At 70.3% G+C, this 55,816-nt stretch carries 56 protein-coding genes and 1 tRNA gene (2 of these 57 only partly in view); 28 read left to right on the forward strand and 29 right to left on the reverse strand.

From position 1 onward, the window contains the following. Together ACWD3I_RS18545 and ACWD3I_RS18550 are read left to right on the forward strand one after the other, a co-directional pair. On the forward strand, window positions 1–74 hold the 3' end of the coding sequence (locus ACWD3I_RS18545; RefSeq protein WP_365394580.1) for a hypothetical protein. It extends 844 nt beyond the left edge of the window; 74 of the gene's 918 nt are visible here — the last part of the coding sequence; the start codon falls outside the window, past its left edge; the stop codon is at window positions 72–74. A 171-nt stretch (window positions 75–245) separates the two neighbouring features. Further along, window positions 246–884, forward strand: a complete 639-nt coding sequence (locus tag ACWD3I_RS18550) for a fused DSP-PTPase phosphatase/NAD kinase-like protein (RefSeq protein ID WP_365394579.1) — start codon at window positions 246–248, stop codon at window positions 882–884. Window positions 885–889: 5 nt separating this feature from the next. Here ACWD3I_RS18550 and ACWD3I_RS18555 read toward each other — a convergent pair whose 3' ends face one another. Genes ACWD3I_RS18555 through ACWD3I_RS18565 form a run of 3 tightly spaced genes read right to left on the reverse strand, consistent with a single transcriptional unit; the run spans window position 890 to window position 2,826 of the window. Next, window positions 890–1,678 carry an SAM-dependent methyltransferase gene (locus tag ACWD3I_RS18555; RefSeq protein WP_365394578.1) on the reverse strand — a complete coding sequence of 263 codons (789 nt, stop codon included), beginning with the start codon at window positions 1,676–1,678 and terminating at the stop codon, window positions 890–892. Window positions 1,679–1,710: 32 nt separating this feature from the next. Further along, a complete protein-coding gene (locus tag ACWD3I_RS18560; RefSeq protein WP_266828603.1) occupies window positions 1,711–1,965 on the reverse strand; it encodes a DUF397 domain-containing protein in 255 nt (84 codons plus the stop codon). Then, window positions 1,966–2,826: a helix-turn-helix domain-containing protein gene (locus ACWD3I_RS18565; RefSeq protein WP_266828601.1), complete on the reverse strand. Its 861-nt coding sequence runs from the start codon at window positions 2,824–2,826 to the stop codon at window positions 1,966–1,968. Between the two features lie 238 nt (window positions 2,827–3,064). Between ACWD3I_RS18565 and ACWD3I_RS18570 the strand changes: the two genes are divergently transcribed. The 3 genes from ACWD3I_RS18570 to ACWD3I_RS18580 all read left to right on the forward strand — a co-directional run bounded on the left by ACWD3I_RS18570 (window position 3,065) and on the right by ACWD3I_RS18580 (window position 6,426). Next, window positions 3,065–3,745: an ATP-binding protein gene (locus tag ACWD3I_RS18570; RefSeq protein WP_365394577.1), complete on the forward strand. Its 681-nt coding sequence runs from the start codon at window positions 3,065–3,067 to the stop codon at window positions 3,743–3,745. Further along, complete coding sequence (locus tag ACWD3I_RS18575) at window positions 3,736–4,176, forward strand: hypothetical protein (protein ID WP_365394576.1); 441 nt, start codon at window positions 3,736–3,738, stop codon at window positions 4,174–4,176. Before ACWD3I_RS18570 ends, ACWD3I_RS18575 begins: the two co-directional genes overlap by 10 nt. Window positions 4,177–4,626: 450 nt before the next feature. After that, window positions 4,627–6,426: an ABC transporter ATP-binding protein gene (locus ACWD3I_RS18580; RefSeq protein ID WP_451084117.1), complete on the forward strand. Its 1,800-nt coding sequence runs from the start codon at window positions 4,627–4,629 to the stop codon at window positions 6,424–6,426. 3 nt (window positions 6,427–6,429) lie between these two features. Here ACWD3I_RS18580 and ACWD3I_RS18585 read toward each other — a convergent pair whose 3' ends face one another. The 3 genes from ACWD3I_RS18585 to ACWD3I_RS18595 form a co-directional block, all read right to left on the reverse strand. Then, complete coding sequence (locus ACWD3I_RS18585; protein WP_361488166.1) at window positions 6,430–6,612, reverse strand: hypothetical protein; 183 nt, start codon at window positions 6,610–6,612, stop codon at window positions 6,430–6,432. Window positions 6,613–6,767: 155 nt separating this feature from the next. Next, window positions 6,768–7,457 (reverse strand): DUF899 domain-containing protein, encoded by a 690-nt coding sequence (locus tag ACWD3I_RS18590; protein ID WP_365394574.1) that lies wholly within the window; start codon window positions 7,455–7,457, stop codon window positions 6,768–6,770. 78 nt (window positions 7,458–7,535) lie between these two features. Then, complete coding sequence (locus tag ACWD3I_RS18595; RefSeq protein ID WP_365394573.1) at window positions 7,536–8,882, reverse strand: amidohydrolase; 1,347 nt, start codon at window positions 8,880–8,882, stop codon at window positions 7,536–7,538. 125 nt (window positions 8,883–9,007) lie between these two features. Between ACWD3I_RS18595 and ACWD3I_RS18600 the strand changes: the two genes are divergently transcribed. Continuing rightward, window positions 9,008–9,910 (forward strand): endonuclease/exonuclease/phosphatase family protein, encoded by a 903-nt coding sequence (locus ACWD3I_RS18600; protein ID WP_365394572.1) that lies wholly within the window; start codon window positions 9,008–9,010, stop codon window positions 9,908–9,910. Window positions 9,911–10,021: 111 nt separating this feature from the next. Here the strand turns inward: ACWD3I_RS18600 and ACWD3I_RS18605 are convergent, their stop codons facing one another. From ACWD3I_RS18605 to ACWD3I_RS18615, 3 genes are all read right to left on the reverse strand, one after another. After that, window positions 10,022–11,902: an FUSC family protein gene (locus tag ACWD3I_RS18605; protein WP_365394571.1), complete on the reverse strand. Its 1,881-nt coding sequence runs from the start codon at window positions 11,900–11,902 to the stop codon at window positions 10,022–10,024. Window positions 11,903–12,484: 582 nt separating this feature from the next. Next, the gene (locus ACWD3I_RS18610) at window positions 12,485–13,216 is read right to left on the reverse strand and encodes a DUF7873 family protein (RefSeq protein WP_171145679.1); all 732 of its coding nucleotides are present in this window, start codon (window positions 13,214–13,216) and stop codon (window positions 12,485–12,487) included. 40 nt (window positions 13,217–13,256) lie between these two features. After that, entirely contained in the window at window positions 13,257–14,078 is an 822-nt protein-coding gene (locus tag ACWD3I_RS18615; protein ID WP_365394570.1) for a nucleotidyltransferase domain-containing protein, read from the reverse strand. A 120-nt stretch (window positions 14,079–14,198) separates the two neighbouring features. Here ACWD3I_RS18615 and ACWD3I_RS18620 point away from each other — a divergent pair, with 120 nt between their 5' ends. Together ACWD3I_RS18620 and ACWD3I_RS18625 are read left to right on the forward strand one after the other, a co-directional pair. Continuing rightward, window positions 14,199–14,810 carry a hypothetical protein gene (locus ACWD3I_RS18620; RefSeq protein ID WP_365394569.1) on the forward strand — a complete coding sequence of 204 codons (612 nt, stop codon included), beginning with the start codon at window positions 14,199–14,201 and terminating at the stop codon, window positions 14,808–14,810. 110 nt (window positions 14,811–14,920) lie between these two features. Then, window positions 14,921–15,628: a hypothetical protein gene (locus ACWD3I_RS18625; protein ID WP_365394568.1), complete on the forward strand. Its 708-nt coding sequence runs from the start codon at window positions 14,921–14,923 to the stop codon at window positions 15,626–15,628. Between the two features lie 13 nt (window positions 15,629–15,641). Here ACWD3I_RS18625 and ACWD3I_RS18630 read toward each other — a convergent pair whose 3' ends face one another. Further along, complete coding sequence (locus tag ACWD3I_RS18630; RefSeq protein WP_365394567.1) at window positions 15,642–16,025, reverse strand: hypothetical protein; 384 nt, start codon at window positions 16,023–16,025, stop codon at window positions 15,642–15,644. A 204-nt stretch (window positions 16,026–16,229) separates the two neighbouring features. Between ACWD3I_RS18630 and ACWD3I_RS18635 the strand changes: the two genes are divergently transcribed. The 4 genes from ACWD3I_RS18635 to ACWD3I_RS18650 all read left to right on the forward strand — a co-directional run bounded on the left by ACWD3I_RS18635 (window position 16,230) and on the right by ACWD3I_RS18650 (window position 18,328). After that, window positions 16,230–16,607: a hypothetical protein gene (locus tag ACWD3I_RS18635; RefSeq protein WP_365394566.1), complete on the forward strand. Its 378-nt coding sequence runs from the start codon at window positions 16,230–16,232 to the stop codon at window positions 16,605–16,607. A gap of 40 nt (window positions 16,608–16,647) precedes the next feature. Further along, a complete protein-coding gene (locus ACWD3I_RS18640; protein ID WP_365394565.1) occupies window positions 16,648–17,046 on the forward strand; it encodes a RidA family protein in 399 nt (132 codons plus the stop codon). Window positions 17,047–17,229: 183 nt separating this feature from the next. After that, window positions 17,230–17,673, forward strand: a complete 444-nt coding sequence (locus ACWD3I_RS18645; RefSeq protein WP_266893860.1) for a hypothetical protein — start codon at window positions 17,230–17,232, stop codon at window positions 17,671–17,673. A 196-nt stretch (window positions 17,674–17,869) separates the two neighbouring features. Continuing rightward, window positions 17,870–18,328: a GNAT family N-acetyltransferase gene (locus ACWD3I_RS18650; protein ID WP_365394564.1), complete on the forward strand. Its 459-nt coding sequence runs from the start codon at window positions 17,870–17,872 to the stop codon at window positions 18,326–18,328. A gap of 156 nt (window positions 18,329–18,484) precedes the next feature. On the opposite strand, the gene ACWD3I_RS18655 is transcribed toward ACWD3I_RS18650, so the two are convergent. Then, entirely contained in the window at window positions 18,485–19,204 is a 720-nt protein-coding gene (locus ACWD3I_RS18655; RefSeq protein ID WP_365394563.1) for an aspartate/glutamate racemase family protein, read from the reverse strand. 5 nt (window positions 19,205–19,209) lie between these two features. Beyond that, complete coding sequence (locus ACWD3I_RS18660) at window positions 19,210–20,670, reverse strand: NCS1 family nucleobase:cation symporter-1 (RefSeq protein WP_266893854.1); 1,461 nt, start codon at window positions 20,668–20,670, stop codon at window positions 19,210–19,212. A gap of 157 nt (window positions 20,671–20,827) precedes the next feature. Between ACWD3I_RS18660 and ACWD3I_RS18665 the strand changes: the two genes are divergently transcribed. Next, a complete protein-coding gene (locus ACWD3I_RS18665) occupies window positions 20,828–21,496 on the forward strand; it encodes a GntR family transcriptional regulator (protein ID WP_365394562.1) in 669 nt (222 codons plus the stop codon). Window positions 21,497–21,516: 20 nt separating this feature from the next. Here ACWD3I_RS18665 and pip read toward each other — a convergent pair whose 3' ends face one another. Together pip and ACWD3I_RS18675 are read right to left on the reverse strand one after the other, a co-directional pair. Then, window positions 21,517–22,488: a prolyl aminopeptidase gene (pip, locus tag ACWD3I_RS18670; RefSeq protein WP_365394561.1), complete on the reverse strand. Its 972-nt coding sequence runs from the start codon at window positions 22,486–22,488 to the stop codon at window positions 21,517–21,519. 37 nt (window positions 22,489–22,525) lie between these two features. Further along, the gene (locus ACWD3I_RS18675) at window positions 22,526–23,203 is read right to left on the reverse strand and encodes a uracil-DNA glycosylase (RefSeq protein ID WP_365394560.1); all 678 of its coding nucleotides are present in this window, start codon (window positions 23,201–23,203) and stop codon (window positions 22,526–22,528) included. Window positions 23,204–23,361: 158 nt separating this feature from the next. On the opposite strand from ACWD3I_RS18675, the gene ACWD3I_RS18680 reads away from it, so the two are divergent. Next, on the forward strand, window positions 23,362–23,985 hold the full coding sequence (locus ACWD3I_RS18680; protein ID WP_365394559.1) for an RNA-binding S4 domain-containing protein: 624 nt from the start codon (window positions 23,362–23,364) through the stop codon (window positions 23,983–23,985). A 160-nt stretch (window positions 23,986–24,145) separates the two neighbouring features. On the opposite strand, the gene ACWD3I_RS18685 is transcribed toward ACWD3I_RS18680, so the two are convergent. From ACWD3I_RS18685 to ACWD3I_RS18695, 3 genes are all read right to left on the reverse strand, one after another. After that, window positions 24,146–24,613, reverse strand: a complete 468-nt coding sequence (locus ACWD3I_RS18685) for a DoxX family protein (RefSeq protein ID WP_365394558.1) — start codon at window positions 24,611–24,613, stop codon at window positions 24,146–24,148. Between the two features lie 66 nt (window positions 24,614–24,679). Then, window positions 24,680–25,390, reverse strand: coding sequence for a class I SAM-dependent methyltransferase (locus ACWD3I_RS18690; RefSeq protein ID WP_365394557.1), 711 nt, complete (start codon window positions 25,388–25,390; stop codon window positions 24,680–24,682). Between the two features lie 148 nt (window positions 25,391–25,538). Further along, window positions 25,539–26,450 carry an acyltransferase domain-containing protein gene (locus ACWD3I_RS18695; protein ID WP_365394556.1) on the reverse strand — a complete coding sequence of 304 codons (912 nt, stop codon included), beginning with the start codon at window positions 26,448–26,450 and terminating at the stop codon, window positions 25,539–25,541. A gap of 76 nt (window positions 26,451–26,526) precedes the next feature. Here ACWD3I_RS18695 and ACWD3I_RS18700 point away from each other — a divergent pair, with 76 nt between their 5' ends. After that, window positions 26,527–26,793: a DUF6343 family protein gene (locus ACWD3I_RS18700; RefSeq protein WP_365394555.1), complete on the forward strand. Its 267-nt coding sequence runs from the start codon at window positions 26,527–26,529 to the stop codon at window positions 26,791–26,793. A 7-nt stretch (window positions 26,794–26,800) separates the two neighbouring features. On the opposite strand, the gene ACWD3I_RS18705 is transcribed toward ACWD3I_RS18700, so the two are convergent. The 4 genes from ACWD3I_RS18705 to rpsA all read right to left on the reverse strand — a co-directional run bounded on the left by ACWD3I_RS18705 (window position 26,801) and on the right by rpsA (window position 30,710). Beyond that, on the reverse strand, window positions 26,801–27,181 hold the full coding sequence (locus ACWD3I_RS18705) for a tetratricopeptide repeat protein (protein ID WP_046263552.1): 381 nt from the start codon (window positions 27,179–27,181) through the stop codon (window positions 26,801–26,803). A gap of 50 nt (window positions 27,182–27,231) precedes the next feature. Continuing rightward, window positions 27,232–27,861, reverse strand: a complete 630-nt coding sequence (coaE, locus tag ACWD3I_RS18710) for a dephospho-CoA kinase (RefSeq protein WP_365394554.1) — start codon at window positions 27,859–27,861, stop codon at window positions 27,232–27,234. A gap of 44 nt (window positions 27,862–27,905) precedes the next feature. Beyond that, entirely contained in the window at window positions 27,906–28,844 is a 939-nt protein-coding gene (locus tag ACWD3I_RS18715; RefSeq protein ID WP_365394553.1) for a PAC2 family protein, read from the reverse strand. Window positions 28,845–29,204: 360 nt separating this feature from the next. Continuing rightward, window positions 29,205–30,710 (reverse strand): 30S ribosomal protein S1, encoded by a 1,506-nt coding sequence (rpsA, locus tag ACWD3I_RS18720; protein ID WP_046263549.1) that lies wholly within the window; start codon window positions 30,708–30,710, stop codon window positions 29,205–29,207. A 369-nt stretch (window positions 30,711–31,079) separates the two neighbouring features. On the opposite strand from rpsA, the gene ACWD3I_RS18725 reads away from it, so the two are divergent. Together ACWD3I_RS18725 and hrpB are read left to right on the forward strand one after the other, a co-directional pair. Then, window positions 31,080–31,916, forward strand: coding sequence for a class I SAM-dependent methyltransferase (locus ACWD3I_RS18725; RefSeq protein WP_365394615.1), 837 nt, complete (start codon window positions 31,080–31,082; stop codon window positions 31,914–31,916). An 84-nt stretch (window positions 31,917–32,000) separates the two neighbouring features. Then, the gene (gene hrpB / locus ACWD3I_RS18730) at window positions 32,001–34,493 is read left to right on the forward strand and encodes an ATP-dependent helicase HrpB (RefSeq protein ID WP_365394552.1); all 2,493 of its coding nucleotides are present in this window, start codon (window positions 32,001–32,003) and stop codon (window positions 34,491–34,493) included. Here hrpB and ACWD3I_RS18735 read toward each other — a convergent pair. The 3 genes from ACWD3I_RS18735 to ACWD3I_RS18745 form a co-directional block, all read right to left on the reverse strand. Then, complete coding sequence (locus ACWD3I_RS18735; protein ID WP_365394551.1) at window positions 34,483–35,472, reverse strand: DUF3068 domain-containing protein; 990 nt, start codon at window positions 35,470–35,472, stop codon at window positions 34,483–34,485. The genes hrpB and ACWD3I_RS18735 overlap by 11 nt on opposite strands. Before the next feature lie 21 nt (window positions 35,473–35,493). Continuing rightward, a complete protein-coding gene (locus tag ACWD3I_RS18740) occupies window positions 35,494–35,628 on the reverse strand; it encodes an SPW_0924 family protein (protein ID WP_107080587.1) in 135 nt (44 codons plus the stop codon). A 145-nt stretch (window positions 35,629–35,773) separates the two neighbouring features. Further along, window positions 35,774–37,483, reverse strand: coding sequence for a lytic transglycosylase domain-containing protein (locus tag ACWD3I_RS18745; protein WP_365394550.1), 1,710 nt, complete (start codon window positions 37,481–37,483; stop codon window positions 35,774–35,776). 256 nt (window positions 37,484–37,739) lie between these two features. On the opposite strand from ACWD3I_RS18745, the gene ACWD3I_RS18750 reads away from it, so the two are divergent. After that, window positions 37,740–38,588 carry a DUF4184 family protein gene (locus ACWD3I_RS18750; protein WP_365394549.1) on the forward strand — a complete coding sequence of 283 codons (849 nt, stop codon included), beginning with the start codon at window positions 37,740–37,742 and terminating at the stop codon, window positions 38,586–38,588. On the opposite strand, the gene ACWD3I_RS18755 is transcribed toward ACWD3I_RS18750, so the two are convergent. Then, window positions 38,521–38,889 carry a hypothetical protein gene (locus tag ACWD3I_RS18755; protein ID WP_365394548.1) on the reverse strand — a complete coding sequence of 123 codons (369 nt, stop codon included), beginning with the start codon at window positions 38,887–38,889 and terminating at the stop codon, window positions 38,521–38,523. The genes ACWD3I_RS18750 and ACWD3I_RS18755 overlap by 68 nt on opposite strands. Before the next feature lie 287 nt (window positions 38,890–39,176). Further along, window positions 39,177–41,903, reverse strand: coding sequence for a DNA polymerase I (gene polA / locus ACWD3I_RS18760; RefSeq protein ID WP_365394547.1), 2,727 nt, complete (start codon window positions 41,901–41,903; stop codon window positions 39,177–39,179). 360 nt (window positions 41,904–42,263) lie between these two features. On the opposite strand from polA, the gene ACWD3I_RS18765 reads away from it, so the two are divergent. From ACWD3I_RS18765 to ACWD3I_RS18800, 8 genes are all read left to right on the forward strand, one after another. Continuing rightward, a complete protein-coding gene (locus tag ACWD3I_RS18765) occupies window positions 42,264–44,543 on the forward strand; it encodes an FdhF/YdeP family oxidoreductase (protein WP_365394546.1) in 2,280 nt (759 codons plus the stop codon). A 48-nt stretch (window positions 44,544–44,591) separates the two neighbouring features. After that, a complete protein-coding gene (locus ACWD3I_RS18770) occupies window positions 44,592–45,080 on the forward strand; it encodes a hotdog fold thioesterase (RefSeq protein ID WP_266893811.1) in 489 nt (162 codons plus the stop codon). Between the two features lie 447 nt (window positions 45,081–45,527). Continuing rightward, window positions 45,528–46,139, forward strand: a complete 612-nt coding sequence (locus ACWD3I_RS18775; protein WP_365394545.1) for a Tat pathway signal sequence domain protein — start codon at window positions 45,528–45,530, stop codon at window positions 46,137–46,139. Window positions 46,140–46,429: 290 nt separating this feature from the next. Beyond that, on the forward strand, window positions 46,430–47,659 hold the full coding sequence (locus ACWD3I_RS18780; RefSeq protein ID WP_365394544.1) for a branched-chain amino acid ABC transporter substrate-binding protein: 1,230 nt from the start codon (window positions 46,430–46,432) through the stop codon (window positions 47,657–47,659). Window positions 47,660–47,779: 120 nt separating this feature from the next. Next, window positions 47,780–48,712 (forward strand): branched-chain amino acid ABC transporter permease, encoded by a 933-nt coding sequence (locus ACWD3I_RS18785; protein ID WP_365394543.1) that lies wholly within the window; start codon window positions 47,780–47,782, stop codon window positions 48,710–48,712. Window positions 48,713–48,717: 5 nt separating this feature from the next. Next, window positions 48,718–50,544 (forward strand): branched-chain amino acid ABC transporter permease, encoded by a 1,827-nt coding sequence (locus tag ACWD3I_RS18790; protein ID WP_365394542.1) that lies wholly within the window; start codon window positions 48,718–48,720, stop codon window positions 50,542–50,544. Window positions 50,545–50,547: 3 nt separating this feature from the next. Further along, a complete protein-coding gene (locus ACWD3I_RS18795; RefSeq protein WP_365394541.1) occupies window positions 50,548–51,435 on the forward strand; it encodes an ABC transporter ATP-binding protein in 888 nt (295 codons plus the stop codon). Then, a complete protein-coding gene (locus ACWD3I_RS18800) occupies window positions 51,432–52,148 on the forward strand; it encodes an ABC transporter ATP-binding protein (protein WP_307032111.1) in 717 nt (238 codons plus the stop codon). Before ACWD3I_RS18795 ends, ACWD3I_RS18800 begins: the two co-directional genes overlap by 4 nt. An 83-nt stretch (window positions 52,149–52,231) precedes the next feature. On the opposite strand, the gene ACWD3I_RS18805 is transcribed toward ACWD3I_RS18800, so the two are convergent. Further along, complete coding sequence (locus ACWD3I_RS18805) at window positions 52,232–52,888, reverse strand: ANTAR domain-containing response regulator (RefSeq protein ID WP_171147617.1); 657 nt, start codon at window positions 52,886–52,888, stop codon at window positions 52,232–52,234. A 102-nt stretch (window positions 52,889–52,990) separates the two neighbouring features. Here ACWD3I_RS18805 and ACWD3I_RS18810 point away from each other — a divergent pair. Continuing rightward, window positions 52,991–53,063 (forward strand) — tRNA-Leu (locus ACWD3I_RS18810). Window positions 53,064–53,168: 105 nt separating this feature from the next. Next, window positions 53,169–53,948 carry a helix-turn-helix domain-containing protein gene (locus tag ACWD3I_RS18815; RefSeq protein ID WP_351682175.1) on the forward strand — a complete coding sequence of 260 codons (780 nt, stop codon included), beginning with the start codon at window positions 53,169–53,171 and terminating at the stop codon, window positions 53,946–53,948. On the opposite strand, the gene pyk is transcribed toward ACWD3I_RS18815, so the two are convergent. Then, a complete protein-coding gene (pyk, locus tag ACWD3I_RS18820; protein ID WP_365394540.1) occupies window positions 53,949–55,385 on the reverse strand; it encodes a pyruvate kinase in 1,437 nt (478 codons plus the stop codon). 145 nt (window positions 55,386–55,530) lie between these two features. Next, on the reverse strand, window positions 55,531–55,816 hold the final stretch of the coding sequence (locus ACWD3I_RS18825) for an SIMPL domain-containing protein (protein ID WP_365394539.1). It continues 434 nt past the right edge of the window; the window shows 286 of its 720 coding nt (coding positions 435–720); its start codon lies beyond the right edge, outside the window; the stop codon is at window positions 55,531–55,533.

Below are 55,816 nucleotides of genomic sequence, written 5' to 3' on the forward strand. Positions count from 1 at the left end.
TGGAGGACGCGACCCTGGAGCGCGCCCATCTCACGGTGGTCGGCATCGGCGACGCGGACTCCGACGACGACTGATCGGACACGAAGGACACATTTGCTTGTGTACACGGACAAGACGGCCAAGAGGACCTCGGGTTACGCTGCCAAGGCGCCTACGTCCCCTAGTCCCCCTGGTCGCTCATGGCTGTTCTCACCGCCACTCTCCCCCGCCCTGCCGCCCCTCGGCGTCCGCTCCGGCGACGCACCATGCGGATCCTCCTGACCCTCGTCCTCGGTTACGTCGTCCTGTGGGCGGCCGGAGCCGGGGGCATCCTGGCCCTGTCGTACTGGATGCGCCAGGAGACCCCGGCGCCGGCGGGGACCCGCACCGTGCAGGGCGTCCACAACTTCCAGCCGGTCGACGCGTCGGGCCACCTGTGGCGCGGCGCCGCTCCCTCCCCGGCCGGGTACCGGACGCTGGCGGCCATGGGCTTCACCACGGTCGTCGACCTGCGCGCCGAGGACCTCAGCGCCCACCAGCTCGCCGGTCCGACCGATGCCGGTCTGGACGTCGTACGACTGCAGATCCGTGACGGTCAGACGCCGAAGCCCGAGCAGGTGCGGCGCCTCCTGGACATCGTCGCCAAGTCGTCAGGGCCCGTGTTCGTGCACTGCGGCGCGGGAGTCGGCCGTACGGGCACGATGGCGGCGGCCTATCTCGTGCAGACCGGCGAGGAGTCGTCCGCTTCGGCGGTCCGGCGCAATCTCGCGGTCGGACCGCCGTCGATCGAGCAGATCTACTACGGGCTGAACCTCAGCCGGAACGAGGCGGCACAGCCGCCGCTGCCGGTGGTGGCGGTCAGCCGGCTGGTGGACGCGCCCCGGCGCATCGCGTCCTGGTTCTAGTCACCTCACGGCTTACGAGCCACCGCCCCGTACCCGGGAATCACGCCGTCGTCCTGCCCCGGCACCGGCTCGCCCAGTTCGGGATGCCACAACTGGGGTACTTCGACGCCGGGTTGGACGAGTTCCAGGCCGTCGAAGAAGCGGGCGAACTCCTCGCGGGAGCGCAACGCCAGCGTGACACCGGCGGCCTTGAGTTTGTCGGTGGCCACCCTCGACTCCTCCGGGGTGAAGTCGGCGGTCGCGTGGCTGGCCACCAGGTAGCTGCCGGAGGGCAGTCGGTCGAGCAGCCGCGCGACCAGTTCGTATGCGCCGTCCTCGTCCGGAACGAAGTGCAGCAGGGCCACGAGAGACAGCGCGACGGGGCGGTCGAAGTCCAGGATCTTCCGCGCGCCTTTCACGATGGCGTCCGTGTCACGGAAGTCGGCCTGCAGATACTCCGTCACGCCGTCGTCCGTGCCCCGCAGCAGATCCGCCGCGTGGGCGAGGACGATCGGATCGTTGTCGCAGTAGACGACGTGCGCGTCGGGCGCGATCTTCTGGGCGATCTGATGGAGGTTGGGCTCTGTGGGTATGCCACTGCCGACGTCCAGGAACTGGCGGATGCCCTGGCGGGCCAGCCAGTTCGTGGATCTGTGCATGAAGGCCCGGTTGACCCGGGCCATGACCGGAACTCTGGGATCGAGGGCCAGCATCTGCCGGCCCATCGCCTCGTCTACCGGGTAGTTGTGAGTGCCGCCGAGGTACCAGTCGTACATCCGGGCGGGGTGGGGTTTGCCGGTGTCGATCTCAACCATTGCTTAAGCATGCCTATGTCACAGCAACCACGTCACGACAGCAGGAAGTCCGCCTCCCCCGCCTTGGCGCCCTCGATGAAGGCCGTCATCTCGTCGCTGGTGTAGATCAGCGCCGGCCCGTCCGGGTCCGTGGACTGACGGACGGCGATCCGTCCGTCGGCCAGCTTCATCGCCTCCAGGCAGTTGCCGCCGTTGCCGCCGCTCCACGGCTTGTGCCAGCCCTCGCTGCCCAACTCCCGCGCGGGCATGCCGTTGTAGACCGGTATGCGCGGCTTGATGCGATCCATTCACAGCTCCTTGCGGAGATCCCGGAGGATCTCCTTCGTGCGATGTGCCGTAGCGGCCTGCGCCGCCATGCGGTCCATGACCTCGAGATGGGTCGCCACCTCGGGGCGCGCGTCGAGATAGACGGCGCCGGTCAGGTACTCGCTGTAGACCATGTCCGGAAGCTCCGGCACGGCGAATCGGAACAGCACGAAGGGCCCGTACGTGCCGGGGTGCGGCCCGTTGGCGAACGGGGCGACCTGCAGGGTCACGTTGGGCAGCTTCGTGGCCTCGAGCAGCTTGTCGATCTGGGCCCGCATCACCTCCGGGCCGCCGACGGGGCGGCGCAGCGCGGTCTCGTCCACCACGGCCCAGAACCGCGGTGCGTCGGGACGGGTGAGCAGTTCCTGGCGTTGTACTCGCAGTGCGACGTGCCGTTCGATGTCGTCCGGGCTGGTCTGGCCGATGGCCCCCGACTTCAGGACGCCGCGGGCGTACTCCTCGGTCTGCAGCAGTCCGGGCAGGAAGTGGGGGTCGTAGGACCGGATGAGGCCGGCGGCGCCCTCGAGGCTGACGTACATCGAGAACCAGCCGGGCAGGATGTCGTGGAACCGCTGCCACCAGCCGGGTTTGTTGGCCTCCTCTGCCAGCTCCACGAAGGCGTCGGCCTCCTCCTCGGAGACGCCGTAGGACTTCAGGAGCAGCTGGAGATACGGGATCTTGAGGCCGACCTCGGCCATCTCCATCCGGCGGACCGTGGCGGGGGCGACGCGCAGGACGCGGGCGGCCTCCTCACGCTTGAGACCGGCGCGTTCGCGCAGGTCCAGCAGGCGCCGACCGAGGACGACCTGGCCGACCGTCGGCGCGGACCGCGGCTCGCTCACCCTCCACCTCCTGGACGTCCCTGAGGTCCGAAGACCGTAAAAACCTGTGCAAAAGAATCCTGGCAGCCGGACGGCGCCATTCGAAGACCTATTCGAAGACCTGGTCGGATCTCCGGTGATCTCAACTGGCGCCGCTCGACATGCTGTTGCGAGCAGTGTGCCACGGCCTTCCAGACCGTCACACAGCACTCTGCAATTTTCAGAGTGACACTTGCCAAGTGTTCACGGCGGGGCGATAGTGGCAAGCGTGATTCCGTCCGCGCCCTTAGGAACAGACGCCGCCGCAGGCCCCCACAGCCTCGGCGCTGCTCCGGGAGTAACCCCTGGTGGGGCCGCTGCCGAGCGCCGGTTCCGGTTTGAGCTGGCCGCCCATCCGGGTTCTCCCGCCCAGGCCAGACGGCTGACGCGGGCCCGGCTGAACGGCTGGTCGGTCTGCGAGGACATCTGCGATTCGGCGGCCCTGGTCGTCACCGAGCTGGTCACCAACGCGATCGTGCACACGGCGAGCAGCCACATCGTGTGCGAGCTGCACGACGGCGACGAACTGGTGCGAATAGCCGTGCGTGACGAGGGCTGCGCGCCGGGTGAGGTCCATCCGTCCGTGGCGCAGCGGGGCGAGGAGGAGCACGGGAGGGGATTGCTTCTCGTCGACGCCCTCTGTCACGCCTGGGGAGCCCATGAACACGGCCCCGGCCTGCTGGTCTGGGCGGAGCTGCCCCGCAAGGCCGACGCCCCCCGTCACGACTGCGGCCCCTGCAACGACCTGGGCTGGGGAGCCCGCCCCAAGCCCGGCCCCGCCGACGGCTCGGGCGGCGAGCACGACGACGCGGACGCGCGACACGACGGAACGCGGCACGACGGAACGGCAAGGCACGACGGAACAGCGCGGCATCACGGGACGGGGGGTCCATGGCTGTGAGGCCCGCGACCGGCGGCAAGGTACTGACCCTGGACACGCTGGTCCGCCTCCGGCGCGGCCTGCACACCCCGGCCGCACCCCGCCGCCTCCCTGTCCCCGACGGGATGACCACCCCCCTGGGCTGCGACGCGGTGGCGATACCCGCCCGCTTCGGCCCGCTGCTGATGCCCCGGCTGCCCCGTGCGGGGTGCGTCTACGCCGATGAGACGCACTGGTGGTGGCTCGTCCCGTCGGACTCCGACTACGCCCTGGAGTGGCCCGCTCCCGCCCAGTACGCCACCGGCGCGATCGTTCCGGACGCGCCGGTGGCCCCCGACCTGATCCACCGCCCCGAGGGCAAGCTTCCGTACACCCCGCCGATCCCGCTGTATCTGGCGCTGTGCCGGGTCACGGGGACCACGCCGACCTGGTCGCGACCGATCAGCGCGTAGGTCCCTGACGGTGGGCCGAAGGCGGCTGAGGGGCCGTGTCCTGGGACGCGGGCCTCGGGAGTCCGTGAGTCAGGCGGGGCCGGGGATCTCCGTATGCCTCCGGCTGGTCCGCCGCGAGGCACGACCGCGCATCGAGGGCGCGGCCCTCGTCGGTAGGAGTCCGAGGCGCAAGCCCCACCTGGGTGGCCGACCCGCGAACCCCGGCTGACCGCCCCCACGGCGTACGCCCGCGCGTCCCCGCACATCCGTCTGCGCCCTGCCCCCGGCATCTCCCTCCCGCGATAGTGGCCCTCCGTCCACGAGCGGGGGAGGTCGACGGTGGCGAGGAAACGGGACGTCAGGGAGCCCGAGCTGTCCGAGTCGGAGCGGCTGCTCTTCGGCGGGCCCCTGCGGTACGACACGGGCTGGAACAGTCACTCCGACGCCCGGCTGCACCTGAGCTTCCGGGCCATGGTGCGCCAGCTGCCCGCGTTGCTCGCGCTCAGCTTCCGGCTGGCCTGGCAGGCGGACCGCAAGGCCGCGCGGATCGTGCTCGGCGCCGAGGCGGGCCGCGGTCTGGCGCAGGCGGTGAGTCTGCTGGCCGTGAACAGCGTGCTGGGCCGGCTGATGGGCGGCGGATCGATCGAGGAGCGGCTGCACGGTGCCGTTCCCGCCCTCGTCGCCATGGCCTGCGTCATGCTGGTCTCCGCGCTGCTGCGGGCCGCGTCCACATACGCCACCGGCCGCCTCGAGCCCAAGGTCGAGCGCGTCGCCACCGAACGCTATCTGGAGCGGGCCGCGGCCGTGGAGCTGGCCGCCATCGAGGACCACGCCTTCCACAAGCTGCTCGACACCGCCCAGTACGGCGCCACCTCCGCCCGCCGCATGATCGCCTACGCCACCCGGGTCATGAACGCGGCGATCTCCCTGATCGCGGCCGCCGGTGTCCTGACCGTGCTGCACCCCGCCCTGCTCCCGCTGCTGGTGACGATGACCCTGCCCAGCGCCTGGAGCGCCCTGACCGTCGCGCGCCGCCGGTACGAGTCCTTCCACACCTGGGTGCAGCACGCCCGGGCCGGCCACCTTCTCAGCGGTCTGCTCACCGAGCCGGAGTCCGCGCCGGAGATCCGTCTGCACGGTGTCGGACCCTTCCTGCTCCACCACTACCGTGCGATGTCGGAGGTCGCGGAGGCGGAACAGGCCCGGCTGGCCCGGCTCGCGGCCCGTACGGGACTCATCGCGGCGTCCTGGACGGGGATCGCGACGGTGGCGACGTACGCGACACTCGGCGGTCTGCTGCTCGCCGGGGCCATGGCACTCTCCGTCGCGGGCACGGCCGTGATCGCGATCCGCTCCGGCTCGTCCAGCCTCGACAGTCTCGTCCTGGAGCTGAACCAGCTCCATCAGGAGGCCCTGTTCGTGGGCGATCTTCAGCGGCTGTACGTCGAGGCGGAGAAGCGGGCGATCCCGGTCGGTGGGCAGGAGCTGCCCGAGGATCCTCAGGAGATCCGCTTCGAGAACGTCACGTTCAGCTATCCGGGTGAGTCCACCCGGCCCGCCCTCGACGACATCACCCTGGCTCTCCCCCTCGGCCGGATCGTCGCGCTCGTCGGCGAGAACGGCTCCGGCAAGACGACCCTGGTGAAGCTGCTCTCCGGTCTCTACACGCCCGACCGGGGCCGGATCCTGTGGGACGGCGTGGACGCGGCCGGTGCGGACCGGCGGCTGCTCGCCGAGCGGATCGCGATGGTGGCGCAGGACTTCAAGCGGTGGCCGTTCACGGCCAAGGTCAATGTGGCGGTGGGCCGCTCGGGCGCGCCCCTGACCGAGGAGCGGCTGGCCGACGCGGTCGCCGAGGCCGGGGCCCAGGAGGTGGTGGCCGATCTGCCGCGCGGCCTGGACACCCTGCTGGCCCGGCACTTCAGCGGCGGGCACGAGCTGTCGGGCGGGCAGTGGCAGCGCCTAGGCATCGCCCGGGCCGCGTACCGGCGCGGCCGCATCCTGATCGTGGACGAGCCGACGGCGGCCCTGGACGCCCGGGCCGAGCTGGAGGTCTTCGAGAAGATCCGCGCCCTGGCGGGCACGGGACAGACGGTGGTCCTGATCACCCACCGGCTGGCGTCCGTGCGCCACGCGGACCTGGTGCACGTCCTGGAGCAGGGCCGGCTCGTGGAGTCCGGCACACCGGAGGAACTGCTGGCCACGGGCGGGGTCTACGCGGAGCTGTACTCGCTCCAGGCGGACCAGTTCACCGCGCCGAGGGCCAGCTGACGCTCACGCCACGGCGGCGGCCTCGCCGCCTCGCACGATCACCAGGAACGCGTCCGTCGCGAGGTCCATCACGACCTCGGCGGGCAGTCCCTCAAGTCGTCGCGCGTGCGCGAACTCCTCCGCCGGCCACGAGCCTCGCGGCCCACCTGCGGGAAAGCGCTCGAGCACGGTCCGCCCGTTCACCATCCTGCACCTCCGATAGAGCGTCGTTCTTTTAGGAGTTAACGCTCTGGAGGGCTGGAACGGCTCGGTGAGTTGCGGGACTGAGACGTAGCTGACACGCGTTTACCGCGCAGCGTGAGAATCCGGTTACCGAACGGTCACTTCCACTACCGTTCGTGTCAGACCTCGTACTCGTCGTGATAGCGAATGCGCTCACTCCCCGCAGGCGCCCCCAGCGCCGACGCGCGCCCCTTCGGCTCCTCCCACTCCTCCTGCCGGCCCAGCGCGGTGAGATCCAGGAGGCTGGTGGTGGAGCCGAGTCCGTCGAGACCCCGTTCGTACGTCGAGTAGGTGTGGAAGACCCGGTCGCGGTCCCGCAGGAAGCAGCTGACGCCCGGCCGCTCGAAGGACTCCCCCTCGTGCTCCAGGGTCACCTCGAAGTCGTGGTTGAAGTCGCCGCCGAACGACGAGTACCAGGGCACGGTCCATCCCATCCGCGCCTTGAACGGCAGGATCCTGGTGTACGGCGCCCGGGACACGGCCGCGAAGGTCGTCCCCCGTGCCTTCAGATGCGCGAGGTGCCCGATCTGGTCCAGGAACGCCGAACAGCTGCGGCAGCCCGCGTCCCATTCGGGCGCGAACATGAAGTGGTAGACGACGAGCTGGTCCCGTCCCTCGAACAGGTCGAGCAGCGTGGCCTTCCCGTCACCGCCCTCGAAGACGTACTCCGCGTCGATCTCCACCATCGGCAGCCCGCGCCGCTCGGCGTTGAGCGCGTCACGCGCGCGCGTGGCCGCCTTCTCCTTGACCAGCAATTCCCTGCGCGCCGCGCGCCACTGCTCACGCGAGACGGTCTCCGGAAGCGACATGGCTCCTCCTGCTGCGACGGTCCGTTCCGAGTGCTGACCGGAGGCGGACGCGGAACTCATCGCCGTATCGGAAGATTTTTATGTGTCGTAGTCCTGGATGCGCTTTCCGTGGCTGCGGTCGAGGAGGGCGGGCATCCGCTCCCCCAACGCCCGGACGACTTCGGCCACGTCGATGGTCAGCAGCTCGCGGTCGCGCATCAGGATCCGGCCGTCCACGATCGTCGTGCGGACGTCGGAGGAGCGGGCGCTGTGCACGAGGGTGGCGGCGAGGTCGTGGACGGGCTGGGTGTGCGGGCCGGTGAGGTCGACGAGGACGATGTCGGCGCGACGGCCGGGGGCGAGGGTGCCGAGGGTGTCACCGAGTCCGACCGCGCGGGCGCTCTGGAGCGTGGCGTGGTGCAGGGCCTGGCGGGAGGTCAGCCACCGCGGGTCGCCGGTCGTGGACTTCTGGATGAGGGCGGTGAGCGCCATCGACTCCCAGACGTCGAGGGAGTTGTTGGAGGCGGCGCCGTCGGTGGCGAGTCCGACGGGGATACCGAGGTCGTGCAGGGCGCGTACGGGTGTGGTGGTGGGCCAGGCGAACTTGAGGTAGCCGCGGGGTGCGGTGGCGACGGCGACGCGGCCGGAGGCGCCGGCGAGCACGGGCAGGTCGCGGTCGAGGATGCCGGTGCCGTGGGCGATCAGGACGTCGGCGTCGAGGATGCCGGTGCGTGCCAGGACCTCGATGGGGGTGACACCGTGGCGTTCGAGGCTGGTCTCCGCCTGATCGCGGTTCTCGGAGGCGTGGAGGTGGACGGGCAGTCCGTGCTCGCGGGCGAGGGCGGCGGTGGCGGCGAGGTCGTCGTCGACGACGGTGTAGGGGGCGTGCGGGGCGAGGGCGGTGGTGATGCGGCCACCGGCGGCGCCTCGGTGCCGTAGCGCGAACGCCAGTGATTTCTCCCGCCCTTGGGGACCCTGGGAGGAGAAGTAGGCCTCGCCGAGATGAGCGCGCATCCCGCACTCCTCTACGACGGAGACGACGGCGTCCATCGAGAAGTAGTGGTCGGCGAAGCAGGTGACACCGGCGCGGATCATCTCGGCGCAGGCGAGCCGCGCACCCAACTCCACGTCCGTCGCGGTGAGGTTGGACTCGATCGGCCAGACGAGGTCGTTGAACCACTCCTCGGTGGGCAGGTCCTCGGCGACGCCGCGCAGGGCGACCATCGGGGCGTGGGTGTGGCAGTTGACGAGTCCGGGGAGGGCGACCTGTCCGCGGGCATCGATGTGTTCGGCGGCGGGCGGGCTTTCGGGGGACGTCGTGACGGACTCGATGACTCCGTCCCGTACGACGATGGTGGCGTTCTCCTCGAACCCGATGCGCTCCTGATCGTCGTGCACGAGAACGGTGCATCCGGTGATGACGAGGTCGGCGGGAGAGTCGGTCATCACGCCAACGTACGACGGCGTCCTCGCGCCGCGTGAGCCGAACCGCGCATCCTGTCCCGACTCTGTCGTGAGGTCGGCCGGACGAGCACCCTGGCCTCACCACAGCGTCTGGAAGGGGGACCGGCATGCTCATCGGCACCTGGAACCTGGAGAACCTGTACCGGCCCGGCGGCCCGTTCGGCCCCAGGGACAAGGCGGCGTACGAGACGAAGCTGGCCGCTCTGGCCGAGGTGATCACGGAGCTCGATCCGACGTTGCTGGGCGTGCAGGAGGTCGGGGAGCCGGAGGCGCTGCGGGATCTGGTCGGCATGCTGGGCGGCAACTGGCACACCGCGCTCTCCCGGCACGCGGACGGCCGGGGGATCCGGGTCGGCTTCCTCAGTCGCCTTCCGTTCGAGGTGCTGCACGACACGAACGGGTTCCCGGCGAAGCTGCGCCCGGTGCAGGCGGACGACAAGGGGCTCGCGGTGGCGGAGGCGGGCCGTGGCTTCCTGGCGGTGGAGGCGGCCGCGGAGGGCGGGCCGCTGCGGGCGGCGGTGTGCCATCTCAAGTCGAAGCTGCTGTCGTATCCGGGCGGCCGGTTCCAGCCGCGCGACGAGGGCGAGCGGGCCCGGTTCGGTGCGTACGCGCTGTACCGGCGGGCGGCGGAGGCGACGTCCCTGCGCGCGCTGGCCGACGAACTGCTGGACGGTGACGGCCGCGAGCGGGACGTGGTCGTGCTGGGCGACCTCAACGACGAGGTCCAGGCGGCCACCACACAGATCCTGCTCGGCCCGCCCGGCTCCGAACTCGGCACCCCCGCCTTCGACCGGCCCGACGGGGGCGATGCGGTACGGCTGTGGAACGTGGCTCCGAAGATCCCGGCCGAGCAACGCTTCTCCCGTGTCAACTCCGGGCGCCGGGAGCTGATCGACCACCTGTTGCTGAGCCGTCGGCTGGTCGGCCGGGTGACGGCGGCGGGGACGGGGTCGTTGAGGCGGGGGGTGGCGGGGTCGGATCACGCTCCGGTGTGGGTAAGGGTGGAGTGAACACAGGTGCGCCTGGCCGTCGTGGGGTGGATTCGACGTTGGCGGGTGCGGGTTGTGTGTGGCTGGTCGCGCAGTTCCCCGCGCCCCTTCAGGGCGCTTCCCAACCCGGCGTTACACGGCCAGGGGCAGTTCGGGCAGGCGTAGTCCCACCCGTTCGCGGTCCTCGGCCAGTTCGGCCAGCAATTCAGTGAGGCGTTCGGTGTGGCGGGGTGTGAGGCGGCCCGAGTCGTCGAGGTGGACCGCGCAGGCGGTGGTCGTGTCGACGAGGCGTTCGAGGGTGGCGACGATGTCGTCCGCGCCTTCCGAGTGCCGGGCGAGCGCGGGGAGTTCGGCGGCGGCGAGGGTGATGGCGGTACGGGCCTGGGCGAGGGTGCGGTAGGCCTCTCGGCGGAGGGCCCAGCGCAGGGCGCGGGGGTCGGAGTCGCCCCGCAGCTCGATGTCGGCCTCGCGCAGCACGTGGTCGAGGTACGCCTGGGCCGCGCGGCTCGCCGCCGTGAGTCGGGCACGTACCGTCCCGCCGCGCTGTCCCGGCATCGGGAGGTGGCCGACGAGGAGGACGATCGCGCAGGCCAGCAGGGTCTCGCCGATCCGTCCTGCGGAGGCCTGCGGTTCGCCGCCGACCATGACGAGGGCCAGGACGAGGACGGTGACGACGGCGGTCTGGGCTGCGAAGTGCCGGGTGGCGACCGGGATGAGGGCCCCGCTGACGGCGACGAGCGCGACGAGCCCCTCCGGCCTGGGCAGCACCGCGGCGAACCCGGCGAAGACGAGCGCACCGAGCACGGTCCCCGCGGCCCTGCACAGCACCCTGGACGCGAGCGGTCCGAGGTCGGGCTTGACGAGGAAGACCGCGGTGGCGGGCAGCCAGTACCAGTGCTCGTGCTGCCCGTACCAGCGGGCGTGGTGCAGGGCCTGCGCGACGGCCGCGCTGGCCCCGAAGCAGAGGGCGACCCGCAGCCCGTACTCGCGTCCACCGGCCCCGAAGACGGCCCGCAGCAGGTCCTTTCCGGTACGCCGGCGGGTGTGCAGCTCGCTCCCCTCGGCCTGGTCGAAGGCCTCGGCGGCGCGCAGGAGGGCGTCGTCGAGGGCCCGCAGGGCGGGCGCGGAACGGGTGGGCGCGGGCAGCGGCCCGGTGTGCGTGTTCTCGCGTACGGCGGTGGCGAGCCGTCGGGGGCCCGCGGACGCCCGCCCGGAACCGGCCTCCCCCGCCCACGCGAGCGCGGTCGCGGCCTCGGCGAGCGGCAGCGCGGCGGCGTACTGCGCGTGCAGCCGCCGCTCGGCGGAGGAACTGGCGTACCGGCGCAGCCGCGGTCCGGCGAAGGCGTCCTGCGCATGGTCGAGAGCGGCGGTGAGCGCGACGCGCCGCGCGGTGGCGTGCGAGGTGCCGACGGCGTCGAGCAGCTCGGCGACGGCGTCGTAGACCGCCGCCACGGCCTCCCGCTCGCCGTCGAACCGGAAGTCCCCGGCGAGGGAACCGGGCGTCGGCAGCGCGAGTCGCAGCCCGAGCAGCCAGCCGGCCCCCACGAGATAGGCGAGGGCGCGCTGCCACCCCTCGTCCGGCAACGGCATCCCGGCGCCGATGGCGCACGCGACGAGCAACTGCGTCCCGGCTCCGGAGGCGACGGGTCCGATGGCGCTCACACCGCCCGCGACGAGTCCGACGCCGGTGAGGAGCAGGCTGAGCGTCACGGCCCCGAGATGATCACCGGCGTACGTCCCGGCGAGCAGCCCGACCGCTCCGGCCAGGGCCGGCATGCCGAGCCGCTTGACGGAGGTCCGTCGGCTGCCGGGGCGGTCGTTGATGCCGGCGAGCATGGCGGCGATGGCGGCGACGACACCGAGCGAGGTGCGGCCGGCGAGCACGGCGGCGAGGAGCAGCGGCCCGGCGGACAGCGCGCCCCGCGTGACGGCACTCCAGGGCACGGGGCCGCGCTGGGCGCGCAGGGTGTGGTCGAGCCAGGGCGGAAGGGGTCGCAGGGTGGCGCGGGGCACAGGGCTCCTGTCGGCTGGTCGAGGGCGGGGGCTGCCTTCGGGCGACGGTGGCCGGGCTGTCGGTGTCCACGGTAGATCGCGTTCTTGGAGAGAATGGGGCCGTCGTATTTCGGGGATGTGACGGTTGGCCGGAGAGGCGAGTTCTTTATGAACGCAACTCGCGGCGGCTCGCTGGGCGCATGGCGGAAAGGGAGCGGGCCCGAGGGCGTAGCCTGCCCCCGGGCCCTGTGAGTGCCGTCCATTTCGCACGCCGGCACACTTGAGAACCCAGATCAGTCGTGATGTCGTCGCGTCCTGCCTTTGGACCACCGCACATCGAGCTGTGCGGACTGGACTTGAACCAGCATTTCGACGCCCTGGGTCTGGGCCCGGTCGATCCGGCGATCGACGGCGAATACTGAATCTGGAGCAAGAGTCTGAGATTGAGCGCGGTCTGCCTCTGCCAGTTGGGCTACCGCGGCGCGTGAAAATGCCGCGGGGAGGACTCGAACCTCCACTGGAACCGCGCAGTCACGACAAGCTTCAGCTTCAGCTTGCGCTCCTCGCGCACCCCGGCCGCAAAGGACCGGGGATTCTCTGAGATTACCCGAAGAGGTAACCGAACACGGCGTCCCCGACCCGCTGATCGACGACATCCACGCCGTTCGCCTCTTCCCTGGCGAACTTCACGGCCTGCTGCAACTTCTCGACCCGGTCGAGGAGTTCATTGACGCGCCGCGCCGGAAGCGCACCGGAGAACTTCACGGTGGTCCAGTATCCGATCGGGATGTCCTCGTAATAGACCTCGACCTGAGCGGGGTGCTTCTCGGTCGCCTCGGCCTTCACATGGTTGCGGGGCACCTTCTTCGTACGGAGGGTCCGCACCGGCTCGGTCTTCCAGGAGTCCGTGGACGGGTCCTGCACCCACCCCTCGGAGGCGTCGAGCACGGGCAACTTCCGTACGAACGTGTTGAGATCGACGAGCTGCTTCTCCAGAAACAGCAGATACGACACCGGCACATCGGCGACGAGCACCCGCCCGTCCACCTTCACATCCGCGCGCGCGGCGCAGTTGGCCCAGTCCTTCGTGGCGGTCACGTCGAACAGCCGCGTCAGCGTCGCCGCGGTCTCCCGCAGCACGTCCTCCGCCTTCACCTGCACCCGGGTCGACTCGGGCGGCAGCTGCTCACCCTCCTCGTCCTTCGGCTGATAGGTACGCGAGATACCGGCCAGCAACGCGGGCTTCTGCAGCCCATGGTGAGCTGCCGTCAGGTCCTGGTGCGCCTTGGACTTGACGCCTTTCTCGACTGCGATGATCTGATTGAGTTTCGCCACGTCAGGGACGTTACCGCGACAACGGCCGCATTTCGAAAGGTTATTCGTCGGCGGTGCGGGCGGGAACGGGCGGCTGGGCGTCCGCGTGCTGTTGCCCACCGGCCTCTTCGAAGAGCGCCTGAGCGTGGTCGGCCGCGTGGTGCAGCACGGCCGGATCCCTTCCCGTGGACAGTGACGCGATGACACCGTCCACTCCCCGCAGCCCCGCCCGCTCCAACAAACGCTTCTCATTGGTCACCCACTCCCCCCGCCCCGCCAACACCCCGTGCGCCGTCTGCGTGGCGGCCGTGGCGATCGCGCCGGCGAGTTCGGTGACGCGGCCGTACGGGGCGTGGGCGGACTTGGCGTAGGCGAGGGTGGCTCGGGCGGTGCCGTGCCAGCGTTCGGAGGCGGAGGCCCTCAGCTTCTCGGGATACGCGGCGGGCTTCGGCAGTTCGCCCCGCAGCACCTGGTTGACGGCGAGCTCCGCCACCACCAGATAGCTGGGAATCCCCGCGAGATGGAACATCAGCGGCTCCACCCGGAAGCGCCCGGCCTCCGCCTCCGCCAACTCGTGCTCCACGACGTCGAGATCGCGGTAGTGCACATCGACCCGCCGCCCGTCGATGGTCAGCCACGCGCCCCCGTTGAAGACGCCACCACCCCATCCGCCGACGTCCGACACCTCGCCCTCCCAGCCGAGCGCGCGGAGGTCGGCGGGGTCGAAGGGGCCGCGGTAGTAGACGGCGAGGTCCCAGTCGCTGTCCGGCCGGTTCGTGCCCTGGGCTCGCGAGCCGCCGAGGGCTACGGCGTGGACGGTGGGGAGGCCGGCGAGGCGGTCGCCGGTGGTGTCGAGGAAGACGGGGTCGGGGAGAGTGGGCATGTGCTGCAGCGTAGGTGGGCGGGTGACGTGGCTCCACGCAATTGCGCACCCTCACATCGGCGGCCGAAGCAGTCGTCCCCGACTGCGAGTTGCCCTAGTGTGGTTGCGGGGAGAGTGATCATGGGAATCAGGCAGCGCAGGCGGCGTCGACCGAGCGGACCGACACAGATCACGGCCAGGCTGGCGATCCCGTTCGTCGGCGACATCACCGGCACATGGGAACCGGCCGACGCGGAGCGCGGTGCGGCCTGGGAGTTGTACCTGGAGCTCGTCACACGCGTGTCGGTCGAGGAGCTCGACCCCGAGCAGGGCTTCCTGCGGGAGGCGCTGTCGTCCCTCTACACGTTCTTCGACACCACCCGCGAGATCCTGCGCCGCTACGGCCCCGAGGTCGCCCCTCCGCTGGCCCCCGGGCACGTCAGCTTCGGCGTTCTCGCCGTCACGGTCCTCAACCGCGTGCTGCGGCCCCTGCTCTCGTCGTGGCATCCACGACTGGCGGCGTACGAGTCCCAGCGCCCGGAGGGAGTGGATCCGGTGGTGTGGGAACGCCAGTGGGAACACGCGGACGTGCTGCGCGCACGGATCGCCGAGGTACGCGTGACCCTCGCCTCGCTGGCGGAGAACCTGCGGGAGGTGGCGGACGTCAGCGACCTGATCAACCTGCCGACACCACGCTCGCCGGGAAGCGGGGCTCCCGCGGGCCGGGTGAGCCCGGAGGGCGCCCGGAGCTGAAGCGGGCCTGCCCGTTCGGCAAGGTCGGCTGTCCCTCGCCCTCGCCCCGTTGTCAGTGGCACGCGTTATCAATGAACTCGTCACTCAGCGTTACGACGGGGGAGTTTGTGATGACGCACGACGAGGCATGGCGACAGGACGACCAGACACCCGCTCAGCACAACCCGCAGGGCGGCACCGCCGGCCCACCGCGTCACAACCACCTCTCCACGGCCGGTCTGCGCGCCCGCGGCTGGACAGCCAGGATGGTGCGGCAGCTGCTCGGCGAGCCCGATCTGCTGCGGGCCAACCCGTATTTCCGGACGGCTCCGCACACCCGCCTCTACCGTGTCGAGCGGGTCGAAGCGGTGGAGGCGAGCGAGGAGTTCAGGGCGGTGTCGGCGGCATGCGTCCGTCGCTCCGTCGCGGCGAAGGCCGCCGCGCAGCGCAGGCGGCGGGAAGTGCTGGCGCGTATCGCCGCGGAGCCCGTCGACGTCCCGCGGCTGCCTCCCGACCGGCTGTCGGCGGCGGCCGTCGCGCATCGCAACCGACGTGAAGAGGAACGACGGCACGGGCGTCGGGACCACGCACCCGGTCCCGCCACGGCCGAGAGCGCCGCACCGGAGGCGCTGATCCGGTGGAAGGTCGACTATCTGCGTCACCGGCTGACACGCCACGACGAGCTGCTCGACGGGCTGCGTGGACACACCGGCCGCGCGGCCGCGGAGGAGCTGCTGCGCCGGAGGGTCTACGCCGCCATCGCCGAGGCGTACCCGGACTTTGCGCAGGAGTGCGAACGGCGGCTGCGCGACCGGGAGTTCGGTCCACCGCGGACATGATGCGCGGTATCCGTCACGCTTCCCACAGGTCACGATGCCGGTGGCGGGTCGGCGGGTGGTCCAGATCCTCGGCCCACAGCAGCAGCGCGTCCGTGGGGGCCGCGCGCAGATGCCGTCGGGCGGAGGTGCGGAAGACCTGGAGGGCAGCTCTGGCCCGGCGTTCGTAGGGGCTGTACCGACGTTCGTTCACGGCGCGGGAGTACGTGTACGAGGTGAAGCTCCGCCTGGCGAGCCTCGGCACAGGGCGGCGGCGCTCGCGCGCGGCACGGGCCAACTCCTCGCCGGAATAGCGGAGTTCGGTGACGGTATGGCCCGCCCAGGGGCCGTGCAGGCCGAGCGGCCAGCGTGCGGGCAGGGTGCGGTGACGGTTGGGGACGTGGTGAACGGTGCGTGACATGGCAGACCTTCCGCGGCCCACCGGAGTGTCCGGTGCGGCGCTAGAAGTCCGCCGCCGTGAAACGTCCCAGGTGTTTGTCGCGCATAGCGGGAGGCTGTCAGTCGCGGGCCGTGCTGTCGAGTGGTTATCCACAGACGGCGTCCGTCGCGGGCGGTTGTCGGTGGGGTGCGCTTCACTGGGATGTGACGTCACGGAGAGTTACCGATGGCCGCGGTCGAGGGGCTGCGGCGCGCCACGGGGGAGGCAGCGATGGTGATGGGTCGCGGGGAGCATGAGGAGGACGGGCGGCGGTATGTCTCGCTCGCCGGCCTGCGGATGCGGGGATGGACGACCGGGGGCTTGGTGCACCGGCTGCTCGGGCCGCCCCACCGACTGAGCGTCGATCCGCGTGTCCGGGCTTCGATCCCGGTGCGTCCGTACCGGCTCGAGCGGGTCGAAGCGGCCGAGCAGAGCCATGAGTTCCGCTCCAGGTCGGTGAGAAGAGGCGAGCCCGACCGGGAGAAGGCACTCGTGGGCGTCTCGGCGAGGGGAGGATCCCGCGGCGGGAAAATCGGATGCGGCCTTGGAACAGGGCTTGGATGATCGCGAAGTTGGCCGCCCTCCGCCCACTGCTGGAGTCCTCGTGATCCGTCGCGTCACCGTCCCCGCCCTCTTTCCGCCGCCCACCTACTCCCACGTCTCCGTCGTGGAGGCCGGCACGAAGCTCGCGTTTCTCGCCGGTTCCGTGCCGCTCGACGCCGAGGGCAGCATCGTCGGCGAGGGGGATCCGGTGCGGCAGGCCGAGCAGGTGATGGCGAACCTCCAGGAGCAACTGCGGGCGGTCGGCAGCGACTTGGCGCACGTCCTGCACACCGACGTGTACGTCGTGAGTGGTGAGACCTCGGTGCTCTCCGCCGTCTGGGAGGTCGTGGAGGCGTCCGGTCTCAGCACCGGCCCGCACTCGTCGACGCTGCTCGGGGTGGCCTGCCTCGGGTACACGGGACAGCTGGTGGAGATCACGGCGACAGCCGTCGTCCCTTGAGGTCCGTCCGACGGATCATGACCGGGAGCGCCCAACAGGCCTGGGAACAAGGGGATTTGCATCCCTCGCGCTCGTCGTCCACCAAGTGGCCAAATCGAACAGATGCTTGATTAACACATCCCTCGTGGCTAGCCTCTTGAGCTCGCCAACACCTCGTTGGACACCACTCACAGAAGGAACCGTGTGACTAAGAACCGCCGGCTCAAGCGAATAGGCACCGTCGCAGGCACCCTGTCCGCTGCCCTCCTCCTCACCGTCACCCAGGCAAACGCCGCCGCCGAGGTCGAGCGCGCGACCGCCACCGATTCCTCCAATGAGGTCGAGTGGGTGAAGTGCGCCGTCATCAAGGAGGACGGCAGCAACGTGTACCGGGCCTGCTTCTCTCCCCCCGGCGACTGGTTCGAGGTCTACGACGGGAAGCCGGACGGCTCCTCCGCCGTCATCGACTGGGAGGTGGGCAGCCGATGGGGCTCCATCTTCAACGCTGACGGATCCGGCGCCGACCGCTACAAGAACAAGGACTTCACCGAGAGCGCCACGGTCCGCTTCCGCGTCTGCCTGGGCCACTGGTCCACCAAGACGATCACTGCGGGTACCTGCTCCGGCTGGGTGAGCAACCTCACCTGACGAGACCCTCGTTGAGCCGGGCGTGATGCGGGCGTTGCTGGCCCGCCTGTTCGAAGCGCCGCCCGCACCCGAGGCTCGGGGTGCGGGTTTCACGGCACCGCCACAGGCACGGTGCGTCGACGGTCGACCCGCTGTCGCTCCTTCCCCCCGGAAATGCGGTGCGGTAGCTGTCGGCACCCTGGCAGGATCCCGTCGCGTGACCTCATACGACTCCACGATCACCCTGCGGCGGGCGACCGCCCCCGACGCCGCGGCAACAGCCGACGTCTGGCTGCGCTCCTTCGCCGCCGCGCTGCCTACCGTCGTCCGGCCTCGGTCCGACGACGATGTGCGGGACTACTTCCGGGAGGTGGTCGTACCGCTGCGGGAGACCTGGGTGGCGGACTCGGACGGGATCGTGGGGGTGATGGTGCTGAACGGCGAGCTCCTGTCCCAGCTCTATATCGCCCCCGACTGGCGTGGGCGCGGCATCGGCGACCGGTTCGTCGAGCTGGCCAAGGAGCGCAGTCCGCAAGGTCTGCACCTGTGGACCTTCCAGGTCAACAAACCCGCCCATCGCTTCTACGAACGGCACGGCTTCGTCGCCGTCGAGCACACGGACGGCAGCGGGAACGAGGAGCGGGAACCGGACGTCCGGTACGTCTGGCAGCCGTAGGGCACGGGCGGCTTCAGCCGCCGACGGTGCGGGCCGGCTCCACTGCGTACGACGACCACCATCGGCGCGCCGGTGGGCCGCGCCTGCCCGACCGATGGCAGCACCGGACAGGTCGCCCTCGGGATCACCCGGGCGGAGGCCCCTTCGCCGCCCGGGTCACCCCGTTCCCCGTCCCCAGACCCGACCCTTGGGCAGCGGCCCCGCATAACCCCCCACCTTGCTGGTCCGCAGCCCCAGCCCCACCAGCGACTCGGCCAGCTTCACCGCGGCGCCCACTCCGTCGACCACCGGCAGCCCCAGCTTCTCCCCCACCACCCGCTGGAGCCCCGTCATCCCGGCGCAGCCCAGCACCAGCACCTCGGCGCCGGCTTGACGGGCCCGTTCCGCGGCGGCGAGGAACGCCGCCTCCGTACGCGCGGCGTCCCCGAGGTCCAGCACGTTCAGTCCCGTGCCGACCACGGCGGCGCAGTTGCGGCCCACACCCGCCAGTTCCAGGCTGTCCTCGATCTGGCCGCAGGAGCGTTCCAGTGTGGTGACGACCCCGTACCGACGGCCGAGGAGGCACGCCAGATGGGCCGCCGCCTCCGTGATGTCGACGACCGGGACGTCCACCAGCTCCCGGACGCCTTCGCGCCCGTGCTCGCCGAAGCCGGCCATGACGACGGCGTCGTACGCGGGACCCTCGTAGGTCCGCAGGAGGTCGATCACCGCGGCCGCCGAGAGGTAGCTGTCGAGCCAGCCCTCGGCCGACTCGGGCCCCCACTGCGGCGTCAGCCCGGTCACGGCGGTGCCCGGGCCTGCCGCGGCCCGGGCACCTCGTACGATCTCCTCGGTCATCTCCTGCGTGGTGTTGCAGTTGGTGACGACGATCCGCACTCCGCTCAGACCTCCGCCGCCTCGGGAGAGGTTCGCTCGCTCCGGCACAGGAGCGCGTACAGTCCCGCCGCCAGCGCGGTGCCGATGAACCAGGAGTACGGCGCCACATCGCTGAACGTCTTCACCAGTGCGAGCACCGCCGCGACGCCCGCCGCCGGCAGGAACGCCCACAGGGCCTTGGGGTTGACGCCCTTGCGGTAGTAGTAGCGGGATCCGGGCGTGGCGTCGAACAGTTCGTTCACGTCCACGCGGCCCTTCTTGACCCAGTAGTAGTCGAGCATGATCACGCCGAACAGCGGGCCGAGGAAGGCGCCGAGGCCGCCGAGGAAGTAGTTGACGACCGTCGGGTTGGAGAAGAGGTTCCAGGGGGTCACGAGCAGCGCCGCCACCGTGCTGATCATGCCGCCGACCCTGAAGGTGATCTTCTGCGGCCAGACGTTGGCGAGGTCGTACGCCGGGGAGACGAAGTTGGCGACGATGTTGACGCCCATGGTGGCGATGGCGAAGGTCAGCGCGCCGAGGACCAGGACCCAGGTGTTGCCGACCTTGGCCACCAGCTCCGCCGGGTCGGTGATCGCCTCGCCCCACACCTCCAGCGAGCCGGCGGTGACGATGACGGAAACCACCACGAAGGCCGTGGAGTTGATGGGCAGGCCCCAGAAGTTGCCACGCCGCACCGTGCGGTAGTCAGGCGCGAAGCGCGAGAAGTCGCAGAAGTTGAGCATCAGCGTGCCGTACGTGGCGAGGATCAGGCCGATCGCGCCGAACCACTGCCGCCACTGCTCGCCGACCGAGACCGGGTGCGGGGTCGAGGTGAGGGAGATGGTCCAGCCGGCCTTGGACAGGACCCAGATCGCCAGCGCGATCATCACCAGCCAGATCGCCGGTCCGCAGAAGTCCTGGAACTTGCGCACCGACTCCATGCCCTGGCTGATGATCAGCGCCTGCACGAGCCACAGGGAGAGGAAGGAGACCCAGCCGAGCGCGTCCAGGCCGAGGAAGGAGCTGTGCGTCCAGGACTCCAGGCCCGGCCAGGCGGCCAGCAGCATCACGTTGACCGCGACGGAGGCCAGGTAGGTCTGGATGCCGTACCACATGATGGCGATGACGGCCCTGATCAGCGCCGGGATGTTCGCGCCCCACACGCCGAAGCTGATGCGGCTGACGACGGGGAAGGGCACGCCGTGGCGCTGGCCGATCTTCCCCATCCAGTTCATGCCGACGTAGATGATCACGAAGCCGACGAGCAGGGAGGTGAAGACCTGCCACACGTTCATGCCGAGGACGAGCAGGCCCGCCGCGAACGTGTAGTTGCCCAGGTTGTGGACGTCGGACATCCACATGGCGAAGAGGTCGAAGACCTTCCAGTTCCGCTTGCCTGCGGGCGCGAGGTCTTCGTTGGTGAGCCGGGGGTCGGGGACGAACGCTGGCGCGCCGGTGGCTTCGGCGTGGTCGGCGAGGGACACGGGGCCTCCAGGGACGGGGAGGGAGGAGGGCGGCGGTAGCCTGGCAGCCGTTTTGGTATACCAAACTGCGGTCATAGTCCTCCCGTCAAGCGTTCCGACCGATGTCGTGTTCGTTAACGCTCCGTAAAACACCTCCGGAGTCGGCGAAGATTGCTCCATGAGCTCCACGACGAAGATCGAACCCCTTGGCGCCGTCCGTGAGCGTGTCCTGGTCACACTGCGGCAGGAGATCATCGCGGGCCATCTGCGACCGGGCGACAGACTGGTCGAGCGGGAGCTGGCAGAGCGCTTCGGAGTCTCCAGGGTGCCGGTCCGCGAGGCGATCCGGGCACTGGTGACCGAGGGCTTCGTCCACTTCGAGACGCCCCGCCGTACGGTCGTACGACGGCTGACCCCGAAGGACGTCAAGGAACTCTTCGAGCTGCGCGAGGCGTTGGAGGTGTACGCCGCCGCCCTCGCCGCGGCCCGCGCGACCCCGGAGGATCTGGCCGAGGTCGAGCAGCTCCTCGACCAGGCGGCCACCGCGACCGAGGCGGGCGACGCGGAGACGATCACGGACATCAACAGCCGGCTGCACGACCGGATCGTGGCGATGGCCGGGAACAGCCTGCTGATAGAGGCGCTCGAACCGGTCGCGGGCCGACTGCGCTGGATGACCCGACGGAACGAGGAGTGGCCCCAACTCCTCGTCGAACACCGGGAGTTGTACGAGGCGATCGCGTCCGGTGACCCGGAGCGGGCCCGTGCGCACGCGCTCGCCCACGTACGGACCAACTACGAGTCGACGGTCCGCCAGCTGTTCGGTGAGGACGCCGAACTCACCTAGCCGAACTCATCTGGGCGAGCTCACCTGGGCGAACTCTTCCACTGACGCGCGTACTTGTCCGTCGCCGCCACCATCGCCTCGGCCACTCCGGGCGCCCCGGCGTTGTGCCCGACCTCGTCGATCACCACCAACTCGCTGCCCGGCCAGGCGTGATGGAGGCGCCAGACGATCCCGGCGAGGTTCCCGAAGTCGAGGCTGCCCTGCACCAGCGTGCCCGGGACGCCCTTCAGCAAAGGCGCGTCGCGCAGTACGGCCTCGTCCGCGCCCAGGAAGTGACCGTTGCCCCAGTAGTGCGTGACCGTGCGGGCGAAACCCATCCGGAACTCCGGGTCCTCGAAGCGCTCGACCGACCTGGGCGGCGCCGGAATGGTCGCCGTCTCCCAGTCGGTCCAGGCCCGTGCCGCCCGCACCCGCACCTCGGGATCGGGCGACTCGACGAGCCGGTTGTAGGCGGCGGCGAGGTTTCCGGACCGTTCAAGGAGGGGCAGCTCGCCGACGAACCGCTCGAACGCCTGCGGAAAGATCTGCCCAAGTCCCCTGGTCAGCAAGGCGACTTCGGCGTCCGACCCGGTCGCGACCCCCGTCAGCACCAGCTCGCTCACGGCCGCCGGATGCGTCTGCGCGTACCGCAGCCCCAGCACCGACCCGAACGACACGCCCCACACCAGCCACCGATCGATCCCGAGGTGCTGCCGCAGCAGCTCCAGATCGGCGATGAGGTGCGGCATCGTATTGACGCTCATGTCGGTGTCGTACGCGCTCGCGGGCGGCGTCGAACGCCCGGCGCCCCGCTGATCGAGCAGCACGATCCGATACGCGGCCGGGTCGAAGAGCCGCCGGAAGTACGGCCCGCTGCCGGACCCCGGCCCGCCGTGCAGCACCACCGCGGGCTTGCCGCGCGGGTTCCCGCAGGTCTCCCAGTGGACGCGGTTGCCGTCACCGACGTCGAGCATGCCGTGGTCGTACGGTTCGATGTCCGGGTAGAGAGGCATCCGGCGACCTTAACCCCCGTACGACGGCCCGGTCCCCTCAAGGGAGACCTGCCGCCGTACGCAGCACCTCCCGCAGCATCTCCGGGGTCAGCCGGCCGGTGAAGGTGTTGCGCTGACTGACGTGGTAGCACCCGAAGAGGTCGATCCCGTCCAGCGGCACCCGCACTCCGTGCCCGAACACGGGCCGCGGCCGGGGCACATCCCACCCCGCCTCCGCCAGCGCGGGCAACATGGCCTGCCAGCCGAAGGCACCGAGCACGACCACGGACCGCAGGGTCGGCCGCAGCAGCCTCAGCTCCTGGACCAGCCACGGGCGACAGGTGTCCCGCTCCCCCGGCGTGGGCTTGTTGGCGGGCGGGGCGCAGTGCACGGGCGAGGTGACGCGGACGCCGTGCAGCTCCAGGCCGTCGTCCACGCTCACCGCGGTGGGCCGGGAGGCGAGACCCACGTCGTACAGCGCCTGGTACAGCACGTCTCCGGAGCGGTCGCCGGTGAACATGCGGCCCGTGCGGTTGCCGCCGTGCGCGGCCGGCGCGAGGCCGACGATCAGCAGGCGGGCGTCTGGCGGCCCGAAGCCGGGCACCGCACGGCCCCAGTACGTCTGGTCGGCGAAGGCCGCCCGCTTGGTACGGGCCACCTCCTCGCGCCAGTCGACCAGCCGGGGGCAGGCACGGCAGTCCGCGATGCGCCGGTCGAGCTCAGCGAGAGGGTCCACGCCTCAACCGTACGACGGTGTCCAGGCCGCCCCGAGTCCCACGAAGCCACGGGTCAGCAGGAGCAGCAGGGCCGGCAGCGGCGCACGATCCGCGCGGGGAGCGGGCTCCCTGGGGAAAATCCGTCGGGTCGGGTGTGCGCGGCGACTATCGTCGGGGCATGGCTGCTGAACGTGCTGATGACGGTGTGGGTGAGGCTGCGGACACGAACCGCCGGGCTCGGACCGCCGTGACGGGGCCGGAGCCCGAGGCGCCCGGTGGCCGCGCGGTCGGCGCCGAGGGCTCCTCCGACGACGGCGAGAACGCGGCCGCCGGAGACGCGAAAGCGGCCGTGGCCGTGGCCGTCGATCCGAAGGTCGCCGCCGCGGTGGCCGCCGCCGAGGCCGCCGGTCCGCAGAACGGCGAGACCGTCCGCATCGACAGCTGGATCTGGTCCGTACGCCTGGTCAAGACCCGCTCCGCCGGCGCGACCGCCTGCAAGGGCGGCCACGTACGAGTGAACGGCGACCGGGTCAAGCCGGCCCACTCCCTCCGCGTCGGCGACGAGGTGCGCCTGGTGCACGAGGGCCGCGAGCGGATCGTCGTCGTCAAGCGCCTCATCCGCAAGCGGGTCGGCGCCCCGGTAGCCGTCCAGTGCTACGTCGACAACAGTCCCCCGCCCCCGCCCCGCGAGGCCGTCACACCCGCCGGCATCCGCGACCGCGGCACGGGCCGCCCCACCAAACGGGACCGCCGCGACATGGAACGCCTGCGAGGAGCCGGCGGGCGCCCCGGAGGCCACTGACCACACACCCCGCGCACCCCCAGGGGCCCTCCCCAAGACCCCGCACCCCACCGACGCGCACGGCGGTGGCGTCCGGGGCAGCCCTCAGGCTCTCCGGACGCCACCGCCCTGTGCGTCGGTGCTGATCCCGACCTCGCCGCACGTCGTCGCGCAGCGGGGGTCAGGCGCGACGGCGCAACCGTCCCAGCAGTCGCGCGTTCTGGTCCCGCCGGGCCCACGCGATGAGGGCCAGCGGCACGATCAGGATGAGAGGTGTCGCGGCGTTCTCCCCGTCGAAGACGGAGACCTGGACGACGAACGCGCCCACCATGAGCGCGCTCAGCGCCATCGCGGACACCGACTGCAGCAGCGGGATCAACAGCGCGACGGCACCGGCCAGTTCGAGCACGCCGATGGTGTACATCCCGGCGTCGCCCCAGCCCATCTCGGCGAAGCCCTCGGAGGCCGAGGGGTGCGCGATCAGCTTGGGCAGGGCGCTCGCGACGGCGTAGAACAGGGCGAGCACCACCTGCAGGGTGCGCAGGGCGATCCGGGCACGGCGCCCGCGCGCGGTCGCGGACTCGGCGACGACGGTGCCGGACCGGACGGACGAGGCGGCGGTGGCGGCGGGGAGAGTGGTCTCGGACATCGGGGTCTCCTGTGGGAAGCGGTCCGTGCTGCTGTCAGAGAGATAGACCGGGCCCCACTCCGAAACTCATCGCCGCCCGGGGATCAAATCCCCGATCTGGTCCAGCCGCACCGCCCTCACCCATGTCCCGTCCTCCGTCAGGTACTTGTCCACCCCGAGGCCCGCCTCCCCCAGCGCCTCCTCGAACTGCTCCTTCGTCAACGGCCGTGCCAGGAACGTCTGGGTCCACACCGCGTCCGGGAACTCGTACTCCGCGCGCACCGAGTTCACCCCGTCCCCGACCGGTTCCGCCGACACCATCCGGACGGTGAAGCCGCTGGGATCGATCCGCTCGCGCGGCAGGTCGGTGTGGTAGTCCGCGCCCTCCCGCTGGATCAGCACGCACCCGCCCTCAGCGACATGCCGCGCACAGGCGCGCAGCAACCCCTGCCGCACCTCGGCATCCCCGGCGTGCACCAGGAACGACGCGAGCATCACCACGTCGAACGTCTCGCCCAGGTCGAGCCCTTCGACCGGGCCGCATATCGTGCGGGCCCCGCGGACGCGCTCCAGCATCTGCGGGGACTCGTCCACCGCGGTCACCGTGAAGCCCCTCTCCAGGAGCGGATGGGTCATCCGCCCCACACCGCAGCCCAACTCCAGGATGTGCGCCCCCGCCGGCACGGCCGCGGCGACGATGTCCGGCTCGCCCCCCACCGGCAGCCGTGCGTACAGCTCCACCGCGCAGCCGTCGGGAGTGATCGCACCGGGCCCGGTCCCCTCGTACCCCTCACGCATTCTCAGCTCCATGCCCGTCCAACGGCCCACCTCCGCACGCCCGTTCCCCCCTCGCACAGATTCACCCGTCCGAGCTACAGCAGACCTCCGTCGACGCCAGACGTCCGTCGAGAGCAGACCTGCCGGCCACCGGCTACCCGGCCCGCCGTCACAACGGAAACCAGCCGTGCCCCATGTACCAGTGCCCACCCGCCCGCAGATGGTCCCCCACGGCCCGCTCCAGCGTCGTCCGCCGCGGCAGCCCCGCCACCGCCAGCTCCGGGTCCCCGAACACGAACTGGACCGGTTCCGTGTCGGCCGGCTCGCTGCCCCGACGGGCGATCCGGAACCGTTCCTGGAACCGGACGATGTTGGAGTCGGCGTTCAGGTATCGCTTCAACTGCGGGTCGAGCAGCCAGGAATGGCACATCGCCGCCCGATACCGCTCCTCGGGATGGTGCAGGGCGAAGAACTCCCGGGCGAGCGCCACGGACCGGTCGCAGGCCGCCGGGGTCAGCGGACCGAGGAACTCGGGGATGTGGATGTCCAGACAGGGCGTGCCCGCAGCCCCGTCGAACCCGGCCTGCGCGAGCACCGACGCCGCGCCCGTCCAGAGGTTCGCCCGCTGGAACTGCAACCGCCCCAACTGGTACAGCTCGCCGCGGAAATGGAGCGTGAGCCACTGCGGCGACTGCACCCCTGCGCTGCCGTGCCGTCGGCGGTGGACGACCATGTTCCGCCCGAGGTCGGCGAGGGTGCGCCGGGAGACGTCCGCGGGGATGCCGAGTGCACGGTGGTACGCGCGCGTGTGCGGAAGCGCCGCGACGAACACGTACGCGGCGAAGAAGCGGCGCAGCGCCGCAGGTGCTCCGGCGACCCGTTCGCCCAACTGCGGTCCGTCGCCGTACTCGATGATCTTCCCGATGTCGCGGACCAGTTCCTCGGTGCACTCCGCCAGGAGCCGCATCGCCCCGGTGTCCGCCGTCAGCGTCCGGCGCGACGCGATCAGTTCGTCGATGTCCTCGTGGGGTACCGCGAGGTCCACCAGCACCTCGGCCAGCTCGTCGGTATCCGGAAGCACGGGGTCCTCCCCCTGGTCGGAGCCTTTGGTGAACGTCGCACCGAAGAGTACGTTTCCAGAAGGAGTGGTGATCCCGATGCGTACGGGCAGTGAGCCGACGACCGCGCGCAGTGCGCTGCGCACGCGCTTCTGGCTGAGCGTGTGGGGGCTGGTCTGGGCGGTCTTCGGCACGGCGGCTTTCGCCCTCACGGGGCGCCCCGGCTGGGCCATCGCCTGTGGAGTGCTGTGGCTGGTGATCACCGTGGATCTGACGCTGATCGTCCGGCACATCCGCCAGGGCCCGCACTACCAGCCGGGCCCGGGCATCCCGCCGTACCGGCCGCCGGAGAACCGGCGCCTCTAGGGCAGGCTCACGACTCGAACCGCGCCGCCTTCAGGTACTGCGGGTTCGGGTCGAGTGCGGCGGCCAGCCGGAAGTGACGCTTGGCCTGGTCCGGGCGCGCCTGCCGCTCGTAGGTGCGGGCGAGCGCGAAGTGCGCGAACGCGTTGTCCGGCTCGCGCTCCAGCACGATCGTGAACTCCAGCTCCGCGGGACGCAGTTGCGCGGCCGCGAAGAAGGCACGCGCGCGCAGCAGGCGGGCGGCGGTGTTCTCGGGGTGCGCGGCGATGACCTGGTCGAGCAGCTTCACCGCGCCCTGCGGATCCCGTGCGGCGAGCAGTTGCTCGGCGGCACGGAAGTCGATGACATGCGTCTCCGGAGTACGTCCGGTCGAACCGCTGGTCTGGGGCACGGCAGAGTCCTTCCCTCACTGGAAGGGTTCAACGCCCGGACAGGGGCCTGCTATTCCTGGGGCGGCTGGGACGAGGTGTGCGAGGCGCGGGCTCTTCGGGCGAGATCGGCCCAGACGTCCGTCACGCGTCGCCGCAGGTCGTCCAGGGGTACGTCGTTGTCGATGACGATGTCCGCGATCTCCAGGCGCTTCTCGCGCGTCGCCTGGGCGGCCATACGCGCGCGTGCGTCCTCCTCGGTCATACCGCGCAGCCGCACCAGCCGGTCGAGCTGGGTCTCGGGGCTCGCGTCGACGACGACCACGAGGTCGTACAGCGGGGCGAGGGCGTTCTCGGCGAGGAGCGGGACGTCGTGGATCACGACCGCGTCCGCGGCGGCGGCCGCCTCCAGCTCGCGGGAGCGGGCGCCGACCAGCGGGTGCACGATCGAGTTGAGTACGGCGAGCCTGTCGGGGTCGGCGAACACGATCGAGCCCAGCTTCGGCCGGTCCAGAGCGCCGTCCTCGGCGAGCACGTCCCGGCCGAAGGCCTCGACGACCGCCGCCAGCCCCGGCGTGCCCGGGGCGACGACCTCGCGCGCGATGCGGTCCGCGTCGATCAGCACGCCACCGTGCTCGACGAGCAGCCGTGACACCTCGCTCTTGCCGGCGCCGATCCCGCCGGTCAGGCCAACCTTCAGCATGACCGGAAGCTTAGGGCCTGGCACTGACGGCGCACCCGGCGGAGTCAGTTGTCGCCTTCGCGCTCCGCCAGGAACTTCTCGAACTCCAGCCCGATCTCGTCCGCCGAGGGAATGTCGATCGGCTCGGCGAGCATGTTGCCCCGTGTCTCGGCGCCGGCCGCCGCGTCGTACTGGTGCTCAAGACCCTGGACGAGCGCGACCAGGTCCTCGTCGCCCTCCTGGATCTGGCGGTCGATCTCGGTCTGGGTGCGGTGGGCGTCCGTGCGCAGGGCGTGGGCGATCCCCGGCAGGACGAGGCCGGTCGCCGCCGTGATGGACTCCAGGACCGTCAGCGCCGCGTCCGGGTACGGGGAGCGGGCGATGTAGTGCGGCACGTGCGCGGCGACGCCCAGGACGTCGTGGCCGGCCTCCATGAGGCGGTACTCGACGAGCGCCTCGGCGCTGCCGGGGACCTGCGCCTCGTCGAAGGGGCTGCGGTGGCCCGGCACGAGGTCGTTGCGGTTGCCGTGCGGGGTGAGGCCGACGGGGCGGGTGTGCGGGACGCCCATCGGGATGCCGTGGAAGTTCACGGACAGGCGGACGCCGAGCCGCTCCACGATCTGCTGGACGGCCGCGGCGAAGCGCTCCCACTCCACGTCCGGCTCGGGTCCGGACAGCAGCAGGAAGGGCGCCCCGGTGGCGTCCTGGACGAGCCGCACGTCGATGGTGGGCTCCTCGTACTCCGTCCACCGGTCGCGCTTGAACGTCAGCAGCGGGCGGCGGGCGCGGTAGTCCACGAGCCGGTCGTGGTCGAACCGGGCGACGATCTGGTGCGGCAGCGAGTCCAGCACCCGATCGACGATCTGGTCGCCGGTCTCGCCCGCGTCGATGTATCCGTCGAAGTGGTAGAGCATGACAAGGCCCGCCGACTCCTGGGCGAGCGCCATGTCGACGACGGCCAGGCCCTTCGGCTCCCATGCGTACAAACCCTGCGGATCAAGCACAGTGACCGCTCCTCCTCGTGTTCGTACTGCACAACACCCTTTGCGACGTGGGCATTCCCGCCCACGTCTCTGATCAGGCACCTCTTACTGCGTTCTCATGCCTCGCTCCACTGCGTCACGAGGGCCCCCACGCGCGCGTGGCGCGAGAGGGAGGAGGAGGGGTCCGGCCTTGGCGAGGATGTCGGGCGGGAACGCGGCGATGGAGTGGTCTGCGTCGACGACCTGCGGCCGCCCTGAATGCGGGTGAGAGACACCGCTGCCTCTGTGCATACCCGGTGGAGGCCCGACGCAAAAGACTGAAGGACCGCACCTCGAAAGGTACGGTCCCTCAGTCAACAGCTAAGCCTCAGCGGCAGCCGTTCAGCTCTGGCCGCCGGCCAGCTTCTCGCGCAGAGCGGCAAGCGCCTCGTCCGAAGCGAGGGCACCGGAGGTGTCCGCACCCTCGGAGGAGTACGAACCGCCACCGCCGCCACCCGCGGCCGGAGCCGCACCCGCAGCGTCGCCGCCCTCGGCCGCAGCAGCGGCGTCGGCCTCGCGGGACTTGATGACCTGCTGCTGGTGCTGCTCGAAGCGGGTCTGCGCCTCGGCGTACTGGTTCTCCCACACCTCACGCTGGGACTCGAAGCCCTCGAGCCAGTCGTTGGTCTCGGGGTCGAAGCCCTCGGGGTAGATGTAGTTGCCCTGGTCGTCGTACGACGCGGCCATGCCGTACAGCGTCGGGTCGAACTCGACCGAGGCCGGGTCGGAACCGAAGGACTCGTTGGCCTGCTTCAGCGAGAGGCTGATGCGACGACGCTCGAGGTCGATGTCGATGACCTTGACGAAGATCTCGTCGTTGACCTGGACGACCTGCTCCGGGATCTCCACGTGGCGCTCGGCCAGCTCGGAGATGTGGACCAGACCCTCGATGCCCTCGTCCACGCGGACGAACGCACCGAACGGAACCAGCTTCGTGACCTTGCCGGGCACGACCTGGCCGATCTGGTGGGTGCGGGCGAACTGCTGCCACGGGTCTTCCTGGGTCGCCTTCAGCGACAGGGAGACACGCTCGCGGTCCATGTCGACGTCGAGGACCTCGACGGTGACTTCCTGGCCGACCTCGACAACCTCGGACGGGTGGTCGATGTGCTTCCAGGACAGCTCGGACACGTGGACCAGACCGTCGACGCCACCCAGGTCCACGAAGGCACCGAAGTTGACGATCGAGGAGACCACGCCGGAGCGGACCTGACCCTTCTGGAGGGTCGTGAGGAACGTCTGGCGGACCTCGGACTGGGTCTGCTCCAGCCAGGCACGGCGGGACAGGACCACGTTGTTGCGGTTCTTGTCCAGCTCGATGATCTTCGCCTCGAGCTCCTTGCCCACGTAGGGCTGGAGGTCGCGGACACGGCGCATCTCGACGAGGGAGGCCGGGAGGAAGCCACGGAGGCCGATGTCGAGGATGAGACCACCCTTGACGACCTCGATGACGGTACCGGTGACGATCCCGTCTTCTTCCTTGATCTTCTCGATCGTGCCCCAGGCACGCTCGTACTGAGCGCGCTTCTTGGACAGGATGAGGCGGCCTTCCTTGTCCTCCTTCTGGAGGACCAGGGCCTCGATCTCGTCGCCGACGGCGACGACCTCGTTCGGGTCGACGTCGTGCTTGATCGAGAGTTCGCGGCTCGGGATCACGCCTTCGGTCTTGTAACCGATGTCGAGCAGGACCTCGTCCCGGTCGACCTTCACGATGACGCCGTCGACGATGTCGCCGTCGTTGAAGTACTTGATCGTCTCGTCGATCGCGGCGAGGAAGGCTTCCTCGTTACCGATGTCGTTGACCGCAACCTGCGGGGTGGTGGCGGTGGTCTCGGTGCTGCTCGTCATGTGGGAAAGGGCTCCGGTTACGGACAGAAAGTCGTAGGTACTGCTACGCCGGGAGCCCGTATCGCTCTGAAGAAGCCGGACAGCCAAGGAAGCGCCACACCGGACAAAGCCGATGGCGCCTCGAAAACCGAGGGGACATACAACAGATGCGAGCGCAGCCTGCTACGTCTGAGGTGCGCAGGCCCGCAGCGCAACTTGTAGCATACGGGGGCAGCCGGACAGGGTCAATGCGCGAAGGCGCACACCCGGGGCGGATCGCCGCATACCCGGCACAAGAACTGTCTCTGGAGGCCAACCGGGCCCCGAGACACCTCCTCCGTGACACCCCTGAGGGGACGGATTGGAGGGAAGAGTACGACGAGGGAGCCGATCATCCAAGAGCCCGTAGCGTCCGAGCCCAACGTCACATCGGACTCCGAGTCCGAGGCCACCCGGCGTGACGCCGATGTCGCGGAGAGCTCCCGGGCCAACCGGGGGTGGTGGGACCGCAACGCGGACGAGTACCAGGTCGAGCACGGCACGTTCCTCGGCGACGACCGCTTCGTCTGGGGGCCCGAGGGTCTGGACGAGGTGGAGGCCGAGCTGCTCGGCCCGCCTGAGGAGCTGAAGGGCAAGGACGTCCTGGAGATCGGCGCCGGCGCGGCCCAGTGCTCGCGCTGGCTGGCCGAGCAGGGGGCCCGCCCGGTCGCCCTGGACCTCTCCCACCGCCAGCTCCAGCACGCGCTGCGCATCGGCGGATCGTTTCCCCTTGTCTGCGCGGACGCCGGTGCGCTGCCCTTCGCGGACGCCTCCTTCGACCTGGCGTGCTCGGCGTACGGGGCGCTGCCGTTCGTGGCGGACCCGGTACTGGTCCTGTCGGAGGTGCGCCGGGTGCTGCGGCCGGGCGGGCGTTTCGTCTTCTCGGTCACCCACCCGATCCGCTGGGCGTTCCCGGACGAGCCCGGCCCGGAGGGGCTGACCGTCTCCGCCTCGTACTTCGACCGCACGCCGTACGTCGAACAGGCCGAGGACGGCAGCGCGGTGTACGTCGAGCACCACAGGACCGTCGGCGACCGCGTCCGGGACATCGTCGCCGCCGGTTTCCGCTTGGTGAACCTGGTCGAGCCGGAGTGGCCGGCCTGGAACACCGCGGAGTGGGGCGGCTGGTCGCCGCTGCGCGGGAATCTGATCCCGGGGTCGGCGATCTTCGTGTGCGAGCGGGACTGACCGCCACGCACGCGCGCGTGCGTGGCGGAAAGAGGAGCACGCGCGCGTAGCGGGGCGTGCTCTCGGTCGTACGACACTGGGGGCGTGATCCGTTACGACGCTCTGGACGCCCTTCCTGTACGCGGTGCCCTGCCCGCCCTGTCCGACGCCCTGGACGCGCACGGCACCGCCGTTCTGGTCGCGCCGACCGGCAGCGGCAAGACCACCCTCGTACCGCTGGCGCTGGCCGGGCTGCTGGGCGGTGACGCTCCCGCGCGGCGGGTGGTCGTGGCCGAGCCGCGGCGGATCGCGGCCCGCGCGGCGGCCCGGCGGATGGCGTGGCTGCTGGGCGAGAAGGTCGGCGGGAGCGTCGGCTACACCGTGCGCGGGGAGCGGGTCGTCGGGCGGCACGCACGCGTGGAGGTCGTGACGACCGGTGTCCTGCTGCAACGGCTCCAGCGGGACCAGGAGCTCGCGGGCGTCGACGTGGTGGTCCTGGACGAGTGTCACGAGCGGCATCTGGACGCGGACACGACGGCGGCCTTCCTGTGGGACGTACGGCAGGCGCTGCGCCCGGAGCTGCGGCTGGTGGCCGCGTCGGCGACGACCGACGCGGAGGGCTGGTCGCGGCTGCTGGGCGGGGCGCCGGTGGTCGAGGCGCGGGGGCGGGCGTACGGGGTCGGGGTGGTCTGGGCTCCCCCGGCCCGTCCGGTACGGCCCTCGCACGGCATGTGGGTCGATCCCGCGCTGCTGACGCATGTGGCGTCGGTGGTGCGGCGGGCGCTCGCCGAGCGGGAGGGTGACGTGCTGTGCTTCCTGCCCGGCGTGGGCGAGATCGCGCGGGTCGCCGGGCAGCTGGGCGGTCTCGGCGACGTGGACGTGCTCCAGGTGCACGGGCGGGCGCCGGCCGCCGTGCAGGACGCGGTGCTGGCGCCCGGCGAGCGGCGCCGGGTGGTGCTGGCGACCTCCGTCGCCGAGTCGTCGCTGACGGTGCCCGGGGTTCGGGTCGTCGTCGACTCGGGGCTGACGCGGGAGCCTCGGGTGGACCACGCGCGCGGGCTGAGCGCGCTGACGACGGTCAGGGCCTCCCGCGCGGTGGGCAGTCAGCGGCTGGGGCGGGCCGGGCGTGAGGCGCCCGGTGTGGCGTACCGCTGCTGGACGGAGGCGGAGGACCTGCGGCTGCCGGCGTTCCCGGCCCCGGAGATCAAGGTGGCCGACCTGACGGCGTTCGCCCTCCAGACGGCCTGCTGGGGCGATCCGGACGCCTCCGGGCTGGCGTTGCTGGATCCGCCGCCGACCGGGGCGATGGCCGCCGCGCGGAGCGTCCTGTCGGCGATCGGCGCGGTGGACTCCGCCGGGCGGGCGACGGAGCGCGGGGCACGGCTGGCCCGGCTGGGACTGCATCCCCGGCTCGGGCGGGCCCTGCTGGACGCCGGACCCTCGCGGGAGGTGGCCGAGGTGGTCGCGCTGCTCAGTGAGGAGCCACCACGGGAGTACGGCGACGATCTGGCGGCCGCCGTGCGGACGGCCCGGCGTGGGGGCGACGCCTATGCGGGGCGTTGGCGTACGGAGGTGCGACGACTGCAGGCCCTGGCCGACGAGCCGACCCGCGCGTCCTCTCTCACGGAGGACGCCCTCGTCGGGCTCGTCGCCGCCCTCGCCTTCCCCGAGCGGGTCGCCAAGGCCGACGGCGGTTCCTATCTCATGGTGTCGGGCACCCGCGCCGAGGCCCGTGACGCCACCGGTCTGCGCGGGGCGCCCTGGATCGCCGTCGCCGTCGCGGACCGTCCCGTCGGGAAGGGCCACGCACGCGTGCAGCTCGGTGCGGTCGTCGACGAGGAGACCGCGCGGCAGGCGGCAGGGGCGCTGCTCGACGAGCGGGACGAGGTCCACTGGGCCGACGGGGACGTCGTGGCGCGGCGTGTGGAGCGGCTGGGGGCCGTGGAGCTGGCGGTGCGCACGCTCCGGAACCCGGACCCCGTTCTCGTACGCGACGCGCTTCTCGAAGGGCTGCGGCAGGAAGGGCTGCGTCTGTTGCGCTGGTCGCCCGAGGCCGACGTGCTTCGGCAGCGGCTCGCCTTTCTGCGGCTGCACCTCGGGGAGCCGTGGCCGGACGTGTCCGACGAAGCACTGCACGCGCGCGTGGACGAGTGGTTGGAGCCCGAGCTCGGTCGTGCCCGGCGGCGGGCCGACCTGGCACGGATCGACGCCGGGGACGCGCTGGGCCGACTGCTGCCCTGGGCCTCGGGGGATGCCGCGCGGCTCGACGAACTCGCTCCCGAGCGCATCACCGTGCCCAGCGGGTCCAGGATCCGGATCGACTACGCCAACCCCGAGCAGCCCGTTCTCGCGGTGAAGTTGCAGGAGATGTTCGGGCTGCACGAGTCGCCCGCGGTCGCCGGGGTGGCGCTGCTCGTCCATCTGCTCTCGCCCGCCGGGCGCCCGGCCGCCGTGACCGCCGATCTCGCGTCGTTCTGGAAGGACGGCTACAAGGGCGTGCGGGCGGAGCTGCGGGGCCGGTATCCGAAGCATCCGTGGCCCGAGGATCCGGCGGGTGCCGAGCCGACGCGGTATACGAACGCGCGGCTCAGGCGGTGACCGGTTCGGGTTCGGAGTTCGTGGCGGGTTCCGGTTCGTCGGGGCGGCGGCCGCGGGCTTCCAGGTACAGGGACAGGGCCAGCAGGAGCACGCCCAGGGTCGCGAAGCCCCAGGGGAGGTACGAGGTCATCAGGAGCACCAGGGTGCGGTTGGACTTGACCAGGTCGACGGTGTGCTCGATGTAGTCCTCGCGCATCTTCACGTGGCCGGCGAACGCCGTCACCTTGTCGCGGTCGCCGAGGAGGGTGCCGCCGCGGAGTTCCTCCTTGTGGATCTCCTCGCCGTAGACGGGGGCGCCGGTGACGGGTTCGACCCAGAACTTGCGGACCGTGGTGTACCAGCGGGTCGTGCCGGTCTTGGCGAGCTGCTCGGGGGTGACGCCCGCGATGGGCAGCTTCTTGGGCCACTTCACCTGGGTCCAGGGGATGGTCTGCTCGAAGTAGTAGACCTCCAGGCCTCGGAAGTCCTGGGTTCCCTTGTAGTGGATGGGGGACGAGGTGCGGGTCTGGGCGTCGAAGTACTCGTAGTCCCGCTTCTCCGTCAGGAAGGGCCACTTGAACTCGAGGCCCTCCCGCTTCACCGGGTCGCCGTCGACCATCTCGCCCGTGGCGTGGATCGGTTCCTGGGTGTGGGCGTCGAAGATGTACCGCTCGGGGATGTAGGCGACCTGCTGGCCGTCGGGGCCCTGGGCGTAGGACAGGCCGTCCCAGACGACGACGTCCCGGCCGAGCGTCTTCTCGATCTTCTCGGAGGCCTCGACGTTGCCCTTGAGGGTCTGCACGATGGTGACCTTGGAGACCTTCTCGACCTGCATCGAGTTGTTCATGAGGGTGGCGTCCTTCGCCTCCAGGACCATGTCCTGGTACTGGCCGGCCGGGATCTTGGCCAGGCGCGGGAAGGCGTACCAGCGCAGCAGTGGGGACAGTGCCGCGAAGAACACGGCGAGAGCGAGCAGGATCAGGCTGGCCTTGCGGCGCATCTCGGCCTCCCTCCCGGGTGGTTACGGGTGTGACGGCACCGTCGTCAGCAGCGGCTTCGGGGACGTCTTGCCGGCCGGCGACCCCATCGCGGTGATCGTGAGGACCAGGGCGAGCGCGACGGCCAGACCGATCGCGGCGGCGATCAGAGCACGCATGCGGGCCTCCCGACGGACTGGAACTGATAGGTCGTCAGGTCCGGCACCGTAGCAACGGGTGGGCGAGATGAGAACACGTTGCACACGACGACGGCGCCCCTCCTCACGAGGGGCGCCGCCATGGTCGTACGACAGGAACGGGCCGTTACGCGCTCGGGTCGGCCGACGGGCTCGGGGACTCCGACGTCTCGGCGGCCGCCGCCACGGTCAGTTCGACCGTCAGGGTCGCGCCGCCGGAGGTGTTGATGCGGAGCAGGAACGTGCCGGTGGTGTCGTCCGCGTACAGCTTCGGCAGCTTGAGCAGGCCGTCGGCATCCGTCTCCAGGCCCGTGAGGGTGCGTACGGTCTTGCCGTCCGCGTCCTTGAAGTAGGGGCCCTTGGTGTTCTCGGTCGCGTCGTCCGCCGAGGTGATCAGGGTGGCGGTGGCGGCGACCTGGTCCGCGACGGCGCCGTCGTAGGTCGCCTTCACCTCGACCTGGTCGGCGAACTCACCGCCGGGGGTGCAGGTCAGCGCGGTGTCACTGGTGCGGGCCAGGGTGTCGGCGACGCGCTCGGTGACGGTCGCCTTGTAGTCGAGGCCGGTGACCGAGCGGCCCACGACGGTGACGCGGACGGTGAACTCGCCCGTCGTCTCGCCCGCCTTGAGGGTGGGCGCGACGGCCACGCCGGAGCTGTTCGTGACCACCGTGGCCACGCTCTCGCCGCCCGTGAACGTGGTGTCGGTGTCGCCGACGATCGTGAAGCGGACCCGGACCTTGCCGACGGCCTTGCCGGCCGAGGTCTCGGCGCGGGTGCTGATCCTCTTGGTGAAGGTGTCGCCGGCCTGCGCGGTGAGCTTGGCGGTGCCCGCGTCCTCGAGGTGGTCCACCGTGTCGGTCGGGGTGGGCGTCGGGGTCGGCGTGCTGGGTGTCGACGGGGTGCTGGGCGTCGACGGGGTGCTCGGGGAACCGGGCGTGCTCGGTGTGCTCGGTGTGCCGGGCGTCGACGGGTCCGTGGGCGACGGTGAGGGGTTCGCGCTGCTGCCGTCGTCGCTGCGGTTGTCGGGGATGCTGCCCGTGCCGTCGGGGATCTCGTGGGTGCCCTTGCGGTAGTACTCCAGCCACGACAGGACCGTGTTCAGGTAGTCCTGCGAGTTGTTGTAGCTGAGGATCGCGCTGTTGAGGTCGGACTGGGTGGACAGGTCCCAGCCGAAGCGGCACAGGTAGTGACCGGCGGCGAGCGCCGCGTCGTAGATGTTGTTGGGGTCCTTCTTGCCGTCGTCGTTGCCGTCGCGGCCGGCCCACTCCCAGGTGGAGGGGATGAACTGCATGGGGCCGACGGCCCGGTCGTAGACGCTGTCACCGTCGTACGCGCCGTCGTCGGTGTCGCTGATGTGCGCGAAGCCGACGCCGTTCAGCTTGGGGCCGAGGATCTTGCCGATGGTGTTGCCGGCCGCGTCGACGCGGCCGCCGCGGGCCTGCCCGGACTCCACCTTGCCGATGGCGGCCAGGAGTTCCCAGGGCAGGTTGCAGCCGGGCTTGGACGACTGGAGCGAGGCCGCGGCCTGCTTGTAGGCGTCCAGGACGGTCGCGGGTATGCCGGCCTCGGTCGAGCCGGTGGCGGCGGGGGTGCCTATGGTCGGCGAGGGGCTCGGACTGTCGAGGGGCGGCAGGTCCGTGTAGTAACGGGAGTTGCCGGTGGCGGTGTCGTCGGCGTCCGCGTCGGGGGTGGGCTGGGAGTCCGCTGCGGTCGATCTGCCGTTGTCGTCGACCACCACACCGGGTGCCTGGGACGCCGAAAGTGCCGCGACAGCCGCCGCGGCGACGGTGGTGGCCACCGCTCCCTTGCGCAGCCTCCTGCCGAATTGCGCCGACATAAAGTGAATCCCTCCCGTGGACGCCCGAGCGCCCGTCTGCGTTCGACGTGCTCGCCATGGTGTGACGATCGACCCGTGGTGCGGGTTGCCCTCGTGGAGCCATTCAGTGCCGTGTACTTCTGTTCGACCGCGCTCCCCGGCACGGTGACCCAGGCGACCCTACGACAACTTGCTTTGCGCGGGCACCCGTTCGTGCCCGGTTTTCACCAGTTGGCCATACTGGGCCGGTCCGACCACACCGAACCCGGGGGCCTTCTTGCCGTTCACGCTGAGCCACGCGGCCGCTGTACTGCCCGCCTTACGCACCGATGGAACCGGCCGGGGCTCGCTGGTGCCAGCGGTGCTGGTGGCGGGTTCCTTCGCCCCCGACATGACCTATTTCGCGGCGAGTGTCCTGTCCGAGGCGATGGAGTTCGGGGCCTTCACCCACTCCTTCGCGGGCGTCTTCACCGTCGACGTGCTCGTCGCGTGGGCGCTGGTGGGGCTGTGGCTGCTGATCCGTGAGCCACTGGTGGCGCTGCTGCCACGGCGGCGGCAGGCACGGCCGGCGGCCCTGCTGCGCTGCGGGGTGCCACGCGCGCGTGTCCGGCCGTCGCTGGTGGCGCGCTGGTACGTGTCGGCGGCGCTGGGGGCGCTGACGCATGTCGTGTGGGACGCGTTCACCCATCTCGACCGGTGGGGGATGCGGGTGTTCCCCGTCCTGGGCGAGACGATCGCGGGCTCGCCGCTGTACTGGTACCTGCAGTACGGCAGTTCGGCGGTGGCCGCGGTCGTGATCGCGGTGTTCCTGGGGTACGCCCTGCGGCGGGTGCGGGGCGCTGCCGCCGAGCCGGTGGGGGTGCCTGTGCTGACCGGCGCGGACCGGTGGTGGGCCGCTGCCGTCATCGGTGGCTGTGCGCTGGTCGGGGCGGTGCAGCGGGCCTCACGATGGTGGGACTACTGGGGGTCCACCGCGAAGCCGTGGGAGCTGATCCCGACGCTGTGCTTCGGAGTGGGCGCCGGACTCGTGCTGGGGGTGCTGGTGTACGCCGTGGGCGTCAGGGTGTGGCGTCCGGTCCCGGTACCCGGTCCTGGCCGGGAGCTGAGCCGTCGAGGCGGTCGCTGACCGCGGTGGCGGTAGCGACGAACACGGTGACGGTCCGGACCTGACGGGAGCGGGTCAGTGCCGTGAGGAGCAGCGCGAGATAGCTGCGGGCCTGATCGGCGGCGAGCCGCCAGTCCCTCCGGGTGAGCCGGTGGCGCAGGTCCACGGCCCTTTTGCGCAGGGCCGTCGCGAGGTCGGTCGGGATGCGGGCGGTACTGGCCGTTGCCGCGAAGGGCGGGACCGACGGCGGTGGGGTGGACGCGGTCGCATCGGTGGTCGCCTGCGCCGGAGCCGTGTGGCGGTGGAGCGTGCGTATACCCATGTCCGCATCTTTACGGGCCGGGGGATGGGGAGCGTGTTGTCGGGGACCACGTGGGTGACGGGGGCGGGGGCTTGTTCTCGCCCCCGCCGCCCCTACCCGTCCCATCCCCAGGGGGCTGCGCCCCCCTTCCCCCCGCCGCAAACATGGTGGGCCGGGGCGGGTTCATGGGCGGGTGCGGGTGCGTGGGGGCCGGTCGCGCGGTTCCCCGCGCCCCTGGGTCGGCTGCCGTAGCCGCCGATGGTGAGTCGCCCGCATTCAGCCCGCCCCGCACACCCGGCCGCCGGAGGCTAGTGCGCCGCCGACTCCCAGTCCGGGCCCACCCCGACCGAGACGCCCAGCGGGACCGTGAGCCGGACCGCGTCCGCCATCTCCCGGCGGACGAGTTCCTCCACCGCCGCGCGCTCCCCCGGGGCGATCTCCAGGACGATTTCGTCGTGGACCTGGAGCAGCATGCGGGAGGTGAGGCCGGCTTCCCGCAGGGCCTTGTCGACGTTGAGCATGGCGATCTTGACGATGTCGGCGGCCGTGCCCTGGATGGGCGCGTTGAGGGCCATGCGTTCGGCGGCCTCGCGGCGCTGGCGGTTGTCGCTGTTGAGGTCGGGCAGATAGCGGCGGCGGCCGAAGAGGGTCGCCGTGTAGCCGGTCGCCCGGGCCTCGTCGACGGCCCGGCGCAGATATTCCTGCACGCCGCCGAAGCGCTCGAAGTACGTGTCCATCAGGGCACGTGCCTCACCCGCGTCGATGTTCAGCTGCTGGGAGAGGCCGAAGGCGGACAGGCCGTACGCCAGGCCGTACGACATCGCCTTGATCTTGCGGCGCATCTCCGCGTCGACGTCCGCGCGCTCGACCGCGAACACCTGCGAGGCGACCGTGGTGTGCAGGTCCTCGCCGGAGGTGAACGCCTCGATGAGGCCCTCGTCCTCGGACAGGTGGGCCATCACGCGCAGTTCGATCTGGCTGTAGTCCGCGGTCATCAGGGATTCGAAGCCCTCGCCGACCACGAACCCGCGGCGGATCGCCCGGCCCTCGTCGGTACGGACCGGGATGTTCTGCAGGTTCGGGTCGGTGGAGGAGAGCCGGCCGGTCGCCGCCACGGTCTGGTTGAACGTCGTGTGGATACGGCCGTCCGCCGCGACCGTCTTGATCAGGCCCTCGACGGTGACGCGGAGCTTGGCCTGCTCGCGGTGGCGGAGCATGATCACCGGCAGTTCGTTGTCCGTCTGGGTGGCCAGCCAGGCCAGAGCGTCGGCGTCGGTGGTGTAGCCGGTCTTGGTCTTCTTCGTCCTGGGCAGGCCGAGCTCACCGAAGAGGACTTCCTGGAGCTGCTTGGGCGAGCCCAGGTTGAACTCGTGTCCGGCGGCGGCGTGGGCCTCCTTCACGGCCTGCTGGACGGCGCCGGCGAACATCTGCTCCATGGCCTCCAGGTGGGCCCGGTCGGCGGCGATGCCGTGCCGCTCCAGGCGGGCCAGCAGGGTGGAGGTGGGCAGCTCCATGTCGCGCAGGAGGTCCGTGGCACCGACCTCCTCGAGGCGCTCGGTGAAGGCCTCGCCGAGGTCGAGGATGGCCTGGGCCTGCACCATGAGGGCCTCGGCCTCGGCGCCGTCGTCCGCGCCGAAGGCGAGCTGGCCGTCGGCCGCGGCGGCGGGCGCAAGCTCCCGGTGCAGGTACTCCAGGGACAGGGCGTCCAGGTCGAAGGAGCGGCGGCCCGGCTTGACGAGGTACGCGGCGAGCGCGGTGTCCATGGAGACGCCGGCGATGCTCCAGCCGTGCTCGGCGAAGACGCGCATCGCGGCCTTGGCGTTGTGGAAGACCTTGGGCTTGTCGGCGTCGGCCAGCCAGGCGGCGAGCGCCGTCTCGTCGGCCTCGTCGAGCTGGGTGGGGTCGAACCAGGCGGCCACTCCCCCGGACGCCGCGAGGGCGATCTCGGCGACCGAGCCGGTGCCCAGCGCCCAGGTGTCGACCGTGGCGACGCCGAGTGTGTCGGTGGTGTGCTCGCCGAGCCAGCCCGCCAGCTCGCCGGTGCCGAGCACGGTGCCGTCGAGCTCCACGCCGGCCGTCGCGGCCGGGGCCGGCTCGGCCTCCTCGGCGCCCGGGTCGACGGCCAGCAGGCGCTCGCGCAGGGACGGGTTCCGGATCTCGAGGGTGTCGAGGATCATCGCGAGGCTCTTGCGGTCGTACGGCGCCCGCTCCAGCTCGGCGACCGTCTTGGGCAGCTCGACGGTGCGGACCATCTCCGTCAGGCGGCGGTTGAGCTTGACCGCCTCCAGGTGGTCGCGGAGGTTCTGGCCCGCCTTGCCCTTGACCTCCTCGACGCGCTCGACGAGGTCCGCGAAGGAACCGAACTGGTTGATCCACTTCGCGGCGGTCTTCTCGCCGACGCCGGGGATGCCGGGCAGGTTGTCGGACGGGTCGCCGCGCAGGGCCGCGAAGTCGGGGTACTGGGCGGGCGTCAGACCGTACTTCTCGAACACCTTCTCCGGGGTGAACCGGGTCAGCTCGGAGACACCCTTGGTCGGGTAGAGCACGGTGGTGTGCTCGCTGACGAGCTGGAAGGAGTCGCGGTCACCGGTGACGATCAGCACGTCGAAGCCCGCGGCCTCGGCCTGGGTGGCGAGCGTGGCGATGACGTCGTCGGCCTCGAAGCCGTCGACCGCGAACCGCGAGACGTGCATCGCGTCCAGGACCTCGCCGATCAGCTCGACCTGGCCCTTGAACTCGTCCGGGGTCTTGGAGCGGTTGGCCTTGTACTCCGTGAACTCCTCGGAGCGCCAGGTCTTGCGGGACACGTCGAAGGCCACCGCGAAGTGCGTGGGCGCCTCGTCGCGCAGGGTGTTGGCCAGCATCGAGGCGAAGCCGTAGATCGCGTTCGTCGGCTGGCCCGTCGCGGTCGTGAAGTTCTCCGCGGGCAGCGCGAAGAACGCACGGTAGGCAAGCGAGTGCCCGTCCATGAGCATCAGGCGCGGGCGGCTGCCGCCGGGGCTGTTGTCGGTCTGCTTCGCTGCTGTCTCTGCCACGACCCCGATCCTGCCACGCCGCACTGACAGTCGGCCGCCATCCGAGGCTCAGGCCGGTTCGGCACCGCCCTCCTGCCGGTGCGGCCTTGCCGGCGTCCATGGCGAAAGGTTGACCGGGACGAGGAGTTGGACGCCTCCGTGACCCTCCGAGGCCGGCTGTCGGCAGACCGTGTTCGCCCACGGGTCCGCTCGCCGGCTCCCCGACCCGAGCCCACCTTCGACCACGCCCACGCCCACGCCCGCGCCCTCGGCCGCCCAGCCATCGCTCCTGCCCTTCCCACGCCCGGCGAACGCCGTTGTCACCCCCGCGTGCGAGGATCGGAGACGTACCTCACATGTGTGCGCGAAGGAGAGAGTGCGATGGCCACGAAGCCGCCCAAGGGCGATCCGGTTCAGGACGCTCCGCAGGTCGCCGCGCCGAAGCACGCGGCGGCGGGGCTGCCCGCCATCGGGCACACGCTGCGGATGGCCCAGCAGCAGATGGGCGTCAAGCGCACCGCGCTCACCCTCCTGCGCGTGAACCAGAAGGACGGCTTCGACTGCCCGGGCTGCGCCTGGCCGGAGCCGGACCACCGGCACAAGGCGGAGTTCTGCGAGAACGGCGCGAAGGCGGTCGCCGAGGAGGCCACCCTGCGCCGGGTCACCCCGGAGTTCTTCGCCGCGCACCCGGTCACCGACCTCACGACGCGCAGCGGCTACTGGCTGGGGCAGCAGGGGCGGCTCACCCACCCCATGTACCTCCCCGAAGGGGGCACGCACTACGAACCGGTGTCCTGGGAGCGTGCCTTCGACATCGTCGCCGAGGAGATCACCGCCCTCGCCTCCCCCGACGAGGCCCTCTTCTACACCTCGGGCCGTACCAGCAACGAGGCCGCCTTCCTCTACCAGCTGTTCGCGCGCGAGCTCGGCACCAACAACCTGCCGGACTGCTCCAACATGTGCCACGAGTCCTCCGGATCGGCCCTGAACGAGACGATCGGCATCGGCAAGGGCAGCGTCCTGCTGGAGGACCTCTACAAGGCCGACCTGATCATCGTCGCCGGCCAGAACCCCGGCACCAACCACCCCCGCATGCTCTCCGCCCTGGACCGGGCCAAGGCGAACGGCGCGAAGATCATCAGCGTCAACCCGCTGCCCGAGGCGGGCCTGGAGCGCTTCAAGGACCCCCAGACCGCCCAGGGGATGCTCAAGGGCACCGCTCTGAACGATCTGTTCCTGCAGATCCGCATCGGCGGCGACCAGGCCCTCTTCCGCCTCCTCAACAAGCTGATCCTGGACACGGAGGGCGCCGTCGACCAGGCCTTCGTCGACGAACACACCCACGGCTTCGAGGAGTTCGCGGCCCAGGCCCGCGCCGCCGACTGGGACGAGACCCTCACCGCGACCGGCCTCACCCGCGAGGAGATCGAGCAGGCCCTGGGCATGGTGCTCGCCTCGAAGCGCACCATCGTCTGCTGGGCCATGGGCCTCACCCAGCACAAGCACTCCGTGCCGACCATCCGCGAGGTGGTCAACTTCCTTCTCCTGCGCGGCAACATCGGCCGCCCCGGCGCGGGCGTCTGCCCGGTCCGCGGTCACTCCAACGTCCAGGGCGACCGCACGATGGGCATCTTCGAGCGCCCCGCGCCCGCCTTCCTGGACGCCCTGGAGAAGGAGTTCGGCTTCGCGCCGCCGCGCGAGCACGGCTACGACGTCGTACGGGCCATCCAGGCGCTGCGCGACGGCAAGGCGAAGGTCTTCTTCGCGATGGGCGGCAACTTCGTCTCCGCCTCCCCCGACACGGAGGTCACCGAGGCGGCCATGCGGCGCGCGCGGCTGACCGTGCACGTGTCGACCAAGCTCAACCGCTCGCACGCGGTCACGGGCGCGCGTGCCCTGATCCTGCCCACCCTGGGACGCACCGAGCGCGACCTTCAGGGCAGCGGCGAACAGTTCGTGACCGTCGAGGACTCCATGGGCATGGTGCACGCCTCCCGCGGCCGCCTGGAGCCCGCGAGCAGGCACCTGCTGTCCGAGCCGGCCATCGTCTGCCGCCTCGCACGCCGCGTGCTGGGCTCCGGGTCCCGCACCCCGTGGGAGGAGTTCGAGAAGGACTACGCCACCGTCCGCGACCGCATCGCGCGTGTGGTCCCCGGCTTCGACGACTTCAACACGCGCGTGGCCCACCCGGGCGGCTTCGCCCTCCCCCACGCCCCCCGCGACGAACGCCGCTTCCCGACCACCACCGGCAAGGCCAACTTCACCGCCGCGCCCGTGGAGTTCCCCGCGCTGCCCGAGGGCCGGCTGCTGCTGCAGACGCTGCGCTCGCACGACCAGTACAACACCACGATCTACGGCCTGGACGACCGCTACCGGGGCATCAAGAACGGCCGCCGGGTCGTCCTGGTCAACCCCGAGGACGCCCAGAAGCTGAAGCTCGCCGACGGCTCGTACGTCGACCTCGTGAGCGAGTGGAAGGACGGCGTGGAGCGGCGGGCACCCGGCTTCCGGGTGGTGCACTACCCGACGGCACGGGGCTGTGCGGCGGCCTATTACCCGGAGACCAACGTCCTGGTGCCGCTCGACGCCACCGCCGACACCAGCAACACCCCGGCCAGCAAGTCCGTCGTCGTCCGTCTGGAACAATCGGCGACCGACTGAGCGTTTGCTCAGCCGAGCAGTGATCCCGACGAAACGGAGCCGGGCCCCATGGGCGAGCAGCAGCATGTGAAGTTCCCGCAAGAGGTCATCGACGAGTACGCCGCGCTCGGCGTCGACCTGCTGGCACTGTTCTCCGCGGGGCACCTCGGCACCCGCATGGGCGTGGAGATCGTGGAGGCCTCCGCGGACCGGGTCGTCGGGACGATGCCGGTGGAGGGCAACACCCAGCCGTACGGGCTGCTGCACGGCGGCGCCTCCGCAGTCCTAGCCGAGACGCTCGGCTCGGTCGGCTCGATGCTGCACGGCGGCAGCTCCAAGATCGCCGTGGGCGTCGACCTCAACTGCACCCACCACCGCGGGGCGCGCTCCGGCCTGGTGACCGGCGTGGCCACGCCCGTGCACCGGGGGCGGTCGACGGCGACGTACGAGATCGTGATCAGCGACGAGCAGGGACGCCGGGTGTGCAGCGCACGGCTGACGTGTCTCCTGCGGGACGTGAACCCCGGCGACGCCGCCCACGTCGTGGCGGCCAACTGACCACGCCGGGACTCCGGCCCGGGACCACCCCGGGCCCCACACCCCAGCCCCCACTCACCCCAGCCCCCGCCGCCCCGGGACACGCGCCCGTGCCCCTCCCCCCTGAGGCCTCCCCCTGAGGCCTCCCCCTGATGCCTCGCGCCTCCGCGCCCCCGCGAGGCCGCGCCCAACTCGCCCCGGCCCCAACGGACTCTGGCCCGACCCACCCCCCAGGGCCTAGCGTCAAGGCATGAGAACGGGAGGACCCCCGGAGCTCCGGGTCGACAAGGCCCCGCCGGCCGTCGACGCGAGGCCCACGCCGCCACCCACCGACGTGACGCCCGCACTGACCGTCGACGCGAGGCCCACGCCCCCCACCGGCCCGAGGCCCACGCCCTCGGCCGACGTGAAACCCCCGCCCCCCATCGACGCAAGCCCCCCGCCCGCCGTCGGCGAACGGCCCCGTCAGTGAGCGGCGTAGGCCCCGTCGAGCCCGGCGAAGGCACGCACGCGTGGGACGTTCTCGACGCCCCGCCGCTCCCCCGCCGCCCAAGAGGGCGGCTCGCCGAGCTGTACGGCAGGCACCGGCGTGCCGCCCTCGGCGCTCTCGCGTGCGCCGTTGTCGTCGCGGGCGGCGGCTACCTGTACGCCACCCGCCCGCAGCCGCCGGCGGCCCTCCCCCCGCCGTACCCCTCCCAGGTCACCGATGTGCACTACCTGAGCTGGGAACCGACGCCCGAGGGCGCGCCGAGGCAGAGCTTCAGCCTGGGGGTGGAGCTGACCGTGCTGGCCGGCCCCCCGGTCACCGTGACCCGGATCTCCCAGCCGTACGCCGGCCTGTCGGTGAAATCGACCCCGCCGACCCCATTCCGTACGGCAGCCGGCTCGAGCCGCAAGATCATCGTCACCATGCACGTGACGCAATGCAGAAAAGTGCCGTGGAACGCCGGACTCCCTTTCCTCGACGTAACTCTACGTAATACGCGTGCAATAGAAGTCCACAGTTTCATCCTCGGACAGCGCTATGCGCAGCAGCTCTCAGAGGCCCTACAAGTCGCCTGCAGCAACAATTCTGGGTAATCACCAAAACCCCTGAGACACCTGAACCACCCAGGTCGGGTCCTGCGGGTTCTCACTATGCGGACGGGGCGAATCAGGCCTAATTCCACTGTTCCGCCCACTCAGTACCGCTCTGCATTACGACGTGTCATAACAAGAGCGTCACAGCCTGGCCCGGACCCTCCTCCACGATCCCCACACCCGCTTAGAGTCACGGCCAGTCACCGCGCCACTGGATTGTCACGTCAGGCACCCCGCGCAACGACTCGGCCGCTTCCAGGGGGGAGCGCCGCGCCATGAAAGGACGAATCGTGCGTCAACGTTCGCTCATCACCATCACCGCCGCGCTGGCGGCGGGAGCACTCACCCTCACCGCCTGCGGCTCGCGCGACGACGACGGCGGCTCGGACTCCGGAAGCGGCGGCACCAAGGTCGTCATCGGCGTCGACGCCCCGCTGACGGGTGACCTGTCCGCCCTCGGCCTCGGCATCAAGAACTCCGTCGACCTCGCCGCGAAGACCGCCAACAAGCAGAAGCTCGTCGACGGCGTCACCTTCGAGATCAAGGCCCTCGACGACCAGGCCCAGCCCTCCTCGGGCCAGGCCAACGCCGTCCAGCTCGTCAGTGACAAGTCCGTCCTGGGCGCCGTCGGCCCGCTGAACTCCTCCGTGGCCGAGTCCATGCAGAAGGTCTTCGACGACGCCAAGCTCGTCCAGATCTCCCCCGCCAACACGGGCCCGGGCCTCACCCAGGGTGTCGACTGGCAGACGAAGAAGGTCCGCACCTACAAGTCGTACTTCCGCACCGCGACCACGGACGCCATCCAGGGCCCGTTCGCCGCGCAGTACGTCTACAACGACGCCAAGAAGACCAAGGTCTTCGTCATCGACGACAAGAAGACCTACGGTGCCGGCCTCGCCGCCACCTTCACCGCGGAGTTCAAGAAGCTCGGCGGCAAGGTCGTCGGCACCGACCACATCGACCCGGACACCAAGGACTTCTCCGCGGTCGCCACCAAGGTCAAGAACTCCGGCGCCGACGTCGTCTACTACGGCGGCGAGTACCCGCAGGCCGGCCCGCTCAGCAAGCAGATCAAGCAGTCCGGCGCCAAGATCCCGCTCGTCGGCGGTGACGGCATCTTCGACCCGACCTTCGTCGAACTGGCCGGCGCCGGCAGCGCCGGTGACCTCGCCACCTCCGTCGGCGCCCCCGTCGAGGAACTCCCCTCCGCCAAGCAGTTCGTCGCCGACTACAAGGCCGGCGGCTACAAGGAGGAGTACGCGGCCTACGGCGGCTACTCCTACGACGCCGCCTGGGCGATCATCCTCGCCGTCAAGAAGGTCGTCGAGGACAACGACGGCAAGCTGCCGTCCGACGCCCGCGCGCAGATCACCGCCGCCGTCCAGAACGTGTCCTTCGACGGTGTGACCGGCAAGGTCTCCTTCGACGAGTACGGTGACGCCACCAACAAGCAGCTCACCGTCTACGCCGTCGAGAACGGCGCCTGGAAGGCCGTCAAGTCCGGCACCTACACCGGCTGATCGAGACCCGCAGCACCACCTGAACGAGCCGCGCGGGGCGCTGTTCCACTGGCGCCCCGCGCGGACTCGCATCCGGCCACACATCCGTCGAAACCAATCCGAAGTCTCGGAGGACATGCGGTGAACGAACTGCCGCAGCAGCTGGTCAACGGCCTGCTACTGGGATCCATGTACGGGCTGGTCGCCATCGGCTACACAATGGTCTATGGCATCGTCCAGCTCATCAACTTCGCCCACGGCGAGATCTTCATGATCGGAGGGTTCGGCGCCCTCACGGTCTATCTGTACGTACTGCCCGACGGCACCACCATGTGGCTCGCACTGCCACTGATGCTCCTCGGAGCCGTCATCGCCGCAGTCCTCGTCGCCGTAGGAGCGGAACGGTTCGCCTACCGCCCGCTGCGCACCGCACCACGCCTCGCCCCCCTCATCACCGCCATCGGCCTCTCCCTCGCCCTCCAGCAGGCGGTGTGGGCCTGGTACCCCGGGGCCAAGGAATCCATCAACTTCCCCGAGATCGCGGGCGGCCCCTTCGAGATCGGCAGCGTCACCATCCAGACCGGTGACATCTTCCTGCTCGTCGCCGCACCCATCAGCATGGCGATCCTCGCCTACTTCGTCATGAAGACCCGCACCGGCCGCGGCATGCAGGCCACCGCCCAGGACCCCGACACCGCGAAGCTCATGGGCATCAACACCGACCGCATCATCGTGGTCGCCTTCGCCCTCGGCGCCGTCTTCGCCGCCGTCGGAGCCGTCGCCTACGGCCTCAAGTACGGCCAGGTCCAGTTCCGCATGGGCTTCATCCTCGGCCTCAAGGCCTTCACCGCAGCCGTCCTCGGCGGCATCGGCAACATCTACGGAGCCATGCTCGGCGGCCTCGTCCTCGGCCTCGCCGAGACCATGGCCACCGCCTACATCTCCGACGTCCCCGGCTTCGACCTGCTCGGCGGCCAGTCCTGGGCCAACGTCTGGGCCTTCGTACTCCTCATCCTCGTACTCCTCGTCAGGCCCCAAGGCCTGCTCGGCGAGCGCGTCGCTGACAGGGCGTGACACCGATGACCACACAGACCACCGAAACCCCCAGCGCCCCCGTCAGCAAGGACGGCAACGCCAAGGGCCTCATCGGCCTCCCCGAGAACGTCGGCCGCGCCCTCGCCACCGCAGGCGGCGTCCTCGCCGTCGTCTCCACCTTCCTCGCCTGGACCTGGACCAGCGAGTTCCCCGGCGACCTCACCGTCACCGGCTACCCCGGCGGCCTCCAGGTCCTCGTCCTCATCGGCGGCGCCCTCACCGCCCTCTTCGGCCTCGCCTCCTACGGCGTCCCCGGCCTGGGCTGGCTCACCCCCGCAGGCGCCGACAGCGCCATCAAACTCGCCTCACTCGGCACCTTCGCCACCGCCTGGTACACCGTCATCGCGATCACCGTCCAGCTCGGCGGCATCGTCAACCTGGAACCCGGCGGCTACATCGCCGCGATCGTCACCCTGGCAGGCGTCCTCGGCGCCTTCTCCCTGCCCTTCGTACGACCCGAGCCCGACCCCGTCGACCCCGACGACACCGGCTGGGAGCAGTCCAAGCACAACGCACGCCACAAGTGGACCGTCTTCAAGACCTCCGTGGCCTCCGGCACCCCCAGCAAGGCACCCACGCTCCCCGCCTACGCCGAGATCCTCGTCATCGTCGCCGCCATGGCCGTCGGCCTGACCGTCTTCACCTACGGCATCGGCACCGAGTACGACGAACAGTTCATCGGCTTCCTCATCACCGTCAGCTTCGGCTTCGCCGCCCTCGCCAAGGCCGGGCTCGTGGCCCGGGTCTCGGCCATCACCGGCAAGCACCGCACCATCACCATGTTCGGCGCGTTCATCGCCGCCGCACTCTTCCCCTTCACCCAGTCCGACGACCAGTACGCGACCATCGGCGTCTACATCCTGATCTTCGCCACCGTCGCCCTCGGCCTCAACATCGTCGTCGGCCTCGCCGGCCTCCTCGACCTCGGATACGTCGCCTTCCTCGGCGTCGGCGCCTACACCGCGGCCATGGTCTCCGGCTCCCCCTCCTCACCGTTCGACGTCCACCTGCCGTTCTGGCTCTCCGCAATCCTCGGCGCCGCGGTCGCCATGGTCTTCGGCGTCCTCATCGGCGCCCCCACCCTCCGACTGCGCGGCGACTACCTCGCCATCGTCACCCTCGGCTTCGGTGAGATCTTCCGCATCACCGTCCTCAACATGGACGGCACCTCAGGACCCGACATCACCAACGGCTCCAACGGCATCTCCTCGATCCCGAACCTCAACATCCTCGGCTTCGACTTCGGCGCCGAACACACCATCCTCGGGTTCACCATCGCGCGATTCGCCAACTACTTCCTGCTGATGCTCCTCATCACGCTGATCGTCGTTGTCGTCTTCCAGCGCAGCAGCGACTCCCGCATCGGCCGCGCCTGGATCGCCATCCGCGAAGACGAGACCGCCGCCCTCGCCATGGGCATCAACGGCTTCCGCGTCAAGCTCATCGCCTTCGCCCTCGGCGCCTCCCTCGCCGGCCTCGCCGGCGCCGTCCAGGCCCACGTCACCTACACCGTGACCCCCGAGCAGTACCAGTTCGCCCACGTCGTACCGCCCAACTCGGCCTTCCTCCTCGCAGCGGTCGTCCTCGGCGGCATGGGCACCATCGCCGGCCCCCTCGTCGGCGCCGCACTCCTCTACCTCATCCCGGCCAAGCTCCAGTTCCTCGGCGACTACCAGCTCTTCGCCTTCGGACTCGCGCTCGTCCTCCTCATGCGCTTCCGCCCCGAGGGCCTCATCCCGAACCGGCGTCGCCAGCTCGAATTCCACGAAGAGGCCGAAGCGCCCACAGTCCTCGGCAAGACAGGGGCCTGACACATGACCACCGACACCACCACCGCCCTGGGGACGACCGTCCTCGACGCCCGCGGCGTCACCATGCGCTTCGGCGGCCTCACCGCCGTACGCAACGTCGACCTCACCGTCAACAGCGGCGAGATCGTCGGACTCATCGGCCCCAACGGCGCCGGCAAGACGACCTTCTTCAACTGCCTCACCGGCCTCTACATCCCCACCGAGGGAGAGGTCCGCTACAAGGGCAACGTCCTGCCGCCCAAGTCCTTCAAGGTCACCGCCGCCGGCGTCGCCCGCACCTTCCAGAACATCCGCCTGTTCGCCAACATGACGGTCCTGGAAAACGTCCTCGTCGGCCGCCACACCAGGACGAAGGAAGGCCTCTGGTCCGCACTCCTGCGCGGCCCCGGCTTCCACCGCGCCGAAAAGGCCTCCCGCGAACGCGCCATGGAACTCCTGGAGTTCATCGGCCTCGACAACAAGGCCGAACACCTCGCACGCAACCTGCCCTACGGCGAACAGCGCAAGCTGGAGATCGCACGAGCACTCGCGAGCGAACCCGGCCTGCTCCTCCTGGACGAGCCCACCGCCGGCATGAACCCCCAGGAGACGCGAGCCACCGAAGAACTGGTCTTCGCCATCCGCGACCAGGGCATCGCCGTCCTCGTCATCGAGCACGACATGCGGTTCATCTTCAACCTCTGCGACCGCGTGGCCGTCCTCGTCCAAGGCGAAAAACTCGTCGAAGGCGACAGCGCCACCGTCCAGGGCGACGAGCGCGTCATCGCCGCCTACCTCGGAGAGCCCTTCGAGGACGCCCCCGGCGACGAAGAAGTCGCGGAGGTCGAAGCAGCCGAGGCCCAGGCCGACACCACGACCGACGCCGCGCCCGGCAAGGAGAACGACCGATGACCGCACTGCTCGAAGTAGAGGACCTCCGGGTCGCCTACGGCAAGATCGAGGCCGTCAAGGGCATCTCGTTCAAGGTCGAGGCCGGCGAGGTCGTCACCCTCATCGGCACCAACGGCGCCGGCAAGACCACGACGCTTCGGACACTGTCCGGTCTGCTCAAGCCGGTCGGCGGCCAGATCAAGTTCGACGGCAAGTCCCTCAAGAAGACCCCGGCCCACCAGATCGTCTCGCTCGGCCTCGCCCACTCCCCCGAGGGGCGGCACATCTTCCCGCGCATGACGATCGAGGACAACCTCCGCCTCGGCGCCTTCCTCCGCAACGACAAAGCGGGCATCGAGAAGGACATCCAGCGCGCCTACGACCTCTTCGCGATCCTCGGAGAGCGCCGCAAGCAGGCCGCCGGCACCCTGTCCGGCGGCGAGCAGCAGATGCTGGCCATGGGCCGCGCGCTCATGTCCCAGCCCAAGCTCCTCATGCTGGACGAGCCGTCCATGGGCCTCTCCCCGATCATGATGCAGAAGATCATGGCGACCATCGCCGAACTCAAGTCCCAGGGCACGACGATCCTCCTCGTCGAGCAGAACGCCCAGGCGGCACTGTCGCTGGCCGACCACGGCCACGTCATGGAGATCGGCAAGATCGTGCTGTCGGGGTCCGGCCAGGACCTGCTGCACGACGAGTCGGTACGCAAGGCGTACCTCGGCGAGGACTGAGTCCCCGCCATCACGGCTCTACGACGAGGCCCGCGCCCCCAACCGGGGACGCGGGCCTCTCGCATGAACGCGGCCGGGGAGGGTCAGCCCTTCCCGGCCTTCTTCTCATCGGCGTCCTGGATGACGGCCTCGGCCACCTGCTGCATCGACATACGCCGGTCCATCGACGTCTTCTGGATCCAACGGAACGCGGCCGGCTCGGTCAGCCCGTACTCGGTCTGAAGAATCGACTTCGCCCGGTCGACGAGCTTGCGGGTCTCCAGACGCAGAGTGAGGTCGGCGACCTCGGCCTCCAGCTCCTTCAACTCGGTGAACCGGGACACGGCCATCTCGATAGCCGGTACGACGTCACTCTTGCTGAAGGGCTTCACCAGATACGCCATCGCACCGGCGTCGCGAGCGCGCTCCACGAGGTCGCGCTGCGAGAAGGCGGTCAGCATGAGGACGGGGGCGATGCGCTCCTCGGCGATCTTCTCGGCCGCGGAGATGCCGTCCATCTTCGGCATCTTCACGTCGAGGATCACGAGGTCCGGCTTGTGCTCACGGGCCAGCTCGATGGCCTGCTCACCGTCACCGGCCTCGCCGACGACGCTGTAGCCCTCTTCCTCCAGCATCTCTTTGAGGTCGAGCCGGATGAGGGCCTCGTCCTCGGCGATGACGACACGGGTCGTCAGCGGAGGCACGTGCGACTTGTCGTCGTCGGGCGCGTCTACGGGCTGGGGCGACTCGGGGGCGGTCACGGGGGCTCCTCGTTCAGGGCAGGGGTGCTGCTGACAAGAGCCTACCTAGCTGCGGTAAAGTGGGGGCACAGCGGGTGACCGCTGACCTTCATATTGAAGGGGGCCCCGGTAGCCCAGCGGTAGAGGCCATGGATTCAAAACCCATCCAGCGTCGGTTCGAATCCGACTCGGGGCACTTTTCCTTCGAATCGAAGGTTGCTATAGGAAGCGGATGTTCCCGTTCTCGTGAACATCCGCTTTTTGCTGCGTGTCGCCGTGGGGACTCACACAGTGTGGTCGCATGGAAGAGCACAGCCCTTCGATTCGCGCACACGCTGTCGCGCTCATGCGCCAGGGCATCCCAAACCGAGTAGTCGCCGCCCGCCTCAACGTCCCGCGAGGGACGGTCGGCTGGTGGCGCAGCGAGGACCGCAAGCTCCGCAACGAAACCTACGAGCAGCCCACGGACTGCCCCCAGTGCACTGGCCGCGAATTCGACAAGGTCGCGTATGCCTATCTCCTGGGCCTCTACCTCGGCGACGGCCACATCATCTCGAAGCCCAAGCAGCATCATTTGTCCGTCTTCTGCAACGCCACACAGACCGGCCTTATCAAGGCCGCCGAAGACGCCATGCGCAAGGTGATGCCCCTCCCACGCGTCAGCCAGCGCTACAAGCCTGGCTGCATCGAAGTGAAGTCGTACACGAAGCACTGGACCTGCATGTTCCCCCAGCACGGCCCTGGCAGGAAGCACGAGCGGCCGATCATGCTCCACCCCTGGCAACAGGAAATCGTCGACGCCTACCCCTGGGAGTTCATCCGCGGCCTCATCCACTCCGACGGCTGCCGCATCACCAACTGGACGACCCGCATCGTCGCCGGTGAGCCAAAGCGGTACGAATACCCCCGCTACTTCTTCACCAACATCTCCGACGACATCCGGCAGCTCTACACAGACACCCTCGACAAGCTGGACATCGAGTGGACGCACTGCACCCGCAATGGAAACCCGTACAACATCTCGGTCGCCAAGAAGGCCTCAGTCGCCCTGCTCGACACTCACGTAGGCCCGAAACACTGACTACTTGGGGCTGTCGTCCTCGCCGATGTGGTGGACCCGGACGAGGTTCGTCGAGCCGGCGACTCCGGGCGGGGAACCCGCGGTGATCACCACGATGTCGCCCTTCTCGCAGCGGCCGTACTTCAGAAGGAGTTCGTCCACCTGGTCGACCATCGCGTCCGTGGAGTCGACCTGGGGGCCGAGGAAGGTCTCCACTCCCCATGTCAGGTTCAGCTGGGAGCGGGTCGCCGGCTCGGGGGTGAAGGCGAGGAGGGGGATCGGGGAGCGGTAACGGGAGAGCCTGCGGACCGTGTCGCCCGACTGGGTGAAGGCGACCAGGAATTTGGCTCCCAGGAAGTCGCCCATCTCCGCTGCCGCCCGCGCGACCGCTCCGCCCTGCGTGCGGGGTTTGTTGCGTTCGGTCAGGGGCGGGAGACCCTTGGCGAGGATGTCCTCCTCGGCGGCGGTGACGATCTTCGCCATGGTGCGGACGGTCTCGATGGCGTATTTGCCGACGCTGGTCTCGCCGGAGAGCATGACCGCGTCCGTGCCGTCGATGACCGCGTTCGCCACATCGCTCGCCTCCGCCCTCGTCGGGCGGGAGTTCTCGATCATCGAGTCGAGCATCTGCGTCGCGACGATGACCGGCTTGGCGTTGCGCTTCGCCAGCTTGATCGCGCGCTTCTGGACGATGGGGACCTGTTCGAGGGGCATCTCCACGCCGAGGTCGCCGCGCGCCACCATGATGGCGTCGAAGGCGGCGACGATGTCCTCGATCGCCTCTACCGCCTGGGGCTTCTCCACCTTGGCGATGACGGGGAGGCGGCGGCCTTCCTCGTCCATGATGCGGTGGACGTCGTCGATGTCCCGGCCTGACCGGACGAAGGACAGTGCGATGACGTCGAAGCCTGTCCGCAGCGCCCAGCGCAGGTCGGCCTCGTCCTTTTCCGAGAGGGCCGGCACCGATACCGCGACACCCGGCAGATTCAGTCCCTTGTTGTCGGAGACCATCCCGCCTTCGATGACGGTGGTGTGGACGCGGGGGCCGTCGACGGCGGTGACTTCGAGGCAGACCTTGCCGTCGTCGACGAGGATGCGCTCGCCCGCGGTGACGTCGTCGGCGAGGCCCGCGTAGGTCGTTCCGCAGGAGTGCTGGTCGCCTTCGGCGCCTTCTTCCACGGTGATGGTGAAGGTGTCGCCGCGTTCAAGGAGTACGGGTCCTTCGGTGAAGCGGCCGAGGCGGATCTTCGGGCCTTGAAGGTCGGCGAGGATGCCGACGCTGTGGCCGGTCTCGTCGGAGGCCTTGCGGACGTGGTGGTAGCGCTCCTCGTGCTCGGCGTAGCTGCCGTGGCTGAGGTTGAAGCGGGCTACGTCCATTCCGGCTTCGACCAGTGCCTTGATCTGGTCGTATGAGTCGGTGGCGGGGCCCAGGGTGCAGACGATCTTTGCTCGGCGCATGTTTTGACCCTAGGGCTTACCGGTGGGTAGTGATTTGGTGGGGGGTGACTACTCAACAACCTTTGGTTGACGGGCTATTGACAAGGGTTGAATTGTGCGCCGGGGTGCTCTGATGAGCATTCCCTTGTGCGAATTCTCCTCGGTTTCAGAGCTTCGGCGGTGCCATGGTGAAGCGGGCGTTGACCTGGGCGTGGACGCGTTGGCGTTGGGGTTCGAGGTCGAGGGGGGCGGCGGCGGTGTCCTCGGCCGCGGCGTAGGACATGGAGCGCATGCGGTTGCCGGGGGCGGCGGGGGCGAGGGGTTGGGCGTTCTCGGCGCCGATGTCGGCGAGTTCGACGAGGGCGGCGAGTGTGGTTCCGAGTGCCTCGGCGTATTCGCGTGCTCGCTGGACGGCTTCCTTGACGGCCTGCTGGCGGGCTTGGCGGTGGGCC

The organism is Streptomyces sp. NPDC002817 (assembly GCF_053592055.1).

Bases quoted from the DNA above. Each gene is read 5' to 3' on its own strand.
- ACWD3I_RS18615 (WP_365394570.1), bottom strand. From the start codon at position 14,078: ATGCCCACTCTCCCCGACCCCGTCTTCCTCGACACCACCGGCGACCGC.
- ACWD3I_RS18595 (WP_365394573.1), bottom strand. From the start codon at position 8,882: ATGACCGACTCTCCCGCCGACCTCGTCATCACCGGATGCACCGTTCTC.
- ACWD3I_RS18590 (WP_365394574.1), bottom strand. From the start codon at position 7,457: ATGTCGCTTCCGGAGACCGTCTCGCGTGAGCAGTGGCGCGCGGCGCGC.
- ACWD3I_RS18630 (WP_365394567.1), bottom strand. From the start codon at position 16,025: ATGTCACGCACCGTTCACCACGTCCCCAACCGTCACCGCACCCTGCCC.
- ACWD3I_RS18575 (WP_365394576.1), top strand. From the start codon at position 3,736: ATGGCTGTGAGGCCCGCGACCGGCGGCAAGGTACTGACCCTGGACACG.
- ACWD3I_RS18680 (WP_365394559.1), top strand. From the start codon at position 23,362: ATGGCTGCTGAACGTGCTGATGACGGTGTGGGTGAGGCTGCGGACACG.
- coaE (WP_365394554.1), bottom strand. From the start codon at position 27,861: ATGCTGAAGGTTGGCCTGACCGGCGGGATCGGCGCCGGCAAGAGCGAG.
- ACWD3I_RS18790 (WP_365394542.1), top strand. From the start codon at position 48,718: ATGACCACACAGACCACCGAAACCCCCAGCGCCCCCGTCAGCAAGGAC.
- ACWD3I_RS18585 (WP_361488166.1), bottom strand. From the start codon at position 6,612: ATGGTGAACGGGCGGACCGTGCTCGAGCGCTTTCCCGCAGGTGGGCCG.
- ACWD3I_RS18600 (WP_365394572.1), top strand. From the start codon at position 9,008: ATGCTCATCGGCACCTGGAACCTGGAGAACCTGTACCGGCCCGGCGGC.
- ACWD3I_RS18795 (WP_365394541.1), top strand. From the start codon at position 50,548: ATGACCACCGACACCACCACCGCCCTGGGGACGACCGTCCTCGACGCC.
- ACWD3I_RS18700 (WP_365394555.1), top strand. From the start codon at position 26,527: ATGCGTACGGGCAGTGAGCCGACGACCGCGCGCAGTGCGCTGCGCACG.
- ACWD3I_RS18635 (WP_365394566.1), top strand. From the start codon at position 16,230: ATGGCCGCGGTCGAGGGGCTGCGGCGCGCCACGGGGGAGGCAGCGATG.
- ACWD3I_RS18620 (WP_365394569.1), top strand. From the start codon at position 14,199: ATGGGAATCAGGCAGCGCAGGCGGCGTCGACCGAGCGGACCGACACAG.
- ACWD3I_RS18560 (WP_266828603.1), bottom strand. From the start codon at position 1,965: ATGGATCGCATCAAGCCGCGCATACCGGTCTACAACGGCATGCCCGCG.
- ACWD3I_RS18665 (WP_365394562.1), top strand. From the start codon at position 20,828: ATGAGCTCCACGACGAAGATCGAACCCCTTGGCGCCGTCCGTGAGCGT.
- ACWD3I_RS18550 (WP_365394579.1), top strand. From the start codon at position 246: ATGCGGATCCTCCTGACCCTCGTCCTCGGTTACGTCGTCCTGTGGGCG.
- ACWD3I_RS18735 (WP_365394551.1), bottom strand. From the start codon at position 35,472: ATGCGCCGCAAGGCCAGCCTGATCCTGCTCGCTCTCGCCGTGTTCTTC.
- ACWD3I_RS18745 (WP_365394550.1), bottom strand. From the start codon at position 37,483: ATGTCGGCGCAATTCGGCAGGAGGCTGCGCAAGGGAGCGGTGGCCACC.
- ACWD3I_RS18740 (WP_107080587.1), bottom strand. From the start codon at position 35,628: ATGCGTGCTCTGATCGCCGCCGCGATCGGTCTGGCCGTCGCGCTCGCC.
- ACWD3I_RS18625 (WP_365394568.1), top strand. From the start codon at position 14,921: ATGACGCACGACGAGGCATGGCGACAGGACGACCAGACACCCGCTCAG.
- rpsA (WP_046263549.1), bottom strand. From the start codon at position 30,710: ATGACGAGCAGCACCGAGACCACCGCCACCACCCCGCAGGTTGCGGTC.
- ACWD3I_RS18815 (WP_351682175.1), top strand. From the start codon at position 53,169: ATGGAAGAGCACAGCCCTTCGATTCGCGCACACGCTGTCGCGCTCATG.
- ACWD3I_RS18800 (WP_307032111.1), top strand. From the start codon at position 51,432: ATGACCGCACTGCTCGAAGTAGAGGACCTCCGGGTCGCCTACGGCAAG.
- ACWD3I_RS18690 (WP_365394557.1), bottom strand. From the start codon at position 25,390: ATGCGTGAGGGGTACGAGGGGACCGGGCCCGGTGCGATCACTCCCGAC.
- ACWD3I_RS18770 (WP_266893811.1), top strand. From the start codon at position 44,592: ATGGGCGAGCAGCAGCATGTGAAGTTCCCGCAAGAGGTCATCGACGAG.
- ACWD3I_RS18555 (WP_365394578.1), bottom strand. From the start codon at position 1,678: ATGGTTGAGATCGACACCGGCAAACCCCACCCCGCCCGGATGTACGAC.
- pyk (WP_365394540.1), bottom strand. From the start codon at position 55,385: ATGCGCCGAGCAAAGATCGTCTGCACCCTGGGCCCCGCCACCGACTCA.
- ACWD3I_RS18580 (WP_451084117.1), top strand. From the start codon at position 4,627: ATGGTGCGCCAGCTGCCCGCGTTGCTCGCGCTCAGCTTCCGGCTGGCC.
- ACWD3I_RS18765 (WP_365394546.1), top strand. From the start codon at position 42,264: ATGGCCACGAAGCCGCCCAAGGGCGATCCGGTTCAGGACGCTCCGCAG.
- pip (WP_365394561.1), bottom strand. From the start codon at position 22,488: ATGCCTCTCTACCCGGACATCGAACCGTACGACCACGGCATGCTCGAC.
- ACWD3I_RS18685 (WP_365394558.1), bottom strand. From the start codon at position 24,613: ATGTCCGAGACCACTCTCCCCGCCGCCACCGCCGCCTCGTCCGTCCGG.
- ACWD3I_RS18755 (WP_365394548.1), bottom strand. From the start codon at position 38,889: ATGGGTATACGCACGCTCCACCGCCACACGGCTCCGGCGCAGGCGACC.